Source organism: Vibrio sp. V04_P4A5T148, assembly GCF_963875605.1.
GTDB classification, from domain to species: Bacteria; Pseudomonadota; Gammaproteobacteria; order Enterobacterales; family Vibrionaceae; genus Vibrio; species Vibrio anguillarum.
In genome coordinates this window covers 1-57,671 of record NZ_CAWNMS010000080.1, presented here as the reverse complement: position 1 = coordinate 57,671, position 57,671 = coordinate 1, and the positions used below count along the sequence as shown (strand labels likewise).

Annotated in this window: 43 protein-coding genes (1 of these 43 running past the window's edge); 26 read left to right on the top strand and 17 right to left on the bottom strand. The window is 45.3% G+C overall.

What is annotated here, in order from left to right; all coding sequences use genetic code 11:
* On the bottom strand, window positions 1-1,591 hold the 5' portion of the coding sequence (gene glgX / locus AACT18_RS15655; protein WP_094124629.1) for a glycogen debranching protein GlgX. The gene continues 407 nt to the left of window position 1, outside the view; only the first 1,591 of its 1,998 coding nucleotides appear in the window; its start codon is at window positions 1,589-1,591; its stop codon lies beyond the left edge, outside the window.
* 438 nt (window positions 1,592-2,029) lie between these two features.
* Between glgX and AACT18_RS15650 the strand changes: the two genes are divergently transcribed.
* The 4 genes from AACT18_RS15650 to AACT18_RS15635 all read left to right on the top strand — a co-directional run bounded on the left by AACT18_RS15650 (window position 2,030) and on the right by AACT18_RS15635 (window position 7,590).
* On the top strand, window positions 2,030-3,397 hold the full coding sequence (locus AACT18_RS15650) for a carbohydrate porin (RefSeq protein ID WP_094124628.1): 1,368 nt from the start codon (window positions 2,030-2,032) through the stop codon (window positions 3,395-3,397).
* A gap of 80 nt (window positions 3,398-3,477) precedes the next feature.
* Window positions 3,478-4,329: a MalM family protein gene (locus AACT18_RS15645; RefSeq protein WP_094124627.1), complete on the top strand. Its 852-nt coding sequence runs from the start codon at window positions 3,478-3,480 to the stop codon at window positions 4,327-4,329.
* Between the two features lie 148 nt (window positions 4,330-4,477).
* Complete coding sequence (locus AACT18_RS15640) at window positions 4,478-6,115, top strand: glycoside hydrolase family 13 protein (protein ID WP_094124626.1); 1,638 nt, start codon at window positions 4,478-4,480, stop codon at window positions 6,113-6,115.
* 329 nt (window positions 6,116-6,444) lie between these two features.
* Window positions 6,445-7,590: a tetratricopeptide repeat protein gene (locus tag AACT18_RS15635; RefSeq protein WP_094124625.1), complete on the top strand. Its 1,146-nt coding sequence runs from the start codon at window positions 6,445-6,447 to the stop codon at window positions 7,588-7,590.
* Between the two features lie 111 nt (window positions 7,591-7,701).
* Here AACT18_RS15635 and sstT read toward each other — a convergent pair whose 3' ends face one another.
* From sstT to AACT18_RS15610, 5 genes are all read right to left on the bottom strand, one after another.
* Window positions 7,702-8,919: a serine/threonine transporter SstT gene (gene sstT / locus AACT18_RS15630; protein WP_026028166.1), complete on the bottom strand. Its 1,218-nt coding sequence runs from the start codon at window positions 8,917-8,919 to the stop codon at window positions 7,702-7,704.
* Window positions 8,920-9,273: 354 nt separating this feature from the next.
* Entirely contained in the window at window positions 9,274-9,717 is a 444-nt protein-coding gene (locus tag AACT18_RS15625; protein WP_017048143.1) for a copper chaperone PCu(A)C, read from the bottom strand.
* Window position 9,718: 1 nt separating this feature from the next.
* Window positions 9,719-10,327: an SCO family protein gene (locus AACT18_RS15620; RefSeq protein WP_094124624.1), complete on the bottom strand. Its 609-nt coding sequence runs from the start codon at window positions 10,325-10,327 to the stop codon at window positions 9,719-9,721.
* The gene (locus AACT18_RS15615) at window positions 10,324-10,752 is read right to left on the bottom strand and encodes a hypothetical protein (protein WP_019282478.1); all 429 of its coding nucleotides are present in this window, start codon (window positions 10,750-10,752) and stop codon (window positions 10,324-10,326) included. Before AACT18_RS15615 ends, AACT18_RS15620 begins: the two co-directional genes overlap by 4 nt.
* A 143-nt stretch (window positions 10,753-10,895) precedes the next feature.
* On the bottom strand, window positions 10,896-11,816 hold the full coding sequence (locus AACT18_RS15610) for a DUF368 domain-containing protein (RefSeq protein ID WP_094124623.1): 921 nt from the start codon (window positions 11,814-11,816) through the stop codon (window positions 10,896-10,898).
* Between the two features lie 652 nt (window positions 11,817-12,468).
* On the opposite strand from AACT18_RS15610, the gene gltS reads away from it, so the two are divergent.
* Window positions 12,469-13,695, top strand: a complete 1,227-nt coding sequence (gene gltS / locus AACT18_RS15605; RefSeq protein WP_026028168.1) for a sodium/glutamate symporter — start codon at window positions 12,469-12,471, stop codon at window positions 13,693-13,695.
* A 71-nt stretch (window positions 13,696-13,766) separates the two neighbouring features.
* Here gltS and AACT18_RS15600 read toward each other — a convergent pair whose 3' ends face one another.
* Window positions 13,767-14,510, bottom strand: coding sequence for a flagellar brake protein (locus AACT18_RS15600; protein ID WP_013868359.1), 744 nt, complete (start codon window positions 14,508-14,510; stop codon window positions 13,767-13,769).
* A 136-nt stretch (window positions 14,511-14,646) separates the two neighbouring features.
* On the opposite strand from AACT18_RS15600, the gene AACT18_RS15595 reads away from it, so the two are divergent.
* On the top strand, window positions 14,647-14,934 hold the full coding sequence (locus AACT18_RS15595; protein ID WP_013868360.1) for a GNAT family N-acetyltransferase: 288 nt from the start codon (window positions 14,647-14,649) through the stop codon (window positions 14,932-14,934).
* A gap of 12 nt (window positions 14,935-14,946) precedes the next feature.
* Here AACT18_RS15595 and AACT18_RS15590 read toward each other — a convergent pair whose 3' ends face one another.
* Window positions 14,947-16,074 (bottom strand): endonuclease/exonuclease/phosphatase family protein, encoded by a 1,128-nt coding sequence (locus AACT18_RS15590; protein WP_094143602.1) that lies wholly within the window; start codon window positions 16,072-16,074, stop codon window positions 14,947-14,949.
* Here AACT18_RS15590 and AACT18_RS15585 point away from each other — a divergent pair.
* On the top strand, window positions 16,073-17,263 hold the full coding sequence (locus tag AACT18_RS15585) for an MFS transporter (RefSeq protein ID WP_094125047.1): 1,191 nt from the start codon (window positions 16,073-16,075) through the stop codon (window positions 17,261-17,263). The genes AACT18_RS15590 and AACT18_RS15585 overlap by 2 nt on opposite strands.
* Before the next feature lie 30 nt (window positions 17,264-17,293).
* Here AACT18_RS15585 and AACT18_RS15580 read toward each other — a convergent pair whose 3' ends face one another.
* From AACT18_RS15580 to deoD, 4 genes are all read right to left on the bottom strand, one after another.
* Window positions 17,294-18,874: a diguanylate cyclase domain-containing protein gene (locus tag AACT18_RS15580; RefSeq protein WP_013868365.1), complete on the bottom strand. Its 1,581-nt coding sequence runs from the start codon at window positions 18,872-18,874 to the stop codon at window positions 17,294-17,296.
* Window positions 18,855-20,342 carry a hypothetical protein gene (locus AACT18_RS15575; protein ID WP_013868366.1) on the bottom strand — a complete coding sequence of 496 codons (1,488 nt, stop codon included), beginning with the start codon at window positions 20,340-20,342 and terminating at the stop codon, window positions 18,855-18,857. The genes AACT18_RS15580 and AACT18_RS15575 overlap by 20 nt, the downstream gene beginning before the upstream one ends.
* Before the next feature lie 163 nt (window positions 20,343-20,505).
* Window positions 20,506-21,975: a lactate dehydrogenase gene (locus AACT18_RS15570; RefSeq protein ID WP_026028170.1), complete on the bottom strand. Its 1,470-nt coding sequence runs from the start codon at window positions 21,973-21,975 to the stop codon at window positions 20,506-20,508.
* Between the two features lie 60 nt (window positions 21,976-22,035).
* Window positions 22,036-22,746, bottom strand: a complete 711-nt coding sequence (deoD, locus tag AACT18_RS15565; RefSeq protein ID WP_013868368.1) for a purine-nucleoside phosphorylase — start codon at window positions 22,744-22,746, stop codon at window positions 22,036-22,038.
* Between the two features lie 311 nt (window positions 22,747-23,057).
* Between deoD and AACT18_RS15560 the strand changes: the two genes are divergently transcribed.
* From AACT18_RS15560 to AACT18_RS15545, 4 genes are read left to right on the top strand one after another with little or no spacing between them, the layout of a single operon-like run.
* Entirely contained in the window at window positions 23,058-24,011 is a 954-nt protein-coding gene (locus AACT18_RS15560) for a YbgA family protein (RefSeq protein ID WP_141138389.1), read from the top strand.
* On the top strand, window positions 24,001-24,834 hold the full coding sequence (locus AACT18_RS15555) for a MerR family transcriptional regulator (RefSeq protein ID WP_064626600.1): 834 nt from the start codon (window positions 24,001-24,003) through the stop codon (window positions 24,832-24,834). The genes AACT18_RS15560 and AACT18_RS15555 overlap by 11 nt, the downstream gene beginning before the upstream one ends.
* Window positions 24,835-24,850: 16 nt before the next feature.
* Entirely contained in the window at window positions 24,851-26,263 is a 1,413-nt protein-coding gene (gene phrB / locus AACT18_RS15550) for a deoxyribodipyrimidine photo-lyase (RefSeq protein WP_094125049.1), read from the top strand.
* Between the two features lie 5 nt (window positions 26,264-26,268).
* The gene (locus tag AACT18_RS15545; RefSeq protein ID WP_017049254.1) at window positions 26,269-27,192 is read left to right on the top strand and encodes a L,D-transpeptidase family protein; all 924 of its coding nucleotides are present in this window, start codon (window positions 26,269-26,271) and stop codon (window positions 27,190-27,192) included.
* 108 nt (window positions 27,193-27,300) lie between these two features.
* On the opposite strand, the gene AACT18_RS15540 is transcribed toward AACT18_RS15545, so the two are convergent.
* Entirely contained in the window at window positions 27,301-27,570 is a 270-nt protein-coding gene (locus AACT18_RS15540; protein ID WP_094125050.1) for an Lpp/OprI family alanine-zipper lipoprotein, read from the bottom strand.
* 395 nt (window positions 27,571-27,965) lie between these two features.
* Between AACT18_RS15540 and AACT18_RS15535 the strand changes: the two genes are divergently transcribed.
* The 6 genes from AACT18_RS15535 to AACT18_RS15510 all read left to right on the top strand — a co-directional run bounded on the left by AACT18_RS15535 (window position 27,966) and on the right by AACT18_RS15510 (window position 38,026).
* On the top strand, window positions 27,966-29,312 hold the full coding sequence (locus AACT18_RS15535; protein ID WP_026028423.1) for a DEAD/DEAH box helicase: 1,347 nt from the start codon (window positions 27,966-27,968) through the stop codon (window positions 29,310-29,312).
* Window positions 29,313-29,568: 256 nt separating this feature from the next.
* A complete protein-coding gene (locus AACT18_RS15530; protein ID WP_094143024.1) occupies window positions 29,569-31,581 on the top strand; it encodes a prolyl oligopeptidase family serine peptidase in 2,013 nt (670 codons plus the stop codon).
* The gene (locus AACT18_RS15525) at window positions 31,582-33,723 is read left to right on the top strand and encodes a TonB-dependent hemoglobin/transferrin/lactoferrin family receptor (protein ID WP_094125808.1); all 2,142 of its coding nucleotides are present in this window, start codon (window positions 31,582-31,584) and stop codon (window positions 33,721-33,723) included.
* A gap of 9 nt (window positions 33,724-33,732) precedes the next feature.
* On the top strand, window positions 33,733-36,009 hold the full coding sequence (locus AACT18_RS15520) for a proprotein convertase P-domain-containing protein (RefSeq protein WP_094125809.1): 2,277 nt from the start codon (window positions 33,733-33,735) through the stop codon (window positions 36,007-36,009).
* A gap of 2 nt (window positions 36,010-36,011) precedes the next feature.
* The gene (locus AACT18_RS15515; RefSeq protein ID WP_094125810.1) at window positions 36,012-37,472 is read left to right on the top strand and encodes an Lcl domain-containing protein; all 1,461 of its coding nucleotides are present in this window, start codon (window positions 36,012-36,014) and stop codon (window positions 37,470-37,472) included.
* Window positions 37,469-38,026 (top strand): Lcl C-terminal domain-containing protein, encoded by a 558-nt coding sequence (locus tag AACT18_RS15510; RefSeq protein ID WP_017042172.1) that lies wholly within the window; start codon window positions 37,469-37,471, stop codon window positions 38,024-38,026. Before AACT18_RS15515 ends, AACT18_RS15510 begins: the two co-directional genes overlap by 4 nt.
* A gap of 196 nt (window positions 38,027-38,222) precedes the next feature.
* On the opposite strand, the gene AACT18_RS15505 is transcribed toward AACT18_RS15510, so the two are convergent.
* The 3 genes from AACT18_RS15505 to AACT18_RS15495 form a co-directional block, all read right to left on the bottom strand.
* Window positions 38,223-40,559 carry a VolA/Pla-1 family phospholipase gene (locus AACT18_RS15505; protein WP_094125811.1) on the bottom strand — a complete coding sequence of 779 codons (2,337 nt, stop codon included), beginning with the start codon at window positions 40,557-40,559 and terminating at the stop codon, window positions 38,223-38,225.
* Between the two features lie 15 nt (window positions 40,560-40,574).
* Window positions 40,575-41,810: an outer membrane protein transport protein gene (locus AACT18_RS15500; RefSeq protein WP_094143026.1), complete on the bottom strand. Its 1,236-nt coding sequence runs from the start codon at window positions 41,808-41,810 to the stop codon at window positions 40,575-40,577.
* Window positions 41,811-42,153: 343 nt separating this feature from the next.
* On the bottom strand, window positions 42,154-44,202 hold the full coding sequence (locus AACT18_RS15495; protein ID WP_094125299.1) for an alpha-amylase: 2,049 nt from the start codon (window positions 44,200-44,202) through the stop codon (window positions 42,154-42,156).
* A gap of 321 nt (window positions 44,203-44,523) precedes the next feature.
* On the opposite strand from AACT18_RS15495, the gene AACT18_RS15490 reads away from it, so the two are divergent.
* From AACT18_RS15490 to AACT18_RS15455, 8 genes are all read left to right on the top strand, one after another.
* Window positions 44,524-45,432, top strand: a complete 909-nt coding sequence (locus AACT18_RS15490; RefSeq protein WP_094125298.1) for an aldo/keto reductase — start codon at window positions 44,524-44,526, stop codon at window positions 45,430-45,432.
* Between the two features lie 218 nt (window positions 45,433-45,650).
* Complete coding sequence (locus tag AACT18_RS15485) at window positions 45,651-46,469, top strand: hypothetical protein (protein WP_094125297.1); 819 nt, start codon at window positions 45,651-45,653, stop codon at window positions 46,467-46,469.
* Window positions 46,470-46,483: 14 nt separating this feature from the next.
* The gene (locus tag AACT18_RS15480; protein WP_020477135.1) at window positions 46,484-47,167 is read left to right on the top strand and encodes an ABC transporter ATP-binding protein; all 684 of its coding nucleotides are present in this window, start codon (window positions 46,484-46,486) and stop codon (window positions 47,165-47,167) included.
* The gene (locus AACT18_RS15475) at window positions 47,155-48,414 is read left to right on the top strand and encodes an ABC transporter permease (RefSeq protein ID WP_094125296.1); all 1,260 of its coding nucleotides are present in this window, start codon (window positions 47,155-47,157) and stop codon (window positions 48,412-48,414) included. The genes AACT18_RS15480 and AACT18_RS15475 overlap by 13 nt, the downstream gene beginning before the upstream one ends.
* A complete protein-coding gene (locus AACT18_RS15470) occupies window positions 48,407-49,168 on the top strand; it encodes an outer membrane lipoprotein-sorting protein (protein WP_094125295.1) in 762 nt (253 codons plus the stop codon). Before AACT18_RS15475 ends, AACT18_RS15470 begins: the two co-directional genes overlap by 8 nt.
* Before the next feature lies 1 nt (window position 49,169).
* On the top strand, window positions 49,170-50,471 hold the full coding sequence (locus tag AACT18_RS15465) for a hypothetical protein (RefSeq protein WP_094125294.1): 1,302 nt from the start codon (window positions 49,170-49,172) through the stop codon (window positions 50,469-50,471).
* The gene (locus AACT18_RS15460; protein ID WP_094125293.1) at window positions 50,471-51,523 is read left to right on the top strand and encodes a sensor histidine kinase; all 1,053 of its coding nucleotides are present in this window, start codon (window positions 50,471-50,473) and stop codon (window positions 51,521-51,523) included. Before AACT18_RS15465 ends, AACT18_RS15460 begins: the two co-directional genes overlap by 1 nt.
* The gene (locus AACT18_RS15455) at window positions 51,520-52,308 is read left to right on the top strand and encodes a LytR/AlgR family response regulator transcription factor (RefSeq protein WP_017048167.1); all 789 of its coding nucleotides are present in this window, start codon (window positions 51,520-51,522) and stop codon (window positions 52,306-52,308) included. The genes AACT18_RS15460 and AACT18_RS15455 overlap by 4 nt, the downstream gene beginning before the upstream one ends.
* Before the next feature lie 34 nt (window positions 52,309-52,342).
* Here AACT18_RS15455 and AACT18_RS15450 read toward each other — a convergent pair whose 3' ends face one another.
* On the bottom strand, window positions 52,343-53,929 hold the full coding sequence (locus AACT18_RS15450) for an EAL domain-containing protein (protein ID WP_094125292.1): 1,587 nt from the start codon (window positions 53,927-53,929) through the stop codon (window positions 52,343-52,345).
* A 375-nt stretch (window positions 53,930-54,304) separates the two neighbouring features.
* Here AACT18_RS15450 and AACT18_RS15445 point away from each other — a divergent pair.
* On the top strand, window positions 54,305-57,671 hold a 3,367-nt coding region (locus AACT18_RS15445), incomplete at its 3' end, for a retention module-containing protein (protein ID WP_141138103.1).

Below are 57,671 nucleotides of genomic sequence, written 5' to 3'. Positions count from 1 at the left end.
AGTCAAGCCAACTGATCTCATTGTCTTGGCAATAAGCGTTGTTATTACCTTGCTGAGTATGAGAAAGCACATCCGCGGTGAGAATATGAGGAATGCCAAAAGCAAAAAGTAAGCTCGCCATCATATTGCGTTTTTGCTTTTCGCGAGTTGCTTTTATCACCATGTTCTCTGTTTCGCCTTCGACGCCATAGTTGTCGGAGCGATTGTCACCGTGACCATCTCGGTTTTGTTCACCATTCGCTTCATTGTGCTTATGCTTGTATGACACCAAATCTTGCATGGTGAAGCCATCATGATAAGTGATGTAATTGACGGTCAGTTTGTAGGGCCAGTTGGCGGCACTGTACAAGTCGCGCGAGCCCATTAAGCGTGTGGCGAACTCTTTTAAATAGCCTTGATCGCCGCGCCAGAAGCTGCGTGTGATATCACGTAATTTGTCGTTACATTCATTCCAACCGAAAGGAAAATTGCCTACTTGGTAACCGTTTGGACCGATATCCCAAGGCTCTGCAATCAATTTAACTCGTTTTAACGTTGGATCTTGCGCCACCGCTTTAAAGAACGCAGCATCGGGGCTGAAATTATCGCCATTTCTTCCAAGCGTTGCGGCCAAATCAAAACGAAAACCATCGACTTGGTATTCGCTAACCCAGTAGCGCAGCGTGTCCATGACTAGGTTAAGGGCGGGTTGATAAGAGAGATCAATGGTGTTACCACAACCGGTAAAATTCGCGTAATGTTGGCCGTGCTTTAGATAATATTTAGGGTCGAGTGCTTTTAAATTGAAAATAGGCCCATCTTCGCCCCCCTCTGCTGAGTGGTTATAAACCACATCCAGTATCACTTCAATTCCGTGACGATGCAGTTCTCTGATAGCCGTTTTCAGTTCCGTTACCGCATCTTTTTGCGCATAACGTGGATCTGGCACCATAAACAGATAGGGGTTATATCCCCAATAGTTGACTTTGCCCATATCCAATAAATGTGGCTCATGCATACAAGCCGCGATGGGCAGTAGCTGTAGTGTGTTGATGTTTTGCTTGCGATAAAACTCCAGCATCTCCTCACTGATTAAGCCTAAATAAGTACCTTGTTCTGCTTTAGGCACTCGTGGATTGAGTTTGGTCACTCCTTTGACATGGGTCTCAAACAAAATAGTCTTATCGCGAGGTATGTGTGGCTTTTTAGTTGATTGCCAATCGAATTGATCGTCAACCACGATACACTTAGGCAGCTCGAAACTCTTTTTTGAACTAAATGGTGTTTTATAGCCTAAGTTTTTATCTATCGCCTTCGCGTAGGGGTCGGAAATATAGTGCGGCTCGTCACCATTTAAAATGAGGTAACCGTATTTTTGCCCTGCTTTAATGTTTGGCACATGAGTGTACTTCACGCCCGCATATTCATTCTCTAACTCGTGGGTGGTGAAACTTCCCTGTTGATCAAACAGAGCGAGTAGAAGCTGTTTATTTGCTGGAGCATGAATAGCAAAATTGCAACCTGTGTTGTCAAGGGTTGCACCGAGTGGGTAAGGGCTAGAAATAGTACATTTCATATGGGCATCTTTAATTGTTATTTTGCTGCACGTCATCGCTTTAAGTAAAAAGCTTTGTTGATATTAGGTCAAGCGCCCAATGAATAAAATTTGAATGTAATTTTATTTCATTTTAATGATGTTATTGGCCCTAAATAGTGATCAATAAGGCATTTTGTATTCTATTTTATAACCATTAACTGATCTCCTCCCCCTGAAATCCGTGATCCGTGCTTTAAAAACGCCATACTATAAAATTACTCATCCTTTCTCCTCCCCCCCAAATTACTTTGAGGTGGAGGAAGCAAGCCTATTACGCCTTTAGTAGTCTTATCACCGTTGAAACAACTGGGGACTTAGTCCCGTCTTACCTCTTCTTTTAGCGTCTATCTGTCAACTGCCTTGCAGGTTCCAATAGGAGAAGAGTGAAAGTTTTAAATGCTGTCCGTAGTTAAAATTTTCCATAAATATAAATCGTCCTTAATGGAGTTAAGAATGAAAAAAGTAAGTGTAATTGCTGCCGCAGTGGCTGCTACTCTAGCAGCAGGTTCTGCTTTTGCTGCAGAAACTGATTTTCATGGTTATATGCGTGCTGGATTTGGTGCCAACGCTGACGGTGGTTCTCAGTACTGTTATGGTAATGGTGGCCCAACTGTATTTGGGCATGCAGTTGGTCGTCTAGGTGATGAGTGTGATGTATATGCTGAACTCTCCCTTAATGTAAACAAAGTATGGGAAAGTGCAGAAGGAGATTCTTTCAACTTACATACTTTGGTTGCTTACGGTACTTATGAAAATGGCGGCTTAGATTATCGTGGTAACTCTTTCCAAAGTATCGGTGTTGATCCTGATAGTCCTTGGAATGGACAACGTGCAGCATTCCGCGAAGCTTGGGTTGATTATTCAATGTCTAATGGTATGAAACTTTGGGCTGGTAACCGTTATTATGGTCGCAAAGATATACATATCTTGGATATGTATTATATCAATAACTCAGGCAATGGTATTGGTGTAGAGAATATTGATGTTGGTTTTGGTCAGTTCCATGCAGCTGTTGTTCAACACAAATGGAAAGCTCCATTGTCAGTCGTTGACGATTCAAGTACGCCTATTGATGAATCAGCAGTTTTAGAAAATACACAGGTATATTCTACAGCTAATTCAATTGATTTGCGTTTAACAGGTATTGAAACAAATGATAAAGGTAGCATGGAGTTTATCCTTCTAGCTGCTAAGCCTTCTCATACAGATGCTCAAGAAAAAGCGATTGAAGCCGATGTAGGCAATGCTGGTGATTATGGTTTAGATAAAGCAGGTTTCTCGTTCACTGCCGAGCATACCCAAGGTCACAGTATGGGTTTCAACAAAGCTGTGATTCAGTACAACACTGAAGGTTATGCATGGTCTGGCTTTGTAGGTAACCACCTTGGTGACTCATATAATATGGAAATGGGTCAGGAAGGTCGAAAATCGATTCGCTTGATTGATTGGGGTGTTATCGAAGGTAATAAGTGGGATCTTGGTTATTCTGTAGTTTATGCGCAACTTCTTGATAAAGGCAAAGGTGCATCTGGCGATGCTGAAGATGCGACTGCTTTAAGTGTTGTAGTTCGTCCTTCATACAAATGGTCTGAAACTATGAGTACAGTATTGGAAGTAGGTTATTACCAACAAGACTTTGGTTCTGATTGGGGTGCTGAAAAACAAGACCTGAATAAAGTGACTATTGCACAACAATGGCAAGCAGGTAAAAGCTTCTGGGCTCGTCCTGCAATTCGCGTATTTGCTAGCATGTATGATGGTGATATGGCTGTAGAAAATAATGATGTTATGGTTGGTGCACAAGTTGAAGCTTGGTGGTAATGACTAACATATTAATGTCTGAATAGTTTAAAGTAGCCAGCAATATGCTGGCTACTTTCATATTTCGAATAGGTCTTTTTATGAATAAAAAAAACTGGTTAGTGCTATATGGATTAACTCTTTTGACAGGTTGCTCTTCTTTGAAAAGTGTATCAAATGAAGTTGTAGGCAATGATGTTAAGGTTGTTTCAAGGGTTGAAAGCATCAAATGGAATACTGTTAACATCCCTAGTTCGTTCTCATTTGTTTTTTCTCCGGAAAGCCAGTTGTTAAAAATGGATGGTTTTACTAGTCCTGTGTCTGGATTTTCGTTTCCAAACCCAGGAATTCCGATTCTTCTCGAGGTTAATGCGCCAGTTAAAGATCTTTCTGTATTTTCACCAAGTGTGAACGTATATGATCAAAATATGAATTTAATTCATAAGTACACATCTGATGTCTTTGGTTATGATCGTAATAACTTTGTTAAAGGTGCCGTATTATCTGGGGAGATTCAACTGAATATACCAGAATCTATTTCTATGGCACACGTCATTATTTATACTACCTCAAAAGATTTAAAAGAGACGACTACTATTATCCATCCAGCAAAAGCGATGGCTATTTCTAAACGAAATGATCCTCCAGCGATTGATGACCTTCTCGCGAATCACAGTAAATATGGCACTCTTTCTGTATCAATAAGAACTAAGTCTACATTCAGTTTATTTGGTGAGTCAAAATCACCTTCAGCTCCAAATATTCCAAAACCAGTGCCAGCCCTAAAAGTTGTTAACGTTCTACCTGAAACTCAAAGCTATTACTATCAGGTAATTGAATTAGCGGTAAAAGCGAACGATATATCTAAAGCACTTAGCTTACTTGATGAAGCCAAAGCGCTAGGTATTGATGGAGCACAAGAAGTCTTTGTTAAAGCCGTGAATGAGAAATAATTAAAGATCGTACTACTGGCGTTCCTATGTGGACGCCTTTCTTTTTCTAGTCTCAAAATTCTGAGCTTTGATTACTAAAGATGACAAGCGAATTATCACTTCTCTCACTTTAGAATTCACTAGATCATTCAATGCAGAGATAAATATCATGGAACCCAAATGGTGGCATAGCGCTGTGGTATACCAAATATACCCGCGCAGTTTTTACGATTCTAATCACGATGGTATCGGCGATTTAAATGGCATTATTAGTAAGCTTGATTACCTTGCAGAGTTAGGCATTAACGTTATTTGGCTATCTCCTGTTTATCAATCTCCAATGGATGATAACGGTTATGATATTTCTGACTACCAAGCAATAGCTCAAGAGTTTGGTTCCATGGAAGATATGCAGCGTTTACTGAGCGAAGCACAAAAACGCAATATTAAGATAGTGATGGATCTTGTCGTTAATCACACATCGGATGAACACCAATGGTTTTTACAAGCGAAGCAATCGCGAGACAATCCGTATCGAGATTACTACATTTGGCGGGATGCAAAACCGGATGGCAGTGTACCGGATGATACAGGGTCAATTTTTGGTGGCAGTGCTTGGCACTGGGATGAGCAAACGCAGCAATATTACTTCCACCTTTTTTCCAAACGTCAGCCAGATCTGAATTGGGAAAACCCTAAAGTGCAGCAAGAAGTGCACAGCATGATGAACTGGTGGATTGAACAGGGCATTGGTGGTTTTCGATTGGATGTTATTGATTTAATTGGCAAAGAAATTGATAAGGGCATTACTGGTAATGGCCCGCGCTTGCATCCGTTATTACAGCAAATGAATGCCGCCACCTTTGGTAATCAAGATCTGCTGACCGTGGGAGAAACTTGGGGAGCCACACCAGACATTGCAAAACTGTACAGTGCGCCGAGTCGTCGTGAGTTATCGATGGTTTTCCAATTTGAACACATCACTTTGACGTGGGAGCAGGGTGACAAATGGAACCCTATTCCGTTAGATCTTAAGCAGTTTAAACAGGTATTAACCAAGTGGCAGATTGAGCTTGCCGATCAGGGTTGGAATTCATTATTTTGGAATAATCATGACTTGCCACGCGCTGTATCTAAGTATGGTGATGACAAACGCTACCGAGTTGAATCTGCGAAAATGTTGGCAACGAGCTTACACTTTCTGAAAGGCACGCCTTATATTTATCAAGGCGAAGAGATTGGTATGACGAATGTGGCCTTCGATTCTCTCGATCAATACCGAGACATCGAGACGTTAAATTTTTATCGTGTGAAGACAGAATCGGGCGTTTCTCATCAGCATATGCTAAATGCTATTCATCAAAACAGCCGCGATAACGCTCGAACGCCAATGCAATGGTCAGCGGATAAACACGGCGGATTTACTCAAGGTTCTCCGTGGATAGAGGCGAATCCTAACTACCTAAAAGTCAATGTTGAACAAGCGCTCGCTGATAAACAATCGATTTACCATCACTATAAAAAGTTAATTGCACTGCGTAAAAAACACCTGTCCATCGTCTATGGATCGTTCACGCCTTTATTTGAAGAACATGACCAAGTGTTTGGCTATGTGCGTGAGTACCAAGGTGAGCAAATTGTCGTGGTCAGTAATTTTTCATCGGCCACGGTTTGTTTAACAATACCCGAAAAGTTTCAATCGAGAGCGGTGGAGTGTTTGAGCTCTAATTATCAAGAGATTGAAAAATTAGAAGAAAACCTAGTACTCGAGCCTTATCAATCCATCGCGGTTTTGATGAGAGAGTAAAGTGAGTGGCTCATTTTTGATCTGGAATGAACGCAGCGATTTGGCTGCGTTTTTTCATTCATTGACCCAAATCGGAATCTATTCCTCAATTAGTGTGATTGTGCGTAACACTCTTGAAAAGAGTACGGTACTATCTTAGTGCTAAGGCTATGTGGCTTAATTAATCCACGAGCATTAGATATAGAGTGGCCTCTCTGTTTTGGATGAACGGATTTGACTGTTTCGTATGCTTTAAATGGTTCGAGACAGAATGAATGTGGTCAGACTTTTTCAAAGATTGAGAAAAATGGTCGATAATGAAGTTAATCAGCTAAATAAGATTTGAATCAATGAGCACTATTGGGATTGCCATAGGCGCAACCGGGTTATCACTTATCCTTATCTTCGTGTGGATGTTTTCGCTCTCTTTGCGCAAAAAACGCTTAGAGGAAGAGAGAAAAGAGAGAGAAATCGCTTATCGCAAAGCGATAGAAAAATCACGTGAACAAGAAAGACAAGATCGCTTGTTTAAGGCCGAAACAGGCCATGTGCCGACGATTTTGTATTTAGCGAAAGAAGCCGAACGAACCAACCTCAAAGAGGCGATGTACTGGTATGACAAAGCGGCAAATTATGACAATGTTACGGGAATGTATGGTGTTGTTCGGATTTGCCAAAAGTTTCGAGATGATCTGATTTTGCGGGAAAAAGAGAAGTTTTGGCAGACTTGTATTGCAGGCATTGAAGGTAACTTAACCGCAAAGTATGAAACTGGCATGGCCTATATTCATGGCCGTGGCGTGGAAGCGAATACTGCGAAAGGAGTCTCGTTAGTACAAGAGGCTGCGGAAGCGAATTTGCTCGACGCTGTGATTTTTATGGGGGATTGGTGTGTTTCACATGACAATATTGCGCCATCACCAGCGGATTCAACATTTTGGTATTCCAAAGCCGCGAAGCTAAATAGCCCGATAGGACAGATGAAACTAGGCTTGAATTACCTTAAGGGTGTTGGTGTCGCAATGGACCACAGTAAAGCTTGTTATTGGTTAGAGCGAGCTTCTGAAAAAGGTCATGTAGAGGCGATGTATCACGCAGGAGAAGCTTGGATAGATAAAGGTTCAAATGGCAATGCTATTGCTTATATTTGGTTATTTTTATCGGCTAATTTTGGTTTTGAACCGGCAAAGGTGCTAAGAGATCAAGTGGGCTCACGTATCGGTGTCGATTCTGTTGTGGGGTTGCAATCGTTGGCCAAACCACTCATGAAGAAAATCGGCGCGGGTACTGTAAGTAAACACTCAATTATTAAGGCGCTGAACAAGCTCTACAAACGTGGGATCCCTATCCCAGAGAAAGGGGAGTTACCTGATGAAGACGATCTCTCATTGAGCGTAGTGGCGGATGCCTCCGAAGAGCTTTTGTCATCCAAGCCATCTGATGATCATGAGGTTCTAACGCGATTAGATTTCTCCAATACTTCAATGGACAGGTAATGTTGGATCGATAAAGTGGCTAAGCACTGTAAATAAAAAATCTCTGAAATGAAAATCCCCAGCGAATCGACTGGGGATTTTTGTTGGTATCGGTTTTAGTGTATCGAATGATTATGCTGATTTATTGTGCTCAGCTTGGCAAACCGCAGCGGTGAAGACAACATCTGTGGAGCTGTTGAGCGCTGTTTCAGCTGAATCTTGAATCACGCCTATGATAAAGCCAACGGCAACAACCTGCATTGCTACGTCATTTGAAATGCCAAATAGCCCACATGCGAGCGGGATCAGCAGCAGTGAACCACCTGCCACACCGGATGCGCCACATGCAGAAACAGCAGCAACGATGCTCAGTAGCAAGGCTGTCATCAGGTCAATTTCAATACCTACTGTGTTTACTGCAGCTAGGGTGAGAACCGTGATAGTAATGGCGGCACCAGCCATATTAATGGTCGCACCGAGTGGAATCGAGACTGAATAAGTATCTTCATCCAGTTTTAGTTTCTCACACAATGCCATGTTTACTGGGATGTTGGCGGCGCTTGAACGTGTAAAAAATGCGGTGACACCACTTTCACGCAAGCACTGGAACACCAATGGATACGGGTTTTGGCGAGTTTTCGCGTACACAATGATTGGGTTGACAACTAATGCGATGATCAACATAGCACTGAGCAATACGAATAAAAGGTTGGCATAACCAGCCAAAGATTCAAAGCCAGTCGTGGCAAACGTGGATGCAACCAAGCCGAAAATACCAAACGGTGCTAGGCGAATAATAAAACGCACAATTTGTGAAACGCCGTGGCTTAAATCTTCAAATACGGCTTTAGTTGTTGCTGAGGCATGGTGTAAAGCTAAGCCCAACCCAACAGCCCATGCCAGAATGCCAATATAGTTTGCACTCATTAGAGCATTGACTGGGTTATCAACCAGCTTAAACAGCAGGGTATTAAGCACTTCAGCGATACCTTGAGGAGGCGTTGCACCTTCTGCCCCCGCAACCAATGTTAAGGTTGTAGGGAAGATAAAGCTCAATACAACGGCAGTAAGAGCGGCGGTGAAGGTCCCAAAAAGGTAAAGCACCACGATTGGGCGCATATAAGTGTGTTGGTTTTTCTTTTGGTTTGCGATGGACGCGGCGACCAAAATAAACACGAGGATCGGCGCTACGGCTTTAAGTGCGCCAACGAAAAGGTCGCCAAGTAGGCCGACGCTTTTCGCATCATCGGGTGAAAGGGTTGCTAATATCCCGCCGAGAACGATACCGGCGAGTATTTGCAGAACCAAATTGCCACGCGCAAAACGGGCGAAAATATTGTTGCTTTGCATAGTTATCCCTGCAATAAATCGAATTACATCCTGCATGACCTAAATACTACGAAGCCATAGCATCGGTTATGGTAGACAAATAGAGTTATAGTGACATCAGTGAACTCCACTGAAGGGGGTAATGATATCTACGCGGGATATTGTGTCTAGAATTAATTGATAATCAGCACAAATAATTAATCAATGTGTGGAAATGCAATCGATTTTGAGCGAAATGTAAATAAAATGTAGCATTTGTGGTGATGGAATGATAAGCCACTTGTCGGGATGTCTCGCTCTCGCCATTAGGCTGGTCAATGAGCGGTTAGTGCGATGATAAAAGAGGGTAAGCCAACATCGCTCACCCTCTTCTTTTTAATGGTGTGCCATACCACTCATCACTTTTTTTACTGGTGCAGTAATGGTTTGCTGCTCACCATTGGCAAAGGTCAGTTGTACGTCAATCTTTTCACCTTCAACCAATGGTTTCTTCAAATCAAAAAGCATGATGTGTAAGCCGCCCGGTTTGAGTTCGACGTGCCCTTTGGCTGGAATTTTAAATTCAGTGACTTGACGCATTTTCATCACATCTCCTTCGGTGATTACATCATGCAACTCAACTTTCCCTGCCACATCGGTGTTGGCCGATACAATGAAACGGTCCGTTTCACCTTTATTCATGATTTGAGAAAATACTGCGCTGGTGGTGGCGGTTGGTGCGGTAGCACGTGCGTAAGGGTGATGTACCATAATATCTGTGTTCGCAAAAGCAAGTGGGCTAAAGGCAAGGCTTGCTAAAAAAAGAGCATTGAGCTTCATGTTATTTTCCTTGTGATGACGTCATTATTGTTTTGATGGCTTCAACAATGGGAGCCGGTGAAAGCGTGTGTGGAACTTTAGTGATTAATGTTCCATCTGGTTGTAAAAAGTAGAAGTAGGAGCTGTGATCTAATGTGTATTTCAGTTCAGATCTCTTTAATTCGGTTTTGCGGAAAATGACGCCATACTGATGCGCCAGTGGTGTTGTAATGTCTAAAGGAGCAGAAAGTCCCTCGATCATAGGGTGGAAATATTGGGCGTATTGATGAGAAGCATCGGCAGCGTCACGCTCTGGATCGAGAGAGATAAATAAAGGGCGCAGCTTTGCTTTGGTTACATCATCTAGTTGATTGAGTGCACCTGCTAACATAGCCAGAGATGTTGGGCAGACATCTGGGCAGCGTGTAAAGCCGAAGTAAACAACACGTATGCGTTCATCTTTAGTATCAAAAATAGAGATGGGTTGATTTGCTTTGCCAAATAAAATTACTTCAGAAGATGAGCTATTACCGCCCTCTAAATCCATACTTTGCTGCGTATCAAAATAGGTTTTTATGCCAAAGCCTAATACAAACGCAACCACCAATGCCAGAGACCAATTTTTACTCATCTTTCCATCCTTATTGCCGGGAATACTTGGGTACGACCATCAGAGAGCTCGCCAATCCATGTCATTTTTTCAGTCGTGCAAACTGGGAGTACAATCTGTGCTGTGTAGAGCCCGTCTTCCTGCGGCGTCAGTACATATTTAGCGGTGCCCATCTCCATCTCTAGCCCATTGAGTGTGAGTGTGAGTTTACTTGCATTGGCTTGCGGCCATTCAACGGTCAGAGTGTTAGCCACCAAAGGTTGAGATTTATCGTGTGCCAATGTCATGACAACATCTCCTTGTCGACAAGGGGTACTCGACAACTGGCAATATCGATTAATGTCTGGAGAAGAGTTTGCTGAAGAGAGCCAATTGAAAATATCGCTGCTAAAGTAACCCGCTAGCAGGGCTAGAACAAAGACGCCGATTTTGATTGCGTTGTGCATGGGGACAATCCAAGCGGTTATAAAACACGAATGTTATCACAGCTATCTTTTTGCAGTGGTGACGAATGGATAAAATGTGCAATAAATCAATATAGAAAAGGTGAGTCTCCCCACGTTTACTCATTCATGCTATGCGGTGTGATTTACACATCGTGATGTTTTGCATATTGCTCCAAGCCAAGCACGAGGGCAACAGCGCAAAGCATCAATAAAATGGCTACCAGCAGTTGCGAAGGCTGTGAAGTGATGGACTCAAATTCGAATGGAGAAAGGTTTCGCTGTAGCAAAGGAACGAGCTCGCCGTGAGAATTGGTTCGCCAAGTGAGCGTTTCTTTCCAAGGCCAGATTTTGGGTAAGGTGCCGATCATTAATCCAGTAAGAAAAATTAAGGTCAAGTCTCTAAATTGTTTGAGTAACCAAGATAATACGTGAGAAAAACTCAGTAAACCACCGATACATCCGAGTAAAAAGAGTGCCAAAATATCGGCTTGCATCTCTTTCACCGCGCCCAGTACCGGTGCGTACATACCAATCAGCAACAGGATAAAACTGCCAGAAATTCCCGGTAAAATCATGGCGCAGATGGCAATAGCACCGGCTAGAATTGTGTTCAGCGCTGTTGGTTCCATCTGCATTGGGTTAAGCACCGTAATGCTGTAAGCAAACGCAACTCCCAGCAAAGCGAAGAGCAACCGAGAAAGTTTGAATTGCTCAATTTGTTTCACAATATGGAATACCGAAACCAGAATTAAACCGAAGAAGAATGACCAAATGGGAATAGGATGCGTGGTTAACAGCCAAGAAATGAGTTTAGCCAAAGAGAGGATACTTGTGAATATCCCCCCAAACAGTGCGATCAAGAAGAAGCCATTAATATGTTGAAATGCAGCGGCTAACCCATCTCGTTTGACTATGCGCAATAAACTCGGGTTAATCCTACGAATGCTTTCAAGCAAAGTGTCATAGATACCAGTGATGAATGCAATGGTTCCACCCGAAACACCCGGCACAACATCGGCGGCGCCCATGGCCATCCCTTTTAAAAACGTACTGAAATAGTTCATTGAATCTGCATGATTAAGTGTATGTGCCGGAAGTATATAATGAAATAACTAAGAAATGCTTGTACAAAAGATGAGTGAGTGGTGCTGGCTTAAGGTGAAAAAGCGCAGAAAGTTAGTTTGTTTTATAGCAACTGGGTGAGTATTGTTTTGCATTCGTTTCGCATAATGCAATTTGCGTAATGCGAAAAAGTACTACATTTTGATGAATTAATGCGATGCACAGCTAAAAAACAGACCTTTTTTAGTTGGCATACTTCATGCATAATGCTATTCGACCCTTCTTAAAGCCGAGGGTCACCTAGCCAACTGACGTTGTTAGTGAATGAATTTGTTCACACTATATATAAGCCAATCGCATCATTGCGGTTGGCTCTTTTTTTGTCTGTTAGGTATGATACGCCTCCTCGCTCGTCTAATGAGAGTTTGCAAATGACAATCAAAAGCCGTGAGCGAAGATGTTTTTCGAGCAAAACCAGTTAGGCCATACGTTCGTAAAACCCATCAAATAAACATCGTATATCATTGAAAATAAACAATATCCATAAGGATGATCCGTATCGATCAATCGTATTTTTTTCGAGTTTATCAAGCTTTTCTTTGATGATCTCCAAACTCATTAAGGAAGATGAGTGAAGCAGTAATAAGAGGTTATATGCACCATTTAATTTCAATTGGGCCCCTTGAGTCTTTCTTAATCGCTATTAGCGTGCTTTTTTTAGGTCACTTTATTAACGCAAAACTGCCTATCTTGGAAAAATTCAACATTCCTGAGCCCATCGTCGGTGGCTTAATTGTCGCTTTCGCGATCACTCTTCTACATTTTTACGGCTTAGATTTAGAGTTCTCATTGCCGTTGCAGAATATTTTTATGCTGATGTTTTTCAGCACCGTAGGCCTTGCGGCTAATTACACTCAACTGGTTAAGGGTGGCGCAAAAGTCTTTCTTTTCCTCGCTGTTGCCTCGTTTTATATCATCATCCAAAATGGCGTCGGTGTATCGTTAGCGACGGCTCTTGGTCTTGACCCACTGATGGGGTTGATCGCCGGTTCTATTACCCTCTCGGGTGGACACGGTACGGGAGCGGCGTGGGCTCAAACATTCAACGACAATTATGGGCTTAGCAATACGCTAGAAATTGCCATGGCCTCAGCGACCTTTGGTTTGATCATTGGTGGGATTATCGGTAGCCCAGTTGCCCAAAAACTCATTAATAAAAACGGGTTTGAATCTGAGTATGGACGAGGAACCAAAACGCACGATAAGTTCCCAGAGCTGGTTACGTACAATGAATATGAAGAAGATAAAGTCACCGCTAAGAAAGTGATCGAGGGTTTGTTCATCCTTCTTATTTGTGTCACTGGTGCTAAATATTTAGAACAGTGGGTAAGTGCATTTGAAATCAAATGGTTGATGATCCCCGATTTTGTCTATGCGCTTTTCATCGGTGTGTTCATTACCAATATACTGGAATTGACGAAAGTTCATAAAATTGATGCTGAAACCGTTGACATCTTAGGCACCGTTTCTCTATCGCTATTTCTTGCAATGGCACTCATGAGTTTAAAGTTATGGAATATTTTTGACTTGGCTGTCCCATTTCTGGTGATTTTAGCGGTGCAATCGGTCGTGTTGGGTATTTTTGCTTATTTTGTGACATTTAAAGTCATGGGATCAAATTATGACGCTGCTGTGATCGCTGGTGGGCACTGCGGTTTTGGTCTTGGAGCAACCCCAACCGCTGTGATGAATATGGGCTCATTGGTGACACGATATGGGCCATCACCACAAGCGTTTATGGTAGTGCCTATCGTAGGTGCATTCTTTGTGGATATTGTGAATTTGGTTATCTTGCAGGGATATATTTCTTTTCTAGGTTAAAAACAATGCAGTTAAAAGCAATGTAAAAAGTAAAAACGCCCTGACTTAACTTGTTTAACAGGGCGTTTTTATTACTTCAACGTCAATTTGGTGCCATCAAACTTCAGTTGACCTAATAAACTTTTCGCATTTTTGACACCTTCTTCATCAAACTGCACTCCGTAACGAGCATAGTGCAGTGAGCGTTGCAAGTTACAAACTTTACCCATCAAAGGCGCAAAGAATTGGCTGCTGCGAGGATCAGTAAATAATTCGAGACTAATCTTATCACCCACTTGGAAAGTACGCCCAAGAGGAGGTGTGACAAAACGACAGCCACTTTTGGAGAGATCTCTTACCTCACAATCCGACTTATGCGTTCCTACCGTTGCTTTTCCTGCTAGATTCACATCGTAACGAGCTTCTTTGCGCAGTTGGGTCACTTGCATGCTGTTGGGAATAGATAACATGGCGAGCGGTATAGGCTCTTGCAATACATGTAACAACTGGCTACGAAAATGGATTAAAGCTCCTTCGCCACGTGGTGAAATAGCTCTGATATTCATCCAAAAACCTTCTTGGAAGAAAAAAGAGAGATCATCTGCGGAAATTTTAGGAATTTCTACAAGGAGATGGGAATGAGAGTAGGTACCGATAAATGACGTTTTACACTGGAATTTCGTACCAACGGGAGTGGTTATACTTAAGGTTAGTTCGCTACTGTGTTCAACCATAGATAACGCATCAGTACTATTAAGTGTCGATAGGGTTTTATTACGTTCGGTTGAACGGTTTGGGTTCTGTTCATCTTTCAGCACTGCCGACTGCGATTCCATCTTAATTTTCTCCGTGATGCAGTAGCTGCATTTTATTCTAATTTTTGTAATAGTTTAAATTCTAGGGGTAGATGTTGGAAGATTCAATTCTGAGAATATCAATTTATTTGATTTATATATCAATTAGGACGTTACCATGATTCATGAAGTGCAACATGATATACAAAATTGTCAATATAAAGTACATCTTGAGGGAAATCTATTCGCAACTGTGACATACCAACAACAGGATGAAGTGTTGTTTATTACTTCGACTCGCGTACCGGATGAACTTCAGGGTAAAGGATACGGAAAAATAATGATGGAGAGTGTATTACCGCAAATTGAAGCGCAAGGTTACACCATTAAACCTGTCTGTAGTTATGTTGTGCATTATTTAAATCGACACAGTGAATGGCAGCATTTATTGCATCGAGAGTCGTAGCATACAAACCCATTAGCTCGGTGTTGTGTTTACTTTTAATGTGACCGCGACCAGTGCATGGTCAGTACTAAAGTTATCGAGCTCATAGCTCGGGTTGACCAGATGTTGATCAAGCACAGTATAGTGGCTGATATAGCTTTTCATTGGCTGGACAAAAGGCGCGAAGTCTGCGGAAAGAAGAATATAGTCGAGTACAGATCCCGTGGAGCCGGCGTAATGAGTGGCTTTGCGAGGCTGCTCAACACTCTCGGTATGCAGATCCCAAGCATCGTAAAGCGCATAGTCAGCCAGCGGTTGTTGTGTTTCTGGTCTGCGGTATAAGGCCTGCGATAGTAGTCCTTGAAACTCCTCGTGATGTAACGGTTTATTAAAATCGCCCATTAGCACACAAGGCCGCCCAGTTTGTTTTTGAGTATTGACGATATATTGGTGAGTCAGGTTTGCTTCAAAGCCTCGCTGAACAGTAGAGAGCCAGCGTCCTAGCGTTTCTTGTTGCCATTCATCGATCAGATGATGAGGTGCCGCAGGCGATTCTGCCGGACGTTGAGATTTAAAATGCACAATATAGACATCGATATCCCCGAGCATTGGCAGGCAAACCGTAGCGTGTAACGGTGTACGATTAAAGCAAAAAGGGGCAGCTTGGTTTGGTAGCGTGCCATGTACGGCGCTCACTTGGCGCAGAGAATAGCGAGAGGCAATTACTACAACCGGATGGCTATAGATGTATCCATCTTTGACGATAGGTTCATCTACACAGGCCACATACGGGTAGCCTAAATCCATCATCTGGTTGCGCAGTTCATCAAAACTGAAAACTTCTTGAAAGCCAATGATATCGGCATCCAGCTGTTTGATCTTCTGGCTAAACCATTGCTTTTTTTTCTGCCACTCTGCTTGCGTGTAAATATTGTCGAACTGATAATATGCGTTCGGCGGAGCTAAATAATTGAATAAATTAATCGTTGCGAACGTAATCGTCATGTTAAATCCCAATATTTGTGTCTCGGTCGATCTTATACCCGAACGGTGTAATTTAGCAGTGCTAATCCCTAACCTTGTTTCCTGTTGTGATGAGCTCTCGCCTTTTAAGGCGACTTGAGTATATGATGCGCTGAAACATAGATAAGGATCTCTCATGTACCCTAAAGCCTCTCAAGGTTGGCGCACGCCACAAAATTTCCTATTGATTATCTCCATTATTGTGCCGATTGCATTTTCTAGTTGGATGGCACTGTTGAATAATTTCGTGATTGAAAAAGCGAATTTCGATGGTTCAGACATTGGCTTATTACAAAGTGTACGAGAAATCCCCGGATTTTTAGCCTTCACCGCCGTATTCGTTTTACTGTTCATTCGAGAGCAGCGATTTATCCTGATCTCATTGGGTATGTTGACGTTAGGAACCGCGATGACGGGTTTTTTCCCTTCTTTAACCGGGTTACTGCTCACGACATTATTGATGTCGACTGGGTTCCACTACTTTGAAACGCTTAAACAATCCTTGTCTTTGCAGTGGTTAAATAAAGATGAAGCGCCAGAAATGCTTGGCAAACTCATTTCGGTTGGAGCACTTGCATCACTGATCACTTACGGTGCTTTGTGGGTAATGTTAGAAGTGTTTCAGCTCGATTTTAAATGGGTCTATGTCATTTCTGGCGGTGCTGGTTTTGTGCTGGTGTTGATCATTGCCTTTGCCTTTCCTGAATTTAAAGCGGAAGTGCCACAAAATAAAAAGCTCGTGCTACGCAAACGTTATTGGCTGTATTACGCCTTGACCTTCATGAGTGGTGCGCGTAGGCAAATTTTCACTGTTTTCGCTGGTTTCCTTATGGTGGAGAAATTTGGTTATTCAGCGGCCGATATTACCTTACTGTTTTTGATCAACTATTTGTTCAACTTTTTGTTTGCTAAACGCATTGGTAAGTTCATTGGTGTAGTCGGCGAGCGTAAAGCGTTACTGTTTGAATACACGGGGTTAATTGTTGTTTTTGTTGGGTACGGTCTTGTACAAAACGCACATTGGGCGGCGGCACTTTATGTGGTTGACCACCTCTTTTTTGCCTTGGCCTTGGCGATTAAAACTTATTTTCAGAAAATTGCAGATCCTGCGGACATGGCGTCTACAGCGGGAGTTTCTTTTACCATTAACCATATTGCGGCCGTGTTCATCCCCGCCACGTTTGGTTTAATTTGGCTTATCTCTCCGGCGAGCGTTTTTTATATTGGAGCGGTAATGGCACTTGTTTCGCTGCTTTTATCACTCAATATTCCAGTAAAACCCGAAGCGGGTAATGAAGTGAGAATTCTGCGTTGGAGCGACAGATAACAAAAGGGTCGTTTACGACCCTTCGGAAAGTTACTCAGTGCACACTTGGTTGCGGCCATTCGCTTTCGCACGATATAAGGCTTTGTCGGCGCGGTAGAATGTGCGTTGTGTATTTTCACCATCTCGATGCAAGGTTATACCGATACTGACGGTTAAGCCGCGCTCACCTAGAATATCGTGCCAACCAAATTGGAATATGCGTTCTCGATAGTTTTCGGCATGCATTTCAGCTTGGTCGAGCGAGCAATCTTCTAAAATCACCAGAAACTCTTCTCCACCAAAACGGACACAGGAGGAGCCTCGGAATTTAAAGTAGTTTTTCAACTCACGTGAAACATTGACTATCGCTTTGTCACCAACCAAGTGACTAAGTTCATCATTAATCGATTTAAAATGGTCAATATCAATGACTAGAAATGCAAATAGCTTCTCATGAAGCAACAGGTCTTTCAGCTTGACATCTAACCAGCGGCGGTTGTGTAAGGTGGTGAGTGGGTCAGTGAAGACATCCTGTTGAAGTTGGGCTACAGCATTCTTTTGATGTTCGGTGGTTTCTTTGAGCTCGCGATTTTCAATCTCAGATAAGATCAATTTCAATTGCAATTCAAAGCGCGATAAGCGACGCAGTTGATTGGCCCCCAGCTCACTAATCGGGATGTTTTTCATCAGATCAGTTTCAATTCGAAAGCCTTTTTTTTCATAAATCAGGGCGGCTTGATAAAGGCCTTGGCGCTCGCACACGGCACTGAATGCTCGATACAGCTGCTTGGCCATCGTAGGTGACGTGTATCGTTGCAGACGTTTGTCTGTACTGGCCAGCATCATATTGGCAATATGACTTTTGCCTATTTTAGCCAGGCAGTTGGCCGTTTCAATTCGAATCATATTCGATAGCCAGGTGGAATTCATATTCCCAGCACTGTACTGAACACTAGAGAGCGTAATGAGCGCTTTATCGACTTGATCCTGATGAAGATAAAGTTGAGCTTGATAGAGTGAAATTTGCCCGGTAAGAATTTTATCGCTGACCAAAATACTCAACTCTTCACACTCTTTAATTAGGTCGGTGGCGGCGGAGATTCGGTGCAGTTGAATGTAACACGATAGCATGTAAAGTTTATAACGCAGGCGTAATGAGCGGCTGGTGATTGCGTGATCAATACTATCAATTTTTTGATAGTAACGAAGGGCTCGGCTGTGCTCGCCATAAGCATCACACAGGTTACCCATGCCAATGACGGCTAGTACATATTCGTCAATGTAACCTGTGTCGACGGCAATATTAGAAGCGGACACATATTCGTTGAGCGCCGCGGCAAATTCACCGCTTTCCATTAGGCGATCGCTTAAACTGTTTTTCACAGACAAAATAATTTCGGCGTCCTTAGGCAATTCAAGTAATGCTAAGGCGTGACGAAGCTCCTCTATACTGGCGGACGACTGATGCAGTTCTGAACGATACTCTGCACTGATGATGTAGCTAAGTGCTTTTTCTTTTGATGTTGAGGCTATATGTTGTCGGACGTGATTCCAGAAAATGATGGCCTCTTCTCCGGAAACGGAGGTGGCATCCAAACCCGTATCTTTAATCTTACTGAGCAGTACTTCCATGCGACCATTCCTGAGGTTGACTGTCTTCCAGTTGTTCTAATGTGAATGGGAAACTCAAAATGTCTTGGAACATCACTTGAGGTAGCGACCCCGTTAATCCTTTTCTTTCCCAGGGGTATATTTCAATCATCTTAGCCAATACATGGAAGACGTGCAGCGCTGCATCGCCTTTATCGGCAAGAAGCAGCGCTAAGCGTTCGCTACTTAAACGAGAAACGAGATCTTTTTGGTTACAGAGCGAGTGAGCAATCTCGGTACATACATCGAGGTACTTTGAGTCGTTATGTTGGATGACAATGACAGCGTGATTAGAATGCTTCAACTCGGTCTTGAACAGCATGAGTTGTTCCCACCAATAAGTCTCTGAAACTACATTGGAGAGATGTTTCTCTGGGTCGTATTCGTGTTGACCACGAATACGGTTAATGAGTTTACGTGCTCGTTGCTCAAGTTGTCGCTTAGAGGCTCTTGCTTTATCAAGGCCAATGCGCGCCGTTTGTTCTCGAAGCATCTCAACCGTAAATTGGCGATATTTCTTAAATGAGGCTAAAGAAGCTTTAAAATCACCACGCTGCTCTGCGACTAGGGATTGTTGGTAGCAAATTTGTGAAAGTAGCTCACCTTTATCAAACGAAGCAGCAGAGGCTTCAGCAAGAAGCAACAGCTCAGTTGCTTTCTTGGAGTCTTTTCTCAGCAGTTCCAAACGAGCTCGACTAATGAATGAGTGGGCCTTCATCCACACAAGGTTATGCTCCACGGCAAGTTCGAGTGCTTTGGTGGTTGCCGCTTCCGCATCTTCGATTCGTTCAAGCCCGAGCAGTGCCAAGCCGCGAAAATCCCAAACCTCGGCTTGCCAAGTTTTATCGGGATGATCCTGTAGCGCTTCTTCTGCACCATCGAGCACCGTGAGCATATCAATGTATTGGTTAAGTAGATAGAGATCCCATGCCCACAGAATACGGGCTTTGCCTTCTAACCAATGGATACGGGCATTATTAGCAACTTTAACGGCTAGCTCGTGTGTTGAACATGAAAGTTGATATTCGTTGGTAATACGCCAAACATTACCCAGACCAATGAGGCACTCTATCTGGATATCAACTTCATCAACCAGAGCTGATTGTTCTAAGGCATTTATCCAATATTGTTGGGCGGTATAATATTTTGCCTGACCCCAAAGTTGCAGCGCGTGAATATGCAGAATTTCGGGAAGGCAATCATCAGTATCGAGGGTATTTTGAGTGGATAAGGCTTCTTTAATGTATTTTAAACCCACACGGTAGTCCATTAGACACCAAGCGCAGCGAGATAAAATGATCAAACATTGAATCGCCCCTTCTGGGAAAAAGATCTGCTGTGCTCTCAATAAACACTGCTCCGCGACGATCGACACCTTCTCCGGCTCAGTTTCAATACGGGCTCTAAGCTGTTCTATTTCAATTTCAAGAAGGTATTGGCTTTTATCCAAACGGGCTGTTCCTCAAAAGTAAGAAGCCTAAGTCACCGATTCATTATATGAAGCCAACGTTAAAGCGCACTATTTACTTTCCCAAAAGTGGGTGCATTGGTTATTCATTACCACAATAATCTGCGCTACTTCACAATCCACAGTCTAAATATAACCTAAAAATCTAAGAGAGTAGTTCTTTCAATGTCAGTGGATGTTTAGTTAATTCCAAATTTTGGGCGGCGGTGAATCCATGTTTATCTTGGTAGCACAGATTGTGCCAAGCACGAAAAATATCCAGCATTGGTTGTAGGCCGCCAGGGCGAAGTTTACGCCTCGGTTCGTTGATAAAGCTTTCGAACAACAGTTGGAAGCGTTTTTGATAGAACTCTGTTTGCTTAATCGATGCTTTATCGAGCCAAGCTTCGGGTGTTGGATTGTCTCCTGCCAAATAGCAAACACCTTTGGCAGCCTGCGCCTGATTGGCAATAGCCCAGCGATCTCGCCACCATCCCATGTGAACAATGTCCGTTTTATTCACGGAATGTCCATTTTGCCATTGCGGATCTTCCTCAACGTACATCAAGTCAACATTCTTACGCTTGATTCGCGGCAAACAGACGCTCAATGCGGCAGAACGTAAAACCGGATCTTGAGGCAGATAGATAGAAACTCGCTTATCTTCAAGGCACAAATCCAGCACGTGGAGGAAGTGAGCATAAGAGGTGTAAGGAGGGCGAATCAAGGCGCCTTTAGAAGGGTAATGAAAAGTGGTGAGGTTACCCATGGGGTCTTCAACATTACCGCGGGCTAAAATCGTTTGGTATTTCTGATCAATACGCTCGCGCAATAGCGGAGATGCGTCAGGAGTGGGTAGATTCGCTTCGGATGAATGTTCACGAGAAACAAAACGCGCGGGCGAGTGATAGGGGTTGTGATCAAGCTCGCCTGCAGGCTCTTCATTGGCGGAATAGTTTACGTGCTGACAGAGTATATAACCTGTTTTGGCTTCACCTGTTGCAAACCACAATACGCCGTTGTCGCTATGGGGCTGGAGCGGGATGTAATTGCAAGCCAGCTCATATTGGTTTGCATGATTCACCCAACGCGCATCAATCATGGCCAGTTTTCGCCGACAGCGACTGGCAATGTGCTCGACATGATCATAAAACGTTTTTGGGTTGATGGATAATTTACGGCAAATCTCTCGCACCGAATAACTCATGAAGAGTAGGCCGAGTAGGGTTTCTTGAAAAACGAGTTTTTTGTTGGCTCCTGACCACTTATCAACAAAGGTACTCTGACAAGCTTTGCAACGGTATCGCTGGCGATCGCCGCTGTAGCCAAAAGCGTGATAGAGGTGTTTGTGCGTATGAACAGATAAACCGAAATTTTGGCAATCATCACTGCGACAAGCGGGCAACCCGTCGCTGTGAAGCTGCCTTAAACGGTGTAATTCGTTTAACACTTCTCGGTTGTTAAGTAAGGGGGGGAAAGCTCCACATTCACGACAAACCATCGTTGGACGCTTCGGGTTTACGCGCTGCAGAACGTACCGTTCGGCTTCACTCAGTCCAAAGTTGTCACACGCCAATGTTTTACAAAAGTTGAGTTGTAAACCATCTGCGTCCTTGGGTAGTTGGTCGTTGGACACAATCGCCCCCTCGGGGTAATTTAAGGCTGCCAATTTGGGTGAGCAGCTGAGGTTTAAAAATTAGATACTAATCGCTGTTTCAAGCGCGACTTTCATCATGTCGTTAAAAGAGGTTTGGCGATCTTCAGAGCTTAATTTCTCACCGCGAATGATGTGGTCTGACACCGTAAGAATCGTCAATGCTTTTGCGCCTAGATCCGCTGCAACACCATAAATACCGGCCGCTTCCATATCCACACCTAAGATGCCAAGCTTATTCATTTTTTCGAATAAATCACCTTCAGGTGTGTAGAACAGATCAGCGGAAAACACGTTGCCTACCTTCACGGGCACGTTTTGTGCGCGTGCTTGATTGACGGCCGTTTCAAGCAATCCGTAATCCGCAATCGCGGCAAAATCGTGGTTGTTAAAACGGATGCGGTTAACTTTGGAATCGGTTGAAGCACCCATACCAATAACGATATCCATTAGATTGACATCGTCACGAACTGCGCCACAGCTACCAATACGGATGATATTTTTTACACCGTATTCTGAAATCAACTCGTGAACATAAATCGAGCATGATGGAATGCCCATACCGTGGCCCATAACGGATACTTTTTTACCCTTATAAGTACCGGTATAACCGAACATACTGCGAACATCACAAACCTGTTTAGCATCATCTAAAAAAGTTTCAGCAATGTATTTTGCACGTAATGGATCGCCTGGCATTAGAACGGTTTCAGCGAAATCACCAACTTGCGCATTAATGTGTGGGGTTGCCATCGTTGTTACTCCAAAGTTTTCGAGTCAGCGATTTATCCGCAATAAGTGGATTAAATTACTAATTCTGTTGAATCTGATGTGTTTTGTTGAGGCAATACTAGCTAGACCTGACACTGTTCCTTGAGAGATTTGTCACAGAATGGAGGTTAATACCCTTTTTGTGGCTCATTGATAACTAAAAGTGTTGAAAGTGGTAAGGCAATCGATTTGGGTAAACGTTTACCTTTTATGTGTACATAAATATATTTTGTATAAGGTGGTTGGAGTGTGCTATACATTATACAACAAATATTTTTGTATATGAGGCGGCGATGAGTAATCCAGAAATTCGTATCGGGATCAGTGCATGTGTGCTGGGAGAGCAAGTCCGTTTTGATTCTGGCCACAAAGCGAGTGACTTTGTGACCAAAGAGTTAACGAATTATTTCTCTTTCATACCCGTTTGCCCAGAGGTTTCGATTGGCTTAACCGTGCCAAGGCCTACCATTCGCCTGATCTCTCACGAAGAGCGTTTAGCGCTGGTTGAAACTAAAGATGAAACCAAAGATTACACGCAAGCCATGTTCGATTTCTCAGAACGAAAAGTTGATGAGCTCGAATTGATGAAATTGTGTGGTTATATCGTTTGTGCGAAATCCCCGACATGTGGCATGGAAAGAGTCAAAGTCTATAAGCATCAACGAGCAGACAAAGAGGGTGTTGGGCTTTATACCGCCACTTTGATGCGTAAAATGCCGTGGTTGCCTGTAGAGGAAGATGGCCGTTTGCATGATCCTGTGCTTCGCGAAAACTTCATTACGCGTGTCTACTGTTTACATGACTTTTATCAATCGATAGGTGACAACCCGACACCGGGCAAAGTGGTGGCCTTTCATTCACGTTACAAATTGACGTTAATGGCGCATCACCCGCAAGCGTATCGAGAACTCGGCCGTTTGGTGGCTGAAGTCAAGCAGCATCCGCCACAGTATTTTATTGAGCACTATCGCCAAGGGCTAATGGATGCGCTTAAACACAGAGCGAGCCGTAAAAATAACACCAATGTTTTGATGCACATTCAGGGTTATTTCAAACGAGCCTTAAACAAAGAGCAGAAAGTGGAGTTAGCGCAATTGATTGATGACTATCGAACTGGCGAGCTTCCTTTACTTGCGCCTATTACGTTGCTCAAACATTACATAAAAATGTATCCCGATGCTTATCTGCAGCAACAGCACTATTTATCGCCTTATCCACAAACGTTAAGGCTACGTTATGGACTATGAGAACGCACTGACTGAAAACATGATGACTGAAAAATTATACGCTATTCGAGACGTTGCCGAGATGACTGGAGTAAAGCCCGTTACCTTGCGTGCATGGCAGCGCCGCTATCACCTTGTTCAGCCACAGCGCACGGAAAAAGGGCATCGCCTTTATTCACAAGAGGATATTGCGACGATTCGCATCATTCAAGGTTGGCTGGCGAAAGGTGTTTCGATTGGCAAAGTGAGTGCATTGCTCAGTGGCAGTGAAAGCATCATTGATACTTTGGCAAATCATGGTTCAGAGCTTTTAGAGCAAGAACAATTGCTGCAAGCTTTAGTGGATCTCAATAAAGGCAAAGCGGAATCAACCATTGCTACGGTATTGAAAGAGTATCCGTTAGAGATTGTTGAGCAGCAGTTTGTCTTTCCTGTCATCGACACGTTAGAGCGGGTTAAAGGACCGTTGCGCAGTTTGCAAAAAGGGCTTTTTCAGGCACTGATGATAAGCAAGTTGAGCTCGATCATTGAAGCGGAAAACAAAGCGGCAACTAAAGGAAAATGTCTTTGCGTTAATCTTGATCCAACATCGAGCATACTGGCTTGGCTATGGTTCGTGGGAAAGGTGGAAGCTGGTTATAACCTCACTATCTTAGATGGTGTCGAAGATCTTACCGCTCTTGTTGATCATGATGCTTTAGCAAACTACCAACAGGTTGCGCTGTTTGCCAACCGAGCACTAACCGAGCAGCAAGTTCAAGCGTTACGGAAATTGCGTATCTCACTGGGAGATAAGCTTTCGTTGTCAGATGTGGTTGCTCGTCTGCACCATTCGTTAGATTAATCAGTAAGGATGTACAGTGAAATTACTCTGGCTGCGCCGAGATTTACGATCCGTTGATAATACGGCATTACATGCCGCCATTGATGGTGAAGAACCTGTTGTTGCCGTATTCATTGCAACGCCAGCACAGTGGCAAAAACACCATCTTGCTCCGATGCAGGCGGATCTTATCTATCGGCGTTTATTTGAGCTGCAACGTGAACTGCAAGCACTCAATATTGCTCTGCTGTATGAGGAAGTTGATGATTACGCTGATGCTGCGCAGCAGATCGCCACCATGGCTAAGCAGCTCAATGCCAGCGCAGTGTTAGTTAATCGCGAGTATGAAATCAATGAGTTGCAGCGTGATGAGATGGCGAACCAGTTTTGCCTAGAGAGCCAGATCGAGTGGCGAGCATACGACGATAAGTGCATTATTGCGCCCGGTTCGGTCAAAAACAAGCAAGGTGATTATTTCAAAGTCTTTACGCCTTTTAAACGAGCGTGGTTATCACAAGCGGCTCTACCTCAAATTTTACCAACGCCTATTTCTGCACATTATAAACGCATAAAGGATCTTGAGCCGTTGCTGTGGAGCGAACACCGCTCGTTCAGCTATCCACGCATCAGCAGTGATCATTGGGTGGTAGAGTTCGATGCAATTCGCGCTAAATTACGCCAGTTTTGCCGTGATAAGGTACAGAATTACCACCAGCAGCGTGATTTTCCCGCGTTGGATTCGACCAGCGCACTGTCACCTTATCTCGCAATAGGGGCGCTTTCTGCGCGTCAATGTATGGCGCGTCTATACGCTGAATCGCAACATATTGGGTTGTCTGAAGGGGCGCAAACTTGGCTGAGCGAAATTATTTGGCGTGAATTCTATCAGCATCTGATCGGGTTTCGTCCTGATCTCTGTAAGGGAAAAGATTTTGCACCTTGGGGGAAACATGTATCTTGGTGGGAGAACTCAACGGCCTTTGAACGTTGGCAGCAGGGTCAAACCGGGTTCCCTATTGTCGATGCGGCGATGCGCCAACTCAATAAAACTGGGTGGATGCATAACCGATTAAGGATGGTTGTGGCCAGTTTTCTAACCAAAGATCTGCATATCGATTGGCGACTTGGTGAACAATATTTTATGCAAACATTAGTGGATGGCGATTATGCATCCAACAATGGCGGTTGGCAGTGGTGCGCTTCAACTGGGTGTGATGGGCAACCTTATTTTCGAATTTTTAACCCTACCAGCCAAGGGGAACGTTTTGATCCGAAAGGTGATTTTATTCGTCAGTGGGTACCTGAATTGGCTTCGTTGCCAGATAAGTACATCCACACGCCTTGGAAATTCCCTGCCGTCAATTCCTTGTCATATCCCGCGCCAATGGTTGATCATAAAGTAGAAAGAGAGATAACCTTACAGATCTATAAAGACGCCAAGGATACCTGATCACCATGCTACGCAAGCTACTCTCTTTGTGTTGTTGCTGGGGTGCGCTCAGTGTGAACGCGTTTGCCGCGACTTATGATTTTCCTGCCGAAGGCAGTAGCATGGTTGGCCGAACTCAATATCACGTGATTGAGCAGGGCGAAACCTTAGCGCAAATTGCAAAACAGTACGATGTTGGGTTTTTATCTTTGATGGCGGCTAACAAAGGAATTGACCCATTTTTGCCGCAGCAAGAGTTTGTGCTAACCATTCCGTCACAAATTATTTTACCGCACGTGGCTTACGAAGGCATCGTCATCAACTTAGCTGAACTGCGGCTCTATTACTTTGAGCCTGAAAAACGCAAAGTGCATATTTTCCCCGTCGGTATTGGCCGTATTGGTCGTGACACGCCCGAAATGGAAACCACTATCAGCCAAAAACGGCCGAACCCAACTTGGACACCTCCTCAATCGATCCGCACTGAATATAAAGCGAAAGGTATTGAACTGCCTGCGGTGGTGCCTGCTGGGCCAGATAACCCGCTTGGCGAATACGCGCTTCGTCTCGCTTATGGTGCGGGTGATTATTTGATCCACGGTACCAACAAAGATTTTGGTATTGGTATGAGAGTCAGCTCAGGTTGTATTCGTATGGATCCCAAGGATATTGAATGGCTGTTTAAGCAGGTCCAGCGTGGCGAGAAAGTGAAAGTAATTGATGAGCCGATAAAATTAGCCTTAGAGCCAGATCGAAGCGTATTTCTTGAAGCTCATGAACCTTTAACGCGCAGTAACGGCAGTAAAAAAGAGTTGCAGGTACCGCAAGAACTTCGCTGGTGGTTGGATGAATTTAACAAATCAGATGCGAAAGCGAGAGCGGTGATCTTGGCGCAAAATGGTGTGCCTGTCGAAGTTGTGGCTGCAGATTTTTCAACCTCATTGGAGTAATTAAAGAAGTTGATGAGTTCATTAATGGTGAACCATGTAATAGCAGCAATAAAAAAGGCTTGAATTAACAAGCCTTTTAAGCAATTTCAGCTATGGAATATAACGAAATTATTTCGTGTATGACTGAGCAATATTATCGATACGCTCGTTTGCACGAGCCGCTTCTTCTTGCGCAGCGGCAGCGGCATCAGCCGCTTGGCTTACTTTAGACGAAAGTGTCGATTGCTCGCTCTTAAGTGCAGAAATTTGATCACTGAGTTGGCTAACTTGGTCGCTTAGCTGATCCATTTTCGTCATTGCTGCGTCATCAGGGCCTGATGCGCAACCAGCAAGTAGAAGTACAGAAGAGGCTGCAGCTGCAATTAACATCTTATTCATTATTGAACTCCTTGTTTGTAAGATTATTATCAATGACGCCCTATTATACTTTTCCTACTTGAAGCTACAGCGGTGCTGTTTACCTGCAACGTCAAGTTGTTTGGGTATACACTTGTTTGGAAATCATCATATAGTGACGAACTCAATTGTAGACACTATTCTAGCGTTCACCCAGTAGCCGAACGTCAAAATAATCCAAGAATTTCAATTTATGCTCATTTACTCCGCTATGTCTCATCGTTAAGAGACGTATTTTCTATCTTCTTATGCTTTGAAAAAGTGTGCGTGCTGATTATTTTTATGTGATCTCTATCTATCTAAGCGCCTTTCGGGCTATCATATTGCGTTTTCATTTTGACCTCTTGCCCTATTTATTGTGGCAACTTTACAAATTTTTGGAGAATCCTTTGCAGTTTAAAGATTTAGGCTTAGACAATCGCTTATTGAAGACCCTCAAACACTATGACTTCAAACAAGCGACAGAGATCCAACAACAAGCGGTTCCCGTGGCGATTGCAGGTAAAGATTTGTTGGCATCCTCTAAGACTGGTTCGGGTAAAACATTAGCGTTTGTTTTGCCAATGCTGCATAAGTCTCTAAAAACTAAAGCGTTATCAGCAAAAGACCCTAGAGCTCTGATTCTTGCTCCGACACGTGAGTTGGCCAAACAAGTGTACGGTGAGCTGCGTACTATGCTCAGTGGGTTGAGCTACGAAGCAACGCTGATTGTGGGCGGTGAAAACTTTAACGACCAAGTAAAAGCACTGCGCCGTTTCCCCCGTTTTATTGTGGCGACTCCCGGTCGTTTAGCGGATCACTTAGAGCACCGTTCGTTGCGTCTTGATGGTTTAGATACGCTGATCCTTGATGAAGCTGACCGCATGCTGGACCTAGGTTTTGCTCCGGAACTACGCCGTATTCATCATGCAGCGAACCACCGTCGTCGCCAAACACTGATGTTTTCCGCAACGCTTGATCACGGCCAAGTGAATGACTTTGGTACCGAGTTGCTTAAAGATCCAAAACGCATTTCGATTGGTGTTGTCAACGAAGAGCATAAAGACATCACCCAAAAATTCTACCTCTGCGATCATCTCGATCACAAAGAAGCCTTACTCGAACGCGTGCTGCAAGAAGCCGAATATCGACAAGTGATCATTTTTACCGCGACCCGTTCTGATACTGAGCGTTTAACGCTTAAACTCAACGAGCAGAAACTGAAAGCCGTTGCGTTGAGTGGTAATTTAAATCAAAACCAGCGCAACACCATCATGAGCCAGTTTGAGCGCGCTGTATTTAAAATTTTGGTCACGACGGATGTGGCTTCACGCGGCCTTGATATCGCGAACGTGACGCACGTGATTAACTTTGATATGCCCAAACATACGGAAGAGTATGTGCACCGTGTTGGTCGTACAGGCCGTGCGGGTAATAAAGGTGATGCAATCTCGCTGGTTGGCCCAAAAGATTGGGACAGCTTCAAGCGCGTGGAAGCCTTTTTGCAGCAAGATATCGAGTTCTCTCAATTTGATGATCTGAAAGGTAAATTTACCGGACTAAAACCACGTGTTCCGGCCTTTAAGAAAAACGCAGCCGCTAAGACTAAAAGTACTAAGCCCAAGGCGAACACCGCCAATAAGAAGCCCGTTAAACGCGATAAAACCTTTTATCAGAATGTGGCAGTGGGTGATGCGGTATTTGTGCCGAAAAAGAGAGTTGCACCTAAAGTGGACGATGAGTAACAGCGAGCGTCTTGTCAGCGTGACCTTTCGGTCAATCGAATCTGCTGACGGACTCAATGCCAGTATTTGCTGAGACAACCTCACCCTAATTATAAAAACACCGCCAAATAGGCGGTGTTTTTATATACACGCAAACGTTCACCCTTATAAATCCCATAATTTCTTTATTTTATATAAAAATGATAATTGATCTCATTATCGTTTAGTGGCAAGCTGCGCCTCATTATAATAATTGGCTATGTTTTCACTGATCATAATGAAATTACTCAATATCATTGCTTTTGTTGTTGGTTTGTCTTGTTTTTATTCATCTTATGGTGAGTCACTGCAGTGGCTGGAAGATGGCTCGCGTAGACAGCCTAAGGTTCGAGCACACCTTGAAGATCACAATAAAAAAACACAACAGTGGCTCAATCAAGCCACACCACTTTCTAATGCACTAGTCAAAACATGGTCAGAGAGTAAGAGCGTAAAAGCACCGACACCTTGGCTCATCCAGTACCAAAATTACTATCATGATCAAGTGATTAAGGGTGAACGTTTTATTGTTAAAAAGACCGCAGAAGACAGCCCAATTGAGCGATTGGTCAATATCAGTGTAAGACAGCAGCAATCAGATTATTACCAGTTAGCCAATTGGGCGGTGGCAAAAGGGGACCGCTTTATTGCATTAAGCGAAGATTTGACTGGGGAAGAGCACTACACGCTGACGCTGGTGGATCGTGTATCGAAGCAGGAAATCGTGCTTAGCCAATCTGCAACGACTCAAGCGATTTGGTCTGAAAATGGCCAATACCTCTATTTTTTGGCGGCAGAAGAAAGCCGTTCTTCTAGCTTATTGCAGCGCTATGATGTGCTGAGCAAGCAGACAAAAACCCTATGGGAGTGGGCTGATCCGCAGTGGATCGTGTCTCTCTATTTGGCGGCGGATCCGCATTTTGCCCTCGTGCAAGTCAACAACGAAAACAGCAGTGAACAACGTATTTTAGAGACCAACAGCTCTCACTTAAGCCTTCCGCTTCGTGCCGCACAGCCGGGTATTGAATACTACGCAGACGTTGCTAATGGCTGGCTCTACATCAATAGTAACCTCAACGGCAAGTTTGCACTCTACCGTCGATTACTGAGCATGAATGAAAACCCTTGGCAGCTTTTTTATGCGCCAGATGATCATTCCACGCTGGATAATTTTTATTTATATCAAGCTGGCGTTGTGGTTAAAACCAACCAAGCACAGCATTCTCAACTAGCCATTATGGATCAGCATGGAAAGTTGAGAGCATCACAGCCTTTGGCAACAGAAAGTGAAGTCGCTTGGGTCTCTCATAACGGTGATTGGCAAAGCAATAAACTGCGCGTGCGTTCAATGTCGATGGTTTCTGCAGGAGTTTGGCGTGAGTTTGATGTGGCAAGCTTACAATGGAAGCGACTGGGTCAAGACCACTATCCTGCTTATTTACCGGAACAGTATGAGTCACAACAGATTGTGGTGGATGTTGATGGCGTGGCTATTCCTGTCACTTTGGCGTACCGAAAAGACACCTTGAGCGCACAGTCCAGCGTCTTTCTTTATGGCTACGGCGCGTATGGCGTCACGATGCGTCCGTACTTTATGCCACAAGTGATCAGTTTATTGGATCAAGGCGTAATTTATGCGATAGCTCATGTGCGCGGTGGTGGCTATCACGGTGAATTATGGCACCGCGCTGGGTCTGGCATTCTGAAAAAAATAGGCATCTCAGATTTCCTGAACGTCGCCTCTTCATTGCAGCATTTTAATAACGGCCAACGCGCTATTTATGCGATTGGCGGCAGCGCTGGTGGAACCTTAGTTGCGGCCGCGGTTAATCAAAACCCAGCACTTTTTGCTGGAGTAGTGCTGCAAGTGCCTTTTGTGGATGTGCTTAGAAGCATGTCCGCAGAAGACTCCTCTTCACTCTCGGTGCAGCAGCGAGAAGAGTGGGGAGATCCTAGCCAGCCATTGCAACGCTCAGCAATTGAAGCTTATGACCCACTACTCAATATTCAAGCCAAACCTTATCCGCCAACCCTCGTCCGTGTCGGGTGGTTTGATAACCGTGTCCCTTATTGGGAAGGCGCGAAATACATAGAAAAAATGTCGCTGATGAGCACGGGTAGCGGGCCTTACTTGTTATGGACGGACTTCAATAGCGGGCACAGTAGCGATTCACGTAAGGCACTACAGCAACAGGCCGTGGAATACGCCTTTCTTCTTACCATAGATAAAAACAAAAAAGCGGAGCAGTAAATGAAGCTTTCTCCAATCACCGCAGCGGTGCTTAGCGTGCTTGCGGTAGGGTCAGTGCATGCCGAATTCAGCCTAACCAAGCTTGAAGAAGTGGTGGTGAGTGCCAATAAAGTAGAACAGCCGCTGTCAAAAGTCGCCGGCTCAATATCAGCGATTGACGGTGAAACCATTGAAAAACAAGGCGCGACAGAACTGTATGATGTATTGAGTCATGAACCCGGAATCAGTGTTACGGGTGGCGCTGGTCGGCCACAAAACATCACGATTCGAGGGATGACGGGCAACCGCATTGCGATCATTCAAGATGGCGTCGCCGCATCGGACGGCTATGGTGCCAATGACATTAACGACAAAGTAGGCCGCAATACTTTCGCCTTAGACAACATAAAAAGCATTGAGGTTGTGAAAGGGGCAGGGTCTACCATTCATGGTTCGGGCGCGATCGGCGGCGTTGTGGTTGTCACCACAAAATCGCCGGCGGATTATTTGCAAGGACGTGATTTCTATATTGATGCCTCTGGCTCTTACACAGGCATCAGCAATCAATATAAGAGCAGTAGCACGCTAGCGGTGCGCAATGGAAATGGTGAAAGCTTGGTGACCATTTCATATTGGCAAGGCGAAGAGACTCGCAACTTTAACCAAGATCTCTATAACCGAGATATTGAAGGATTCAGTGCATCGTTAGCCCACGATCACATGGTCAATGATTCGCTGTTACTCAGTGCAAAATTTAACGCCTATAAAGATGAAAACATCCGCAAAGAAGGCATTGCTTCCATTCAACGCGATGACAAATGGGAAAGCAAAGAATTTTTTGAACAGGAACAGCACCAAACCTTATCGGCATCATTGGGTGCGCAATTAGATACCCTTTCTTTCTGGGCAGACCATGTGGACGCCAAGCTTTACTGGCGTGATAGTCAAAGTGATACTCAAACCAATCGCTTATTGACCAAAGAACATGCCTTTTTCGACACCCTTGAATTTCGTCGTGAGAGACGCGATGAAAGTTTTTCTGATCAGTTGATAGGGCTATCGGTTGATTTAGAAAAAGCAGCACGAGTCCACAACATCGAACACCAATTTATTTACGGTGCAGTGCTTAATACCAATCGTTATGAACGCCCTCGTCACGTGGATACCAAGGATTCCAATGGGGAAACCTACGAAAATATTATTCCGTTTGCACCGGCGAAGGCCTATGGTTTGGGCGTCTATTTGCAAGATAGATTCAGCCTCAACCAGTGGGCATTTAGCGCTGGTTTACGTTTTGATTTGAATAACCTTACTCCTCAGTCAGAGCAACCTATTGCTGGTTTTGCTGTTAGTGAAATTCAAACCAGTGAATGGTCACCGAGCGCATCCGTAGCTTACCAGTGGACGCCATCATTCAACAGTTACCTCAGTTACAACCACGGCTACCGCGCTCCGACCTATGACAAAGCCTACGGTGCGGCAGACCACAGCTTTGTTCCACTGACGCCGTTTTTTATCGCGCCGAACATGAATTTACAGGCTGAAACCAGTGATAGTTTTGAGTTGGGTTCAAAATACGATAATGGCCAATCTCAAGCTTATGTCGCGGTTTTTTACTCTCTCTTTGACAATTTCATGGACACCAAAGACGTGGGATTTGATAGCGATAGAGGCGCTTGGATCAAGCAGTACCAAAATATTAATGGCGTTGAAACGTATGGCGTGGAGTTCACCTTCGCCCATCAACTGAATCAACAATGGTCAACCACGTTCAAAGCGGGTTATGTGGATGGCAAAGATGATCAAGATGAATACGTTCGTACCATCACGCCGTGGGAAGGTAATGGACAACTAAATTACCAGCAGCAAGATTGGGATGCCTACGCACGTTGGAACTGGGCGAGTTCGATGGACCGAGCACCAGCATGCTCTGATGATATCGGCCGTAAAGCGCAATGCGCGCAAACGTCGGCATGGTCTACGGTCGATCTTGGCGTGAGTTATCAAGTGATGCGTGACCTTGATGTGAGCCTCAACATCATGAACCTATTTGACCGTGAATACGTTCGTTACCAAGACGTCGCAGGTGTAAGTCAAAGTCAAACTCTCTATTCCACTGAGCCCGGGCGTTACTTTACCGCTACGGCTAAATACGTGTTTTAGGAGCTAGAGATGAAAAAAATTATCGTTCTGAGCACCTTGCTATGCTTGAGCCATTCCGCCTTTGCGGGGGAGTGGGACTATCCACTGGCGAAAACGACCATTGCAACGAAAGAGTCGGCTGAGCTGTATTTGAGCTCGCTTTATCCTGATGTTGGGACACTGAAGTTTCGTTATCAAACCGAGAGTTTACTGGGAAATCATTACAACTTTGATGTATGGCAGAACGGCCAATACCAACCGCAAAAAGCGTTAGTGCTCTCGACCGATCAGTCCGGCGTAGTGACGCGCGTGTTCAAAAGTTTGCACAATACGGTCGAGCGAGATGGCGTTGCATTGGTAGCGGCAGAGCTCGAATCGCCCCGCCGATTGATGGCGAATGAACCGCCTTCGCTCTCATCGGGAGATGTGCAGAGCATCAATGTGCAACTTTTTGATCCCGATTTAAGAACCATGGATCAATTGCCTGCGCCAGATTCGGCGTGGAATGATCTTGCTGATTACCCAAACCAGCCGCACTACCAAAGTGCGAATGTCGAGATGTTGCAAAGTGCAGGTAAATATTACTTAGCCAATGAACGAGTACGACAAGTTGATGCCACCGCCATACAGCAACAAGATGATGCCAAGCAGTGGGTTGATAGCGGTGTTGGCTTACTTAGCGCTGAAGACGTGGCGCAATGGAACTCAGATGCTGAAATTCTCTCCATGGAGATGCTGGATGATCGCTTTGTACAGCTGATGGCTTTTTACCATCTTGATCAATCGATTGATTATACCAAACAGCTCGGTTTTTCCCTGTTTAGTGAACCCGTGAGGTTTGATGCGAGAGGTTTATCTAGCAACAACTCTTCTTATTATGTTGGCCCGAAAGCGGTGTTGTTTGGTGTTGGGGGCTCGCCCGATGCATTAGATGCCGACGTGGTTACCCATGAGCTTGGGCATGGAATTCATTATCAAATCGTTCCCGATTGGGCTTATGGACATTCGGGCGCGATTGGTGAAGGCTTTGGTGACTATTGGGCGGGTTCGCACAGTTTTCGCCGCCAGTATGCACAAGGAAAAGCGTTCGAAATTGACACCGTGTTTAATTGGGATGGCTATTTTGGTACTCGCATTTCAACGCGCAGTTTGTGGAATCAACGGGCAAAATATTTTGCATCCGCAGAGTATCGAGCGCATGAAAGTGTTGCAGGTGAGTTGGGTGACGAATTGTGGTCTACCCCTTTATTTCAAGCGCTGAAACAGGCCGTGAACGAGTACGGTCAAGAAGCGTTTGCTGAATTTGACCGTATTGTTCTTGAATCAATGTACGGCTTAGGTCGTGGTCTAAAAATGCATGATTTGAGTGAAAGCATGCTGTATACCGCCAAACAGCTGTACCCGCATCGCGCTTATGATGCGATGCTATTACAGCAATTTAAGCAACATAACTTAGTCCAAGAACCCTTCAAATTCCTGTTGGAACGTCGATTTGTGATGCCAACGGATCCGCTGAACGTGCACATTCAGGCCACGAATCGCCAAGCAAGTTTACAAACGGTAGCCACTTTGCAAGGTGAAACCGTTACTTTCGCTAGCGAAAAATTCCAGCAGCAGCAATGGAGCATCGCGCTGCCAACCACCTACACCTGCGGAGTCAAACAGACTCTACTGTTTGAATCGAGTTATCAATATCAACCGTACCTTGCAATGCAATCTGACAAGCAAACTTTATCGTTTATCGTGGGTAAGCCACAGCTTGCAACGCCGCCAGTAGCGATAAATTCAGTATTGAAAGACGCCAGTATTGACAGTACAGACACGGTTACGTCCGGATTTAAGAGCTATGGCTTGACGATCGATGTTGGCAACGCATTGATTGATGAAGATTTTGTGGTTCGCCTGCAGTTATCGCACCCAGAGCTACAAGAGCTGCGCGTTACCTTAATTTCACCCGCAGGGACACGCGTCGAATTACTTAACCAAGCACCATCGGCCATCAATGGTTTTGATGACTATTGGGTGTTGGCACATGATGCCATATTGGGCTCTTTACAAGGCGAAGCCCTAAGCGGCTACTGGCGTTTGGAAGTGGTTGACTACAGCCCGGGAAATTCTGGCACCTTGATTGAATGGGGGGTAGGCCGCCTAGCGGGCTATCAATGCCCTCAACCTGTGACCAACGCACTTTCACCTGAAACAGGTGGCGGTTCGACTTCACTGCTCTTATTACTTCCTCTCGCGGCATTCGCTATAAGACGACGTAATTTGTTGGCTATTTTTTCACTTAAACTGAAGAACACATAACTATGCACTTAAGACTTTCAACACTTTCGCTGGCACTTTTACTGGCTGGTTGTGGTGGCGGTGAAAGTGGAGATGTAGCCAATACATCTTTACCCAGCCATAAAATTAGCGGGCAAATTCAAGCGCAAAACGTCGCACTTGATGCCACTGTCTGCATTGATTCTAACCAAAACTTTGCCTGCGATGTGGGCGAAATCAGCACGCAAGCCGATAGCCAAGGGCGCTACACCCTCACGAGTGACAGCACTCAAATCTACCGTTTTCCTATTGTGGCTGACGTTTCTACTGGCATTAGTGTCATGATGAGAAGTCGCCAAACCAGCCAATCATCGATCCTGATTGCGCCGGCGCTGGGCAAAAGCAGTGGCAACATCCTCAACGGTGTGAGTTCTATTTTTGCCGGCATTATGCTGGATGGAAATACGGAGAAAGAAGCGAATCGCTTGCTTGCCGAGCAGCTTTTGCAATTAGGCGTTGAAGTGAATGGTGATATTTCACAAAACTTTAGCCACACAGCATTGGCAATATTGGATGCCAATGCTGTCGTGTTGCTCCAAAAAGCGAAAGCAAGTGAACGAATTGATTTGCTGGCAACGCTTGGGCAAACCATGGCAAAAAATACACCACTGATTGCCTCTGAGATCGTTTCTGGCGAAAAGATGACCGAATATGCTAATACATTGATGGCGCAAGTATCGGAAGAGCGACCTCTGCAAGACACGGGCATTATTCAGTTCTATTCCGATCAAGGTGCACAAGCGCAGGCTGATGCTGATTATCCCGGTCAAGATGCTGAATATGGCCTAGATATTACCGCCAAAAATGGCGTGACGGGTAAGAGCTTTGCGTTCATCAAATTAGATGCGGCTGGCAATGAACTTGAGGCAGAAGCGAGCGATTGGTCATGCGTTAAAGATGTTTACAGTGGACTTATTTGGGAAGTGAAGTCAGAAGATGCCGCGTCTTTGAACGATAAAGAACGCTTGTTTGCATTAGAAATTGCCGACAAGTTTATCCCTTTTGCAAAAGATGTGACGGCTGCTTCCTGTCAGGCGGCAGGTGATGCTATTTGCACTACGCAAGATTACGTCAATCGTATCAATCAAGATAAATTGTGTGGGTTACAAACGTGGCGTTTACCGACCAGCAGCGAGCAATACATGATGCTCGATTTAGGTGAATTGGGTGACGATGCAGTTGGTTTCAACAAAGACTATTTCCCGCATCAGCCGCAGAACACCGAATTTTTTGATGGGCATACGTGGACTTCTGGCATTGCTTATCTCAATACCTCTCAATTTCAAAGCGATGGTTCGATGCAATATCTTTACACGGCGCTGTCTGGTGCAACCAAAGGGGAACGTAGCCCAATTGAACTCTACTCCAGCAGTACGGCGGCGGACAATGACCCGTCTTATGTCTTGCCGATTCGAGTTGTTGCAACCAAGGAGAACAACCAATGAAATCTCATTTAATCGCGGCTTCTTGCTTGATCTTTTCTGCTGTCGGCGTCGCCCAAGAGTGTTCTCCTGATATGACAAAAAGCGCACCCAACACGCGCTATGTCTACAGCGAGCAGGGGACGATCAAAGATAAGCTCACTGGTTTAACGTGGATGCGTTGCCAAGTTGGTAAAACATGGAATGCCGCTACGGAGCAGTGTGATGGCGAAGCGACCGGGTTTCGTTGGCAAAGTGCTTTGCAAGAAGTGGCGGCTATCAACCATCCTCAAAGCCGACATGCATTGCACCAATTTGCCAGCCAAGCCGAATGGCGATTGCCGAATATTAAAGAGTTAGTGTCATTGACTGAAATGGCGTGTTTTGGCCCAGCGATGAATAGCAGAGCATTTGCCCAAGGCTTTAAGTATGAGACAGGCAATATCTTGTCGTATTTATGGAGCCAATCACCCCATTTAGCGAGTGGTCAGGTGTGGTCTTTTGATTCCGTCAATGGCGAAATTTACCACTACGCACCGAATTTTGAATTTGGTGTTTTGCTTGTGGCTGAAGAATAAGTGTTATGAAATGACGCCACTTACGCTGTCAGGGAAACGATCATTCATGTCATGTTGACATGAATGATCGGTGTTTTGTTTCACTTCAGCAGCACCTAAGATTTGATCCATAGTTGTTGAGATAGGGCAGATGGAGAATTCAAACAGCTTCCTTATTTGGAAGCTGTTTGAATACGTAAACAGGCTGTTTACTCGGTTAGTTCAAGAAAATAGCCAGTTGTGATAGCGCTCCAGCGCGAAGCACACCATCGGCCGTACCTTGTGGTGCGAGAAAGGTTGTGTGTGTACCACTGTCCATTTTTACGAAGACTTTAGACGTATTAGTGATTACATCAGAGGGTACTGCGTTGGCTAATCCCAATAGTGTTGCTAGGGGTTCGGTGCCTGCACGTGTATTTGTGACATTGTTAGGTACACTCTCGTCTCCCGCCACTTGCAATACATAAGTTGGGATTGTCGCGGTTCCACCACTGATTAGGTAACTTGCGTTTGTGTATGGATCCATAGTATCGAGCAAGGTTTGAGTCGCGTAGGTAAATTGATCCAACTGACTTTGCAGCGCCGCTTTGTCTGAGGCAGAGGCTGTGTTTTCAAACGTGGTGTAGCAAACTTTCTCTGTTAACCCTGGACAGTATTGGTCGGCGAATGCTTTGTATTTGGGGCTCGCACTTAAGGCGAGATTATGTTTAATGAGTGGGCCATAGTTTGCTGAACCCATTAACAAGTTACCGATTTGACCACCTGAGTTTGCAATGGCCATTCCAGAGAATTTATACAGCGCATCACCACTAGCATCACCGATAGTGCGGTTCGCGTTCGCGACAGCGCTTAAGCCGACGATTCCTCCCAATGAGTGGCCAAGGAATTTTGGTGGTGTCGTCGCGGTATTGTCTGCGTTTGCTAATTGGGAACCAACAAACAACCCTGCACTTTGTGAGTAAGTAATGGCCGCACGCAGCCCCATGATATCTAAGATACTCTGACGCGTGTTGTCACGAGCGACGGCCAAGTTGTTCAAATTGAGGTACGCTAGAATATCGGCATTAGCTGAGCGCTGTGCATCTAAACTGCGAGCACCATGCAGTGGTTGATCAATGGCAATCACGGCGATACCAGCATTGGCTAAATGTGCTGCTGTGAAGTACGCATCTTCTTTAACAGAAGTTATACCGTGTTGGTAAATCACGATCGGCCAGTTTGTTCCCGCGTTAGGAGTAAACAGTAAGAAATCAACGTCTTCTAACGATTTCACCTTAGGTACAGGGCTATAGCGTGTAATGATGCGCTGAGGATCGAGTGGGCTGCCATCAGACTTTGTGAGGGTCAAACCCACCAGTTTAAGCTGTTCACTTGGGCTGGTTGCTAGTTGAGTCACGTCGATATTGTTAGCAATGAGCTGATTGGCGATGGTGGCTTTTTCATTGTCATCTGCCAAAGCATTTTTAATCAAGGCCAAACTTGGCATTGCTGATTCAAACGGCTGTGAGTTCCAGTTGCTTCCTTTCTCTAAATAATAAGGGAGCTTAACCGTTCCAGTCGTGACATTAACGTTATAACTGCTGGTTGTGTATTCATTTTCAATAAACGCTTTAGCGGTTGTTTTTGCTGCGCCAATGTAAGTTTGAAAATTTGCATCGTTATTAAGTGCGGTTACAAAATCGGTTGTAGCACCAAAGCTCATGGTGTAAGCGGCGCTCAAATTAAGGTTGTTTGGGTTCGCACCTTGCTTCCAAATGTTGCCAATATCTGTCGTTGCAAGGCCTGCGGCGGTGGCGCCTTTCACACTGTAAAGTGTTTGACCAACAGATTGAGTACTAAACCAAGTTGAATAAATAATCTTGGTTTGATCCACCCCTGCCAAAGCGAAAATGCTTTCCACGCCTTGGGTCACTTTTTGTAGTGCCCCTAGTTTATCATCGGTATAGATTTTCACTTTGGACTTCAACGCGGCGTAGCTGCTGGATGTGCCTGCAATATTGCCATTCACATCGGTAATCTCATCTGTCACGGCTAAAATATATTCACTGGCAGGGTTGAGCGCTTTGTTTGGTACGATTGCAATTTTATCGCTGCTGGCACTGGCGATGGCAGTAAAGTTGGTGTTCAATGTCAGCACATTTTTAACCGTTGGGCTGCCAATCATACTGTCGGTCAGTTCAATTAAATAAATACCGTTAGAGATAAGACCGTCAGCCAATCCTACGCCTTCAAAGTCTAAAAACAGTGGCATTGATGTTGACCAACCATCCATGGTACCCATGGCGGCGACTGGATTGGTTAAGGCGTCATCACCCTTGGTTGGAATTTCTAACGTGCCGTCTTTGGCATTCATGAGTGCAAAAGAGGGTAGTGGTACGTTTGCGTTTGCGCCACTGAGCGTGAATTTTATGCTGGTGTCGCGTGTTAACGCGTCTTGAATGTAGGATTCGTAAGTGGGTGTTGTGCTTGCTCCCGAACTGCTCGTTTCATCACCACAACCGACTAACCATAACGCAGAGCAGAGCAGCGATATTTTGAATGTTGTTTTAAGCATGACTTATCCCTGAGTTTAGTTGAATGTGTAGTTAAGTTGAATAGCGCTAAGGTAAGCAGTCCCTTGCGATTCAAACGTCAATGTTTCATTGAGTTTGTTGGTTTCGGTAAACGTGCCGCTCTTACTTTTCACCAGTGCAAAACCCGCATCAATGGATAGCGAGTCGCTGATCACGTAGCTCACGCCCGCTGAATACCAATAACGGTCGCTATCTGGAATACTCAATGTGGCTTCGCCAGCTTGTTCATCAAAAGCAAAACCGGCGCGTAGTGTCCAAGTCGAGTTTAATTGATAAGTTGAACCCAATGACCAACGGCCACTGTCTTCATACTTTTCAGACTTATAAAAACACTCTCCGTTGGTACATTGTGATGACGTTGCCTTTAACTCTTTGAATGAACTCCAGTCGGTACGTTGGTACCCGTAATGCAACGCCACGCTATCAGTGAGTTGGTGAAATGCGGAAACTTCCCACATCGCAGGTAGCGTGATTTTTAAACGTCCTTCAACAACAGCGTTTGTTGCAACACCTGAGCTATAGCTTGAAAACTCACCATCATCAAAATCCAGATCAACAGCAGAGCGGTAAGCAAAACCGACACGGTGGTTTTGGTTGAACTCATATAAGCTACCTATGTTCCAGCCCAAAGCCATGGTTTCGCCAGTCATTCCGACTAGGTTGTCAGAGGCAGAGCCGCCAGTAAATACGGCTAAAGCACCTTTATGTCGTGTCAGTTTTGCTTCGGCATAGACGAGGTTAATACCCGCAGCGAGACTAAGCTGTTCGTTAACACGGTAGGCAATATTCGGGTTTAAATTGACAGAAAGAAGAGAAGTATCGCCTGCAAGATCGCCTGCATAAATATCATTAGGGTAGTCTGTAGCTACGCCGTAAGTAGTGAATATTCCCATCCCCCAAGCCCATTTTTCATTGATTGGACTGACGTAGTAAGCCGCGGGAACGACTTGCAGTGGCGCAACATCGTTCATTTTCTGTTGGTTTTTCACATCATATACATCAACCTCTGGGTCAACGATAGACAGTGCACCAGAAAACTGTGTCGTATCAAACCGTGTCATGGCTGCGGGGTTGTGAGCAATCACACTCGCGTTATCGGCCACCGCTCCTTCACCTGAGAAAGCACGTCCTAGCCCTGAGGCTGAATGCTCTGCCACTTGGAAGCCTGCAGAGTGAACATTAAACGCTGTCAATATTGATAGCGCGAGTAGCGTGCGGGGTTTGATGATCATTCTCGACCTCCTAAGGCCTTGTTATGGTAATGGCATTGCAATGCGAGATGTTAATTTTGTGTTTTTTGTATGTAAAAATAAATGATGTATTTATTTCAATTAGCGGCGCATGATAGTTTGTAAGTATTTGTAAATCAAATGAAAAGTTGACAGTTTTGGTATGACCAGTAGGGTTGTGCTTATTTGGTAGGGTAATTGGTTTAGCTTGTTCTAAAGTTAATTTTTATGCTTCAACACGTTCATAATATTGATGTTTTGGTGGGTGAGTTTAAATTATTTGACCAAAAATGATGAAGAAACAGAGGCAGTCACTATGGTGTTTGCAACTACCTCTGTGGTTGGTTTAACGGCCAACAAAAGCAATAACGACACGGTCATTATTTAACGTTCTAGAGAACAGATAGGCATTTTGCTGTTCAATCTCATGATGAATACCTGCGCCAATGGCAGGGTGTGATTGACGAAATTGGCCTAGTGTTTGCCAATGCTTCAGCAGCGTTTGTCGTTCTTCATCCAGTGACCACAACATGTCAGAGCGTGTGCCTTGGTGAAAATCATCGGCGTAAGGGCCAACTTGACGTGCGACTTCATCACCGTAGTAAATTTGCACCGCACCCGGTGCGAGAAGCAATGCATTGGCGGCATTACGCTGCATTTCAAAGGAGTTAAAACGGCTAAAAAACAGCTCGGTATCGTGAGAAGAGAGGTAGCTCACGGGGGTAAAATCTGGGTATTTCGCTAGCGTTTGCGCGTAGTCGCGGTACACCATCGCCATTTGGCTTAAGCAGGCTGCGCCTTTATCGACTTTTTTTTGCATATCAAAGTTGATCAGTGCATCAAAGCCATCATCAAAATAGGGGCTGCGGTAAGCTGAATGGCCCCATACTTCGCCCATCATCCAAAAGGGTTGCCCTTGCTGCCCGTTTTGCTCGCGCCAAGCATCTAAACTGCGTGATGCCTCGCTTTTTAAGCGTCGCCATACCTCGCCTTCCACATGTTTTACGGTGTCGACGCGGTAACCATCAATACCAAAGCGTTTAACCCAATCGGTTTGCCACTCAATTAAGTAATCGGCAACGCTATACTGTTCGCGCGCTACCACGCGAGTGCCGGGGTTATTAAGTAGCCACTGCGGCGGTATCACCGCTTGCGTTGATTCAGTGCGAAAGTCCGGTAAGCCGGCCAGCGTCATCGTGATATCGCTAGATCCGGGTGTCTGGTAGCCGGGCAACCCAGCGCGAACCCAATCTTTACCCCACCACTGCGACCAGTTGGCGCTTTGATAATCAATGGATTGGTTGTAGCTGTGCCAGTTTTCTTCAGCTTTCGGCATCCAATCAACCCATTTTTTCGGTAAATTTTGGGGATTAACCACCTCAATCTGATCAAATTGCAGGTCAGCCAAGGTGGCGTAGCCGGAATGGTTGAGCACCGCATCGAGCAAGATTTTTATGCCCCGTTTATGCGCTTCCGTGACCAGCGTTTTGAGATCCTCCTCATCACCAAAATTTTGATCGATCTTGGTAAAATCACGCGTCCAGTAACCGTGATAGGCATAAAAAGGGAACGAGCCACTGTCACCACCGCCGACAAAACCGTGCACCTGTTCCACAATCGGCGAAAGCCAAATCGCGTCGGTGCCTAAGCTTTTGATGTAATCGAGTTTGGCAATCACACCTTTTAGGTCGCCACCGTGGAAAGTGCCCACTTCTTCTTTGCCATCTTTTTTACGGCCATAGCTATTGTCGTTACTTGGGTCACCATTGTTGAATCTGTCCACCATCACAAAGTAAATCGTGGCATTGCGGTAGGTAAAGGGTTCGCTGGCGGCATCCGTTGCGGGGGCAAGCAGCACCAATCCACCACTGGTTGGTGACGGCATTAAGGTGACTTGGCTATTTTTCACGCTGAGGATTTGGCCGGTAAATGTCTCTTTTAGTCGTGTGCCATCGGGGAACGTATTGCCCAGTTGCAAGGTAACTTCGCCGCCTTGGTACTGCTCGCACGAAACACTCGGTATCGGCCGTTTAAATTTGCTCGTAGTGGATTTTTTGGCTTGGCGGACAAAGGTTAAGGTCTGCTGCTCGTCATCATAAGCGAAGGCGTAATCGCCAGTGAAACGTATCGTCAGCGGCAGTTCGGTTTCTTGCCCACAATTGAGAGCAATGGGCGCGTTGAATTTGATGCTCTGCTGAGCTGGCGCGCTGCACTGGCCCTCAATCCCTGACACTTTTATTGTGTAGCTTTCTTTGGTCAAGGGAATGACTAAAGGCGTTTTCGCATCCAGCGGAAAGTCGCGGCTAGTCGTGGTGGTCGAAATGGTCAGATTGGGCGCGGCAAACACAACAGGCGCGGCAGCGCAAAGTGCGAGTGTTAAGGTGGAGAATTTCATGCTCTATCCTTGGCCTTCATGGGTTAGGGTGATTCGTTTTTGCATTATCGTCAGTCGCTGTAGGGCGAGGTGCTTCATCGCTAACAATAAAAGCAGAGAGAGAAGTTGACATCATTCTTGTGCCTAAGCCTTAAGAATTTGGCGTTGATCACAAAGCATGGCTTGGGGGCGTAGAAGCGATTAATTTTCCAGCGATATAAATTGTCAACGTGTAGTGAATCTCACAACTTCGGCGCGTAATCTTAACTTATTCGGTAGATTCATTGAGCCGTCATCGAAACCTGCTTAGGATGACGGCAATTAAGTCAAAGGAGACAACCAATGGTTGCTAAAGTAACAATCGCGCCGCAAGGGCCAGATTTTTCAGAGCTAGTACAAGGTTACTGGCGTTTGGCAGATTGGGGCATGACGCCACAACAGCGTTTAACGTTTTTAAAACAGCACATTGAATTGGGCATTAGCACGGTTGACCATGCGGATATTTACGGTAACTACCAGTGCGAGAAACTGTTTGGTGAAGCCTTAGCGCTGGAGCCCGCGCTGCGCGAGCAGATCCAAATCGTCACTAAGTGCGACATCAATTTGTGTGGCGCAAAAACGCCGCAGCGTAAGATAAACCACTACGATACCAGTTCTGCGCATATCTATCAGTCGGTCAATAATTCACTGGAACGACTCGGTGTGAGCGAAATCGATCTGCTGCTGATCCACCGCCCAGATGCCTTGATGGATGCCGATGAAGTCGCCGAAGCGTTTTCTGAACTGCGCAAAGTGGGCAAAGTGAAGCACTTTGGTGTGTCGAACTTCAGCCCGCGCCAGTTTGAACTGCTGCAATCTCGCCTAGGTAAACCGTTAGTGACCAACCAAGTGGAGATGAACCCGCTCAATTTCGATGTGGTACACGATGGCACTTTGGATCATTTGCAAACGCAGCGCATTCGCCCAATGGCTTGGTCTTGTTTAGCTGGTGGCGAGATTTTTAACGGCCAGACTGAACAAGCCAAACGCGTGCGCAGTGAGCTAGAAGCGATCGCCCAAGAAATCGGCGCAGACAGTATTGATCAGGTTATTTACGCTTGGGTATTGCGTCTGCCTTCTAAGCCGCTGCCGATTATTGGCTCTGGTAAAATTGGCCGCGTCAAAGCGGCAATTGCTGCGCTTGATTTAGAACTAACCCGCGAGCAGTGGTATCGGGTTTGGGTCGCCGCCAAAGGGCATGGCGTGCCATAGAGCGGATGTTTTTTGGAACAGGTGCTTTTTAGAACAGATGCTTTTGAAAACAGATGTTTTTGCCCCGCGATACGCTTTTCGTATTGCTATTATTTCAGTATTACGATTAGGTTTTAATCTCACTCCCAACCAGCCCTCAGTGGCTGGTTTTTTTGTCTACTTCCCATTCACGACATCCAGCCTGCCATTAACGCTGCATAATCCCCCTTTATCGCAAAGTGGCGCATCTGGCCTATTTGCTGCGTAATCTGTCGTCATCAAGCAAATTTCATCACCAACGAATGAAAGGGACCATCATGATGACGACATTTTCTTATTCACGCTCACTTCGCAACCTGTTACTCAGTGTCTGGTTGCTGCTAAGCATCACGGCTGTTCAAGCTAATCCAAGCGACGCTTTAATTATGCAGTACAACCAAGCGGCCGAAGGCGACAGTGACAAAGTGGATCTTGTGCTTCACCAACTAGAGCAGTTGATTAAACAGCAAGGGGCCAAACCGCTCAGCTTAGCTTATCTAGGCAGTGCACAAACCCTGCAAGGGCGTGATGCATTCATACCTTGGAATAAGATGAGATACGTCGAAGAGGGCTTGGCCACCATAGACAAAGGCCTGACTTTACTCAGCAATCACCCGCAGCCGCTTGCTGAACAAGAGCGCGTCATGGGGCTGCCAGATAGCTATTTAACGCGCGCGGTTTCGGCCGCGACTTACACCTCACTGCCCGATATGTTCAACCATTTTGAGCGTGGTTATGATTTGTATCTCGACCTTCTTGTTGAACCCGAATTAACTGCGCAACCTTTTGCCGCCACTGCTTGGGTTTATCGATACGCCATTCAAACCGCCCTTCGTGCCAACGACATTCCTCAAGCAGAGCAATGGCTTGCCCAGATGCAAAACCATCAGAAGCAAGGTAAGCAAGTTGACAACCAGCCAGCGGAGCATCCGCAAATCATCCAAGCCAAGGCTTTAATTACAAATGCGTTGATTGAAAACGGATTGACTGAAAAAACGCATGAATTGAAAAGCGAATGAGGGAGGGCAATAAAATGCTACGATTTGAACAGATCAGTAAAACCTATCAATTAGGTATGCAGCCGCTGCTGGCGTTGAGCGCGGTGAATGGCGAAGTCAAACAAGGTGAAATGCTAGCGCTGTGCGGCCCGTCAGGTTCGGGAAAAAGCACTTTGCTCAATATCTTGGGTCTGCTTGATCAAGATTACCAAGGTGACATTGAACTGGCGGGTTACCCTTACCCAACCGATCCAAGAGAGGCGGCGGCGCTGCGCCGCAAAAAATTAGGCTTCGTTTTCCAAAAATTCAACTTAGTTCCGGTGATGACAGCGGCGGAAAATATTGCTTACCCATTGATGCTAAACGGCTACAGCCTGCGTGATCAGCGTACTTTAACGCGCACTATGCTGGCCAAAGTGGGGTTAGAAACGCTGGCTCACCACCGGCCGGATCACCTTTCAGGCGGTCAGCAACAGCGCGTAGCCATTGCGCGCGCGCTGATCCATAACCCTGAAATGGTGATTGCCGACGAACCGACCGCCAGTTTAGACAGCCATACCGCCAATGTGGTGATCGACATCATGAAAAGCCTTGGACACGAAATGGGTACCACTTTTATTGTGGCTACGCACGACGCGCGCATGGCCAACCGCTGCGACCGAACCTTGCAGCTTGTAGATGGCAAAGTGATTCAGGAGGCGATGAAATGGGCAAGCTGATTTCTATGGAATGGCGTATGGCGGCGCTGAACTTATTGCGCAATCGCCGCCGCAGCCTGCTTTCGGTATTGATCATTGCCATTGCTGTTTTCGCATTGACCAGCGCCGGAGGATTTGGCCTTTACACTTACCAAGCACTACGCGAATCCACTGCGCGCGACACCGGGCATTTAACGCTCACCCAACCGGGCTTTTTTGAGCAAGATGAAGAGTCGCCACTGGCTAATGGGATTGCCGACAGTGCGTTGATTGTTGAGCGATTAATCGACGATAAGCGGATACGAGGCATTCAGCCACGCATTGAGTTTAGCGGGTTGGTCTCTAACGGTAGCAAATCGACCATTTTTGTCGGTTCCGGCGTTAACCATAAAGAGTTTGATATGAAAGGGCCATTTTTGGACGTTCGCCAAGGCAAAACCTTGTCCAATATTGACTCCCCTCGATTTGATGCGAGTGAGCCGGAAGTGATGCTGGCGGTGGATCTCGCCAAAAACTTAAACGTGTCGATTGGAGACTGGGTTACTTTACTGACCAGTACCGCTGATGGCGCGCTCAACGCGGTTGATTTCAAAGTGCACGGCATCTATTCCACGGGTGTGCCTGAATTGGATAAACGCCAATTGTATCTGCACATTCAATCGGCCTCTGAGCTGTTAGCTTCGAATAAAGTGAGCACCTTATCGCTGTTTTTGTTTAGCACCGAACAGACAGAAAGCATGCGGCATTGGGTTGAAAACAAACTGTCATTAATAAGCCTTCGCCAAGCGATTCAAGTGACGCCTTGGCAGCAGCGCGCGTTTTTTTATCAAAAAGTAAAAGATCTTTACGATCGCATCTTCGGCATCATGGGCTTGGTGATGGGGTTGGTGGTCTTCGTCGCGCTATTTAACACCTTAACCATGTCGGTCACGGAGAGAACACGTGAAATCGGAACGCTGTCGGCGCTTGGCACTTACCCGAATGAAATCGTCGCCAGCTTCATACGCGAAGCCGTACTGCTAGCCATTTTAGGCACGCTGGTGGGTGCGGCGTTCAATGCCCTAACAAGCGTGTTATTGATGGTAGTCGATGTGCAAATGCCACCGCCACCGGGACGCACGGAAGGGTATCCTTTGCATATTTATTTTTCATGGGAATTGGTTCTGCTGAGTGCGTTTGGCGTACTGAGCATTTGTATTGCAGCAGCTTGGTTGTCGGCACGCAAAGGAGTCAACAAGCCAATCACGGAGGCACTGGCTTATGTATAAATGGATGATGTTATTACTGATCACGCTTAGCGGTGGCTACACGGCCGCTGGCTGGGCGGCGCTAGATGCTGGGCAAATGACCAAAAACGCCGACCAATATCGCCTTGGTTACAGCGCGGCCAAAGTCGTCTCTTTGGTGTCGCTTTATGAACGTGGTGAGCTCGATAAAACGCGTCAATATCACGTGTATACCAAAGCCAATCGCGACTCGTTAGTGGTGTTCAAATCCTCCGTTGAAGCGGGGCAAAAAATGCTGATGCTCGATGAAAACTACTGGTTGTTGATGCCAAAAAGCCGCCGCCCTATTCGTATTACGCCAATGCAAAAACTGCTTGGTGAGGCTTCGGTGGGCGATATTTCAACACTGACGTGGAGCGAGGATTACCAAAGTCAATTGATGGGTGAAGAACAGATAGAAACACCCAATGGTCAACCTTACCTGACGCATAAGTTGTCATTACTGGCTGTCACAGAAGGGGCGAACTACCAGCAAATTATCTTATGGTTGGATAAAGAGAACGATTTCCCAATCAAAGCTTCTTTGTATTTACGTTCTGGGAAACTGGCCAAGCAGGCTTGGTTTCGCGCTGGTGAAAAAGAGGGACGAATGCGCGTAACCAGTATGACGCTGCTTGATCAAATTCAACCGACCAAAAAAACGGTGGTTGAGTATCAACACATCGAGCCCATGGAGCTAGATGAAAAATATTACAACCCCGCCTATCTGACTCGTAACAGTCTATCGGAGTTATGAGATGAAGCGTGTTGCGTTCGCTTTTTTAACCAGTGTATTGAGCTTAGCTGCGCGGGCAGAAGCCCCCAGTTTTGATTGGGATTGGGTAATGAGCGCATCCACCATGGCGCATCGCGACAGCCTTTTTTTTCCTAGTAATCAAGCGCGCGATACGCAGCAGATTGAGGCGTTATTGGATGTAGAAATGAGGTGGCATGGCTGGTTGGGTCTAGTGGCTATCAAACAAAACGCCTTGTGGAGTAGCGATGCACAGCAGCACGCCGACAGCGAGTTCATTCTACAAGAACTGTTTTGGCAAGGCAGCCTAGTGCTGGCTGATGTGCCGTTTGAGCTGACACTAGGAAAAATGCGCTTGGATTGGGGAGTGGGCTACGGTTATCGTCCGCTTGATCTCTTTCAGCCTTATCGCCGCAATCCGGTCGGTATTCAGGTAGAAGAGGGGGCCGGAACGCTCTCTGCTTCTTATTATGATCAGCAAGGTGAATGGACGCTTTTTTATACAGATTCCTCTTGGACAGAGCAGCAAGGCAGCGAATTACAACAAATGACCGAACAACAAGGGGCGGGCGTAAGGCGTTATCAGTTGATAGGCAATGCCGAATGGCAGGCGATAGCTTATTATGATGACGTTCGACGCGGCGTGCTGGGTAGCTCGTTTGTTACTGTGCTCACTGACGCATGGGAAGTGCATGCGTCAGCGCTCTATCAGCGTCACTATTTGGCGTACCAACAGCCCAGCGCGTTGGCTCAAGCAGTTTACTCTCAACAACAAGAGATTGAATCGCGCATGGCTCTTGAATCACGAACGCAAGGCTATCAGGCGCTGGTAGGGTTCAACTGGTCGGGAAGTGATGGGCAAAGCGTCATTGCAGAATATTGGTTCGACAGTCGCAGTTGGGGAAAAGAGCAGTGGCAACAAGCGCAGATCAACGCGGATTCGGTTCGTTATCAGCATAATCAAGCGTTAGGTTGGTCTTACGCACAAGGCTATAACCACGTGAATCTCGTGCAGCATAATGTGATGTTGCATGCTTCGTTAGATAGCCAAGTTTGGCGTCATTGGCCGTGGAGCCAGAGTATTGAATGGTTGCAAGGCTTAGTGCCGACACTTGATGTGCTGATTGCACCGCAAGATGGCGGCGTGATCGCTACCCAATGGCTCAATTACTCAGTGTGCGATTCGGGTACAGCCTCTATCGAAATCGAACTGGCCGCACGTTTTATGACTGGGCCTGCTGACTCCACATATGCAAACTTACCAGATAAGCATATGATTCTATTAAATATGAAAGGGAAATTCTAATGTGCGAGAAAGTTGAGATTCGAGATCTTGCCAAAAGCTTGTTATTTACTTCGCTGTTTTGTGTGGTGATCGCCTTTACCACTCAGGCTATTTGGCCCAGTGACCTCACATTGCACTTAGCAATAAGCTTTGGCTACGGTTACAGTGCAGTGGCCATTGCTCACTTACTGAGTCGCTTCGCACCGCAGTTGTCCGCACGCTTAGTGAACGTTTTTTCGCTCACGGGGTCGATGATTTTCGGTACGTTACACGCTTATTTATGGCTTAGTAAATACGCGCACTTTAGTCATTTTTCAGCAATGAAACCGGTGATTTTTCTCGGTTTCGTTTTTACTGGCGTTTGCTTTTTCTACTTCTACGCGCATGAACAAAAGCTGATTGCTGAAAAAGCGCTGGAAGCCTCCAAACGGCGTCAATCTGAACAAGAGAAAGCCTTGATTTTGAGCCAGTTGCAGCAGTTACAAAGTCAAATTGAACCCCATTTCTTATTTAATACGCTTGCCAATATCAGCGTGTTGATTGGCTCTGAGCCTTATAAAGCGCAAATGATGCTCGAAAAACTAACCGACTTATTGCGTGGGTCGCTGCGTAGTAACCGCAATCGCACCACAACGCTACGTGAAGAGTTACATTTAGTCGATGCGTATTTGGGTATTCAAAAAATTCGTTTAGGTGATCGGCTGGATTATGAGATTGCAATGCCTGGCGCAGCGGATGACATTCCTTTGCCGCCGATGCTGTTACAACCTTTGGTTGAGAATGCTGTTAGCCATGGTATTGAGCCTAAAGCCGCGGGGGGGAAAGTGACCATCAAAAGTGAAATTTATGACGAGTGGTTTGAAGTCAGTGTCTGTGACAGTGGCATTGGATTGCAGCCGAGTGCTCTTTCTGCAGGACATGGTATTGCGTTGGATAATATTCGCCAACGCTTAAGCGGCCTATTCGCTGATGATGCGTATCTCACTATCGCCCAAAATCATGATGCTGGCGTGACGGCAACGATTAGAATAAAGCGGCTATTATTGGACCAACTACAAGGAAGTGCCACATGAGTACTGTCTCTGCGACCGCTATTATTGCTGATGATGAACCGTTATTGCGGCATCATTTAAACCGTGCATTAGGAGAAGTGTGGCCAGAGCTCGATATTGTCGCGCAAGCCGAAAATGGACGCGTGGCATTGTCCATGATCGAGCAGCATCAGCCTGAGGTGGCCTTTATTGATATTCGAATGCCAGAAATGGATGGTATGTCGCTCGCTAGGCAATTGGCTGGTTTGGCAAAGCCACCACTGATTGTATTTATCACCGCCTATGACGAGTATGCCATTCAAGCTTTTGAAGCCAATGCGGCGGATTATTTATTGAAACCGCTTTCTGAAGCGCGTTTAGTGCAGTGCTGTACTAAGTTGCAGCTAAGATTAGCCGAGCATTCTTCTGAGCGACAATTACCTGATTTGCAAACCCTTTTACAGCAGATACAGCATATAAGCCAACAGGCATCGCCGTCGTTTTTAAGCTGGTTAAAAGTTCAAAAAGGTGAAGATATTCACCTGATTTCGGTGGCGGATATGTTGTACGCCAAAGCTGAAGACAAATATTTATCCATATACGTAAAGAGTGATTCTGGAGTGCAGGAGTTCTTACTGCGCAGTTCATTGAAAGAGTTGCTGCAGCAGCTTGACCCGAATCAGTTTTGGCAAATCCACCGTTCAACGGCAGTGAATGTTGCCAAGATAGATAAAGTGAAAAAAGAGTTCACGGGTAAAATGTACGTCTTGATTGGTCATGATAAGTTACCCGTCAGCCGTGCGCTGCAAGCTCAATTTAAGTCGTAACTTAATTTAAACCGTCGTTCGATTGATCGCGTGATTAGCGGTGTGCGATCTGCTTGGCGGACAGGGTAAATTGGAAGAAAGCATCCACAGACATAGGTTCAGAATAATAAAAACCTTGGATGTAACGTACACCCAACAGCTCTAATTCTCTCACCTGATCTTGGTTCTCAACGCCCTCAGCAATCAGCCGCATGTTCAATTGCTTTGCTAGTTTAATCATCGACACTAACACCGAAGTAATGGCTGAATTTTGATGCAAGCTTTTAATAAAAACTTGATCAATTTTGAGAGTGTGGAAGTCATGTTGGTGGATAAAATTTAAACCCGAGTAGCCAGTGCCAAAATCGTCAATGGCGATTTTAAAGCCTAGTTGTTTCAGTCGCTGTAAGTTTTCCATGGCTAACTTCAACTCGTCCACGTTGAAATGGTTGTCCTCGGTGATCTCTAGCAGAAGTCGTGGAACAATAGCTGGGTGTTTTGCCGCGTAGCGTTTCATGTAATCCATAAAGTAATTATCAATGATCAATAACCGGCTGATGTTGATGCTGATGTATTGATCGTGCAACGCATGTTTGTGCTGCTCCACACATTCTGTCACCAATTTCAACACACGGTAGGTGATTTGGTGAATCACGCCAATACGCTCTGACAACGGGATAAAAATGGTGGGTGAAATATAGCCTTGAGAGGGTTCATTCCAGCGCAGTAGTGCTTCGCTACCAACAATTCTATTCTCGGTAATATCGACGATCGGTTGTAAATAGAGTTCCAACTGATGGTTTGATATTGCCTCTCTCAAAGAGACTTCTAAGGTGTTTCGGCTGAGGTAATAGTTGTGATAAGCAAGATAAATCAAAGAGATAATACTTGCTGTAAGCAAGACAAGCCATAAGTTATCGAGAAAATGGTAAGCATAAGATCCGTTATTTAAGTAGATCTGAATTGAGAGTGGGTAATGCTCGGATTTAAAGAGAAAGCTAGTATGAGCAGAGTCGATCTCTTCCTGATCACTGCGAATACTTTGGCTTAACACATTGACCTGATAGCCGTAGTGCCATTTGGCAAGTTTAGGAGCGACTAGGTTCATAAACTGTTCTGGAGGCATCAGTGCATTGAGGCCGCTCATATCTGGCTGTGAAGCATAGACAAAAAATGTCTGCTCTTTACTGCGAGATTTGGTTAATGAAATGGTCGTATTCGTTGGAGATTGTTTAAGCCTGTCAAGAATATGTTTGTACAAATGAATGGTGGTATGGCCTTCATTGCTGGTGCAAAAAATAGTCCCGTGAGCGTTGTACATGCCCACTTCTTTGACCATTTTCGAGCGAAATACATAGCTCCTCAGAGCAATGATGTCTTCTCTTTGGCAGTGCTTTGAAATGTTTTTACTTAACTGGTTCAGTTCATCCGACGTTTGATTGATGTGATGTTCCAGTTGTGTAATGGCTTGTTCACCGAAACGGGTTGCCAGCCGATTAGTGTCGTAAAAGTTTTTAATTATCGCCAAAGCGAACACAAAAAAGAAAATACCCAAAATAGGTGCGAATGTGCTTACCTTTGTCGACAGTATTCCTTTTGCTATGCTAAATGTGCTCGGTGAACTGTCATTATTATTGTGCATTACAGACAGTGCTCATAGGTTATTACCAGTAAAAATCAGTATTGCTTTGATGTTGATTACTATAAGTAATTAATCCCTAAACGTAACCTAAGTAACCGTCTCAAAAATGAGATGATGTGCAGTAATCTGCTTGCCAATCTCTTTGCTAAACGTCTCTAATTTCATATTTTTCTTAATATACAAGCCGATAGGTTTTCTTATGTGGCGTTTCGCTAGCCAGACTCTGTTTTGACGCTAGTGATGCTTTAACGCACAATTATGCTCAGTGATGTAATTTACATAAATATAAATTTGCATAATCAATTGCGACTAAAATAACAGTTGTCTATTGCTCGTTTTCTGAATCGATTTGCTAAAGAAGTATCTGGGGGCTCTATGGATTTACATGTGGTTGTTCAACCTGCGTTAGTACAAGAAGTGGTTGGTGATGTTATCGCAGCAGATGCCAAAGGTAATGCGCGTAAAGTAAGCGCGGGTGATCAATTAAATAAAGATGAAATCTTAATCACAGTGAATCATTCGTCGGTGACGATACTGCTTAATGGCCAAGCGACCGTAGTCGATCAGAATTGTATTACTTGTTTTAGCAATGCGTCACCAGATTCTGAGAGCTCAGTTGACTTAGTTCAATTTCCGATTGAAGGCGAGATCAACGCTGATCTGAGCTTATTAGACGAGGTGAGTTTTGACGCAGATAATATTGCTGCCATCCAACAAGCCATTTTAGATGGCCAAGACCCGACCCAAATACTTGAAGCAACCGCCGCCGGAGCCGGTGGTGAAGGCTCTGCAAATGCTGGGTTCATCACCATTGATTACAATTTTGCAGAAGTATTGGCGAGTACGTTTTTCGAAACTGCAGGGCGTGATGCTCAGCAATCATTGACTGAAACGAATTTGAGTCCGTTGCGTTTTACCGCTGGGGGGGAATCATTATCAGCGGCATTAGCTGAAGGTTCGCTCTCACTAAATTCGTATCCACAATCAGTGACGGCAAATGTTTTAATCGCGGCGGGAGATCTGCCACTGGATGCCGCCTCTTTTGTCCCTGAATCCCTTTCATTAGCTGCGCTATTGTCAGAGCTGAATAGCGATATTACTTCGGCTGGGCGATCAGTAAGCTTTCGTTATGATGCTACGGCTAACTATATTGTCGGTGAACTTGACGGCAGTGAAGTGCTACGGATTGATTTAGTGGCGACGTCTGTCGGTAAAGACATCAACTTAGAGATAGTGACGACCATTAGTCAACCGATTGACCATGTTCCCTCCGTGGGAGGTGGCTTAGTTTCTTTTGCTAATGATCAAATTGCGATTCAATTCGATGTAACCGGTTCTGATGCGGGTGGAAATCCTATTCGCTCGCCGATTTCTATCGCAATCAGTATTGGTGATGGTAATAACCCTGTTATATCCGATGAACCGTCGACGTCCGTTTATGAGGATAATTTGGCAAATATCGGTTCGGATGCCAGTGCTTCACAGACGATTACCGTTTCAGGACAGTTTGATACTCAATTGGGTTCTGATCAAATTGAAAGTTATCAGTTGGATTTAAGTGCTAATTCGTTGGCGGGGTTAACCTCGGCTGGTGTCGCGGTGCAATTGGCCTCTTCCTCGTCATTGAACGGGGTTTATACCTATCAGGCGAGCGCCAATGGCCAGCCTATTTTTGAGTTGATATTAAACCCAGACGGTCGTTACCAGTTTACGTTACAAGGCGCGCTGGATCATCCAGTCAATAGTGATGAGTTATTACTCAACCTTTCGGTATTGGCAACCGATTATGATGGTGATAGCTCTGAAAGTGTGCGTTTACCAATCAACATTATTGACGATAAACCTGAAATCATTGGTGTGGATGCGCTCAGCGTTGACGAAGACGATTTAGCGTCAGGCTCAGACAGTAGCAAAGAGCCGTTGTTCGCCGAAGGCTATTTCACCACCACCCAAGGGGCCGATACGGTAGTGAGTTATCAGCTTGATACCAGCATCAACCCCATCGCTGGGTTAACCTCGCAAGGTGAAAGTGTGGTATTGGGCGCGGCGACAGTTGACGCTAACGGTAACTACCTCTATCAAGCAAGTACTACCCCAAGCGGTCAGACGGTATTTAGCTTAGTGCTTAACGCAGATGGCAGTTATCGTTTTACCCTACAAGGGCCAATTGACCATGCGCAGGGGAGCGATGAGCTACTGGTGAATTTCAAGGTGGTTGCAACTGACTATGATGGCGACAGCGCCAACATTCTGCTGCCTGTCACCATTCATGATGATCAGCCAATCATCGCGGGTGTGCAAGCGCTCAGCGTTGACGAAGACGATTTAGCGTCAGGCTCAGACAGCAGCAAAGAGCCGTTGTTTGCAGAGGGAATCTTTACCACTCAAAGCGCGGATAAGGTGGTGAGCTATCAGTTGGATACTAGCAGTAACCCGCTTGCAGGCCTAACTTCGCAAGGTGAAGCGGTGAGTTTGGGCGCGGCGACAATCGATGCCGACGGCAACTACCACTATCAAGCTAGCGCTGCACCGAGCGGCAATGCGGTGTTTAGTTTGGTGCTCAATGCGGATGGTAGCTATCGTTTTACCCTGCAAGGTCCGATTGACCATGCGCAGGGGAGCGATGAGCTGCTGGTAAATTTCAAGGTAGTGACAACCGATTATGATGGCGACAGCGCCAACATTCTGCTGCCCGTCACCATCCATGATGATCAGCCAATCATCACCGGCGTGCAAGCGCTCAGCGTTGACGAAGACGATTTAACGTCAGGCTCAGACAGTAGCAAAGAGCCGCTGTTCGCTGAGGGAATGTTTACCACTCAAAGCGCCGATAAGGTGGTGAGCTATCAGTTGGATACCAGCAGTAACCCGCTTGCGGGCTTAACCTCGCAAGGCGAAGCGGTGATCTTGGGCGCGGCGACAATCGATGCCAATGGTAACTACCACTACCAAGCCAGCACCACACCCAGTGGCAATGCGGTGTTTAGCTTAGTGCTCAATGCGGATGGCAGTTACCGTTTTACTTTGCAAGGTCCGATTGATCACGCCGCAGGCAGCGATGAGCGACTGGTGAATTTCAAAGTGGTGGCGACGGACTATGATGGCGACGCCTCTGACATTCTACTGCCTGTCACTATTGTGGATGACAAGCCAACGATTGTCGGCATTCGCACCGGTAGCGAACAGAGCGTGGATGAAGATGACTTAGCCACGATCGGTTCTGATCGTTCAGACAGCACCGTTATTGCTGGGCACTTTGATGTGATTGACGGGGCCGATGGTATTGTCAGTTATCAAGTGTCTGATCTCACCACGCCTGTCGAGAATTTAACGTCTGGTGGTCAAGAGATAGAGATCATCCAAATTTCAAGCAGTAATGGTGTCACTGTTTATGAGGCGGTGATTAAGAATACGACGGACGTGGTTTTTCGTCTCACGTTAAATGGCTCGGCCGATAGTTACCAATTTGAACTGCTTAAAGCCATCGACCACCCGACGGGTAATGGTGAAAATAGTTATATTTTAGATCTTCCGATTACCGCAACTGATAGAGATGGCGATGTTTCAGCGTCAGCGAGTTTGCCAATATCGATTGTTGATGATATTCCAACTTTGCATGATAAAAGCATCACTAGTGTTGAAAATACGGCGATAAAAACAGTCAATTTATTTAGCCAAGACAACAATACCTCGCCGGATACTCAAGGTGCAGATCATGGTGCGATCACTAAATTTGTGGCCG

Excerpts from the sequence above, each read along its gene's own strand:
- AACT18_RS15520 (WP_094125809.1), top strand. The coding sequence starts at position 33,733 with ATGAAAAAAATTATCGTTCTGAGCACCTTGCTATGCTTGAGCCATTCC.
- AACT18_RS15525 (WP_094125808.1), top strand. The coding sequence starts at position 31,582 with ATGAAGCTTTCTCCAATCACCGCAGCGGTGCTTAGCGTGCTTGCGGTA.
- AACT18_RS15555 (WP_064626600.1), top strand. The coding sequence starts at position 24,001 with ATGGACTATGAGAACGCACTGACTGAAAACATGATGACTGAAAAATTA.
- AACT18_RS15510 (WP_017042172.1), top strand. The coding sequence starts at position 37,469 with ATGAAATCTCATTTAATCGCGGCTTCTTGCTTGATCTTTTCTGCTGTC.
- AACT18_RS15645 (WP_094124627.1), top strand. The coding sequence starts at position 3,478 with ATGAATAAAAAAAACTGGTTAGTGCTATATGGATTAACTCTTTTGACA.
- AACT18_RS15615 (WP_019282478.1), bottom strand. The coding sequence starts at position 10,752 with ATGCACAACGCAATCAAAATCGGCGTCTTTGTTCTAGCCCTGCTAGCG.
- AACT18_RS15580 (WP_013868365.1), bottom strand. The coding sequence starts at position 18,874 with ATGGAAGTACTGCTCAGTAAGATTAAAGATACGGGTTTGGATGCCACC.
- AACT18_RS15540 (WP_094125050.1), bottom strand. The coding sequence starts at position 27,570 with ATGAATAAGATGTTAATTGCAGCTGCAGCCTCTTCTGTACTTCTACTT.
- AACT18_RS15620 (WP_094124624.1), bottom strand. The coding sequence starts at position 10,327 with ATGAGTAAAAATTGGTCTCTGGCATTGGTGGTTGCGTTTGTATTAGGC.
- AACT18_RS15505 (WP_094125811.1), bottom strand. The coding sequence starts at position 40,559 with ATGCTTAAAACAACATTCAAAATATCGCTGCTCTGCTCTGCGTTATGG.
- AACT18_RS15515 (WP_094125810.1), top strand. The coding sequence starts at position 36,012 with ATGCACTTAAGACTTTCAACACTTTCGCTGGCACTTTTACTGGCTGGT.
- AACT18_RS15450 (WP_094125292.1), bottom strand. The coding sequence starts at position 53,929 with ATGCACAATAATAATGACAGTTCACCGAGCACATTTAGCATAGCAAAA.
- AACT18_RS15600 (WP_013868359.1), bottom strand. The coding sequence starts at position 14,510 with ATGGAATCGCAGTCGGCAGTGCTGAAAGATGAACAGAACCCAAACCGT.
- gltS (WP_026028168.1), top strand. The coding sequence starts at position 12,469 with ATGCACCATTTAATTTCAATTGGGCCCCTTGAGTCTTTCTTAATCGCT.
- AACT18_RS15590 (WP_094143602.1), bottom strand. The coding sequence starts at position 16,074 with ATGAGAGATCCTTATCTATGTTTCAGCGCATCATATACTCAAGTCGCC.
- AACT18_RS15650 (WP_094124628.1), top strand. The coding sequence starts at position 2,030 with ATGAAAAAAGTAAGTGTAATTGCTGCCGCAGTGGCTGCTACTCTAGCA.
- AACT18_RS15495 (WP_094125299.1), bottom strand. The coding sequence starts at position 44,202 with ATGAAATTCTCCACCTTAACACTCGCACTTTGCGCTGCCGCGCCTGTT.
- AACT18_RS15530 (WP_094143024.1), top strand. The coding sequence starts at position 29,569 with ATGAAATTACTCAATATCATTGCTTTTGTTGTTGGTTTGTCTTGTTTT.
- deoD (WP_013868368.1), bottom strand. The coding sequence starts at position 22,746 with ATGGCAACCCCACACATTAATGCGCAAGTTGGTGATTTCGCTGAAACC.
- AACT18_RS15470 (WP_094125295.1), top strand. The coding sequence starts at position 48,407 with ATGTATAAATGGATGATGTTATTACTGATCACGCTTAGCGGTGGCTAC.
- AACT18_RS15480 (WP_020477135.1), top strand. The coding sequence starts at position 46,484 with ATGCTACGATTTGAACAGATCAGTAAAACCTATCAATTAGGTATGCAG.
- sstT (WP_026028166.1), bottom strand. The coding sequence starts at position 8,919 with ATGCAAAGCAACAATATTTTCGCCCGTTTTGCGCGTGGCAATTTGGTT.
- AACT18_RS15595 (WP_013868360.1), top strand. The coding sequence starts at position 14,647 with ATGATTCATGAAGTGCAACATGATATACAAAATTGTCAATATAAAGTA.
- AACT18_RS15465 (WP_094125294.1), top strand. The coding sequence starts at position 49,170 with ATGAAGCGTGTTGCGTTCGCTTTTTTAACCAGTGTATTGAGCTTAGCT.
- AACT18_RS15640 (WP_094124626.1), top strand. The coding sequence starts at position 4,478 with ATGGAACCCAAATGGTGGCATAGCGCTGTGGTATACCAAATATACCCG.
- AACT18_RS15455 (WP_017048167.1), top strand. The coding sequence starts at position 51,520 with ATGAGTACTGTCTCTGCGACCGCTATTATTGCTGATGATGAACCGTTA.
- AACT18_RS15490 (WP_094125298.1), top strand. The coding sequence starts at position 44,524 with ATGGTTGCTAAAGTAACAATCGCGCCGCAAGGGCCAGATTTTTCAGAG.
- AACT18_RS15585 (WP_094125047.1), top strand. The coding sequence starts at position 16,073 with ATGTACCCTAAAGCCTCTCAAGGTTGGCGCACGCCACAAAATTTCCTA.
- AACT18_RS15500 (WP_094143026.1), bottom strand. The coding sequence starts at position 41,810 with ATGATCATCAAACCCCGCACGCTACTCGCGCTATCAATATTGACAGCG.
- AACT18_RS15560 (WP_141138389.1), top strand. The coding sequence starts at position 23,058 with ATGAGTAATCCAGAAATTCGTATCGGGATCAGTGCATGTGTGCTGGGA.
- AACT18_RS15610 (WP_094124623.1), bottom strand. The coding sequence starts at position 11,816 with ATGAACTATTTCAGTACGTTTTTAAAAGGGATGGCCATGGGCGCCGCC.
- AACT18_RS15635 (WP_094124625.1), top strand. The coding sequence starts at position 6,445 with ATGAGCACTATTGGGATTGCCATAGGCGCAACCGGGTTATCACTTATC.
- AACT18_RS15460 (WP_094125293.1), top strand. The coding sequence starts at position 50,471 with ATGTGCGAGAAAGTTGAGATTCGAGATCTTGCCAAAAGCTTGTTATTT.
- AACT18_RS15625 (WP_017048143.1), bottom strand. The coding sequence starts at position 9,717 with ATGAAGCTCAATGCTCTTTTTTTAGCAAGCCTTGCCTTTAGCCCACTT.
- AACT18_RS15545 (WP_017049254.1), top strand. The coding sequence starts at position 26,269 with ATGCTACGCAAGCTACTCTCTTTGTGTTGTTGCTGGGGTGCGCTCAGT.
- AACT18_RS15475 (WP_094125296.1), top strand. The coding sequence starts at position 47,155 with ATGGGCAAGCTGATTTCTATGGAATGGCGTATGGCGGCGCTGAACTTA.